The following is a 57,671-nucleotide window of genomic DNA, read 5'->3' on the forward strand; positions in this document are numbered from 1 at the left end:
CCCGCTGGACGAACCCCACACCGACTGGCACATCGCCCTGGCCTGGCGCGCCAGTGCCCACTTGCCACCGGCAGCCCGGGCGTGGCTGGAACTGGCCAGGGAGCAGGCGGTTGCGACCGGTCAGCCTGGCCAGTCGTGAAAAATGTCAGAGGAGGCTTGACTTCTTCTTTTTAATCAGTAACATACGGCGCATTCCGCGATAGCTCAGTTGGTAGAGCAAATGACTGTTAATCATTGGGTCCCTGGTTCGAGTCCAGGTCGTGGAGCCAGATAGAGAAAAGCCTGTAGAAATACAGGTTTTTTTTTGCTTGGGATTTGACCCAGCAAACCAAACGCTTAGCGCGCTTCCCATAACGCCATCTCTAATCCTTCGATTCAGAGGTAAGGCCAATGAAAGTCGCAGCAGTCGTTTCAACCAAAGGCGGACCGGGGAAACTACGGTTGGCGCCAATCTAGGCGCGTTCTGCGCCGACGCGGGTCTCCGAAGCTCGCTGGTTGCTCTAGGTAGGCAGCTTCATACCAAGCGCACTCTGTGAAGACGACTGGCAGTTTGAACAGTTGAGTTTGCAGCGAAGTGAGGTTTTCGAGTTTCGTGTGTTTCTCCGAAAAAAGCCCAAAACGGAGAGACACGTCGCCCGTACGGGGAGTGTTCCCCGCATGGGCTGAATAGGTATGTATCAGGACACGGATAAGGCCGATGTCTTAGAGCTAATAGGCCACAGGTTGGTTACTGATGGCTGAGGGTGACGCGATAGATCAAGGCGTGACGACTTTCCCGTAAACCTCGACAACAGCTTTAGCTTTGTTATTTGGCACACTGATGGATGTCAGCGCGTCATATAAGGCAAGCGAAAGTTTCATTATGTCTCCTGCGATTGGCAAGTGACGTAGAGACCCCACCTGACGGTAGGTTCCCGTCACAGTGAGGGTTGGTGCATTCGGTCGGCGAGAATGTCGACGACTGTTCGCGCTACCGAATGCTTTGCGAACTGCAGCTGATCAACGCGAATAGCGTCGTGATCTTCAAGACCAAGGTCACCTAGGTTGGTGCTGTCTACGACAGCGATCCAGTCCGAATAGTCGACTTAAACGTTGTGATGATCCAGTCAGACATTTCTTGGAATCTTGTAGGAAACGTGCGGCATCCAGTGAGCTGCGCGTTCTGGACGCGTTTGATGGAAGCTAATGACAGCCAAATTGATCCGATTTGCCTGTGTCTCCGCCTTAGATGTTCTGTAAGACTATCGCTGTAATTTGCACTAGGCACTAATATGATGGACTGGACATGCGAAGAAATAGTAAAAAACTTCATGCCTCGAAAATATCAAGTCTGAACGCTAAGTTCAATATTAGGGCCGCTGTAGTGGCGGCCATGGGGTGAGTCGAAGGTTTAACGTTACATTACATAATGGTTTGAGTTTGCACTATGTTCTGCCTGCCCTTGGTATCACTAATGACCCTAGAAATCTATTTGGACAAGGCATTCAGCATCCAGTGAGTATTCTCCGACTTTGCACACTGGGCCTTGCATCAGAACGTGGTAATCATTATCAAGTTCGATATTAATCACACCTCCGGGCATTAGCACGGCGACCTGAGCATCGACCAAACCAAGTTTTCGAGAAACAGCCGCCGCCGCACAACTGCTGGTGCCTGAAGACAGTGTGTAGCCTACGCCTCGTTCCCAGATCTGTACCTCGAGATTTTTCCTGTCGATAACTCTTACAAACTGCACATTGGTACGATCGGGAAAAATAGAGAGATTCTCAATGATGGGCCCCAGATTTCTAGCCAATATCTCCGTCGGTTGCGCAACAAATATCACGCAATGAGGATTGCCCATGGACACGGGATTCAATAGAAGCTCTGTTCCATCGATGAGATAGTTCGACTCGGTAGTTTCTATAAAGCGGGCCGTACCCATGGCAATCGATATACGCTTGCCTACATCCAGTACTTGACAGCTAACCACGCCTCCCTTTGTGGAGACCTCGAAGTGTGAGCTCTCAACAATGCCTTGATCCCACAAATAGCGACAAAATATTCGCAAGCCATTTCCACTTTTTTCTGCCTGCGAACCATCAGTGTTGTAGATATCTACCGATAGCATCTCACCGGCATTGATCAACGGAACCAATATTCCATCACTGCCCAACCCATGGTGGCGGTCACAAATTCTAGATATTTCCTGCTCGGTAAAGCAGAAGGGGGCTGATGCTGTATAAACTAAGTAATCATTACCCGCAGCGTGATATTTGGAAAACCGCATAAATCAGACACCAGAACAAGTCAAAAGTAGAATAGTGTTTGACTATAGCATAGGCGCGGCTAGGGGCCACTGGGCGTAGGGACACAGACCCGCAGACTTGGTCGCATAGCGCACAAGGAACCACCAAGCAGTATGCAGAAGGCCAGCGAATAGCACAGGCCGCTCACACCAAAGGCAGAAATCATCAGACCACACCACGCCGGACTGATTGCCGCACCAAGACTGGCCAGATTGTGAGCCGCGAAGTAACTACCCTTTAACTCGGGAGGGCTGATTGAGTCAATATATAAATATTCAGCTGGTTGTATGAGAACCTCTCCGATTGTGAATATAAACATTGATAGGCACCAGAAAACCAAATTTTCGGCCACTGAAAATCCAAGCAGTCCGATGGAAAAGAAAAAAGCACCGAGTAGCACAATTTTGTTCAATGATGTAAGGGTTATGTAACGGCTGGCGAAGTGTTGCAGGAATATAACGACAAGTGCATTTGTTAGCAGTAGACAAGACAGTATTTCCATGCCTTTCGCAGCTGGATATTTGTACAACAATAACAAGGATAGAAAAAAGGTAAAACGACCATGGACAATAGTGTTGAAAAATGAACCTACAGTGTACAAAACTAGATTTTTATCTCTTCCAAGTACCTTCAGAACCTGTGAGAACGATGGTCGATTGACTGGCTGCGATTGGACTGGTTGCTGCTTGGCCAAAAAACTGAGAACGAAAACTGCGGCTAGACTTGCAGAGGCCGCCACCAGCATTGCTAACGCAATCGACTGTGCGACCAGATATACGCCCAAGACAGGACCTATGGCAAAAGCTACGTTCGTTAGGATATAGCGATAAGAAAACGCAGCTACTCGCTTTTCTGTATCAAGGTAATCGGCCAGCATTGCCTTTAGCCCAATGCTGAAAAGCGCGGCTGCGAACTCCATGAAAATAAGCAAGATTCCGACTAAGAGCACCATTTGAGCGAAAGGCAGAACGCCAACCGCTACCGCCAGAATCATTAAGGTCCCGATTGAAAGGTACAATCGGTTGTAGTTGTCGAAGGCTAAACCTACCGGCAGTGAAAGCACTGTGGCAACTATCATTGTCAAGCTCAATAGGACTCCCGATTGCCAACTGCTCATACCGAACTGCGTGGTGAGTAGAAGCACTATCAGAGGGCTAGCAATCCCTTTGCATAGGTCGTAAAGCAACGAGCTGAGCAACAACCTCTGAAGAGGTGAGGAAAGATATTTCAGTGAAAGGGTGGGCATGCGCGACATCCAGATCCGTGGAACATATTTTACTGGGCTACCGTTGACCAGCACACAGGTCATGGAGTGCGGCAAACGTCAGCTTATGCAGGTCCGCCAACATATCGCAGTCGAAGACAATGTGGAATTCGTCTTGAAGATGAGTGATTAATACGATCATGCCCATCGAGCTAATTCCTTGATCATGCAAGGGCAAATGCGCGTCGATTTGCTGAGCCAGATTAGGAAACAAACGAAACAACAAGGCTTCGAGACCGAGAGCGGCTATATTTTCATCACTCATCACAGATCAACCTCTGAATCTACTCGTGCAGCCAGCGCTCTTCGATCCACCTTTCCATTCTGGGTAAGAGGGAAGTTGTCGGTTAGGGTAAAGCGCGAAGGAATTGTCGCGCGGCCGATTTGCTGTGCACATGTCATTGTGATTACCCCCACATCCAGCAGAGCGTCAGAGATCAAGAAGGCATGCAATTCATCGCTCACCTTACCTGGCACCTTCATGACCACGGCGTCTTTGACACCAGGACAATTGCGTAGGGCCAGCTCGACTTCTTCGAGTTCGACGCGTACGCCGTTGATTTTTACCTGATTGTCTTTCCGTCCCAGAAATACGACATCCCCTGAAGGCAGAAACCGGGCTAGGTCGCCGGTCAGGTAAAAGCGAATAGGACCGACGTCCTCCACTTCCAGCGTTCTAAACATTTTTGCTGTCAACGACTCATTGTTCAAATAGCCATTGCCCACACAAACGCCGCCAATGATCAACTCACCGGTCTCTCCCTGCGCGACCGACTGCAGATCATCGTCGACAATCGCAATATGTGTCCCTGCTATAGGCCTACCGATCGGGATAACTGCTTGGTCGTAGCCTCTCTGAGGATTGAACACTAATGTTCCGATGGTTGCTTCTGTAGGGCCGTATCCGTTATAGATGTGACACTCAGGTAGTCTCCCATGCAAGGCAGAGATCAAATCAACCCCCCACGGTTCGCCACAGCAGACGATATGTCGCAGCTGATGGCAGTGTTGAATCGCTGGGCTCGACAGAAGGTGCCTGAGCTGACTCGGCACCATTATGAGCATCGTGACAGCGAAACGGCCGATGCACTCTGTCAAATAGTTGGGAAAATTGACCAGTCTGTGATCTGGAATGAACACGGCTCCACCAGAGAAGAATGGAAGAATCGATTCTTGTATGGACGGATCAAACGAAAAGGGAGTTTTCAGTGCCGTGACATCGGTGTGATCGAGTGAGTAATAGTCACGCGCCCATTGCAGTCTATTAAAGAACCCCTTTCTCGTTAAACTTACACCCTTCGGCACCCCAGTCGTGCCCGAGGTGAATATCAAATAGGCTGTGGCGTCGGACAATTGCTCTGGAAAAAAATCAAACCTATCATGCTGCACTTCGCACGCAAACAGTGTGGCGAGATTACAGCATCGCTCCGTAGCGCCAGGCATTGGTGTATCGGTGATCAGGAGCGCCGGCTGCGCAATGTCACAAATTATTCGCTTTCTTTCATCAGGTAGACTCGTTGCCACCGGCAGATAAATGAGACCAGCCAGCAGGATACCCAAAACAATGATCGGGTAACGCAATTGCAGGTCTAGATGCACGCCGATTACGTCCCCGGGACTTAATCCTGCTTCAAAGAAGTATGCATGAAGCTTGAGCAGCTCTGTCCTAGTCTCCTGATAGGACAAACGCGTTTGCGCATCGAATACGGCCGTATTCGTGGCCCGTTCTTCGATGATTTTTTCCATGTGTTGAATGAGAGAAAAATCTACGGGATAGGCTACTCCACCCATTACCGTTGAAACCGCCTTGTTCATGTTGTCACTTCCTTTTGGCCGGCTTGCGGACCAGTCCTATGCCCTGATGAAGGTCGGCGTATCCTAGTAACAAGTAATATTCATCAAGGTGTGTTTCCGTCTGCGCAATCTCTGCCAGCGCCATCAGGTAGTCGCTGGAAAAGCAATGCGCAGAGAGAGTAGCCTGACCCGAAAAATGCAAGTGCGCCGGCAACGCCAAGCTGTTCATCAGCATATTGACGACGGGCAGGTAAAAATTGGGAGTGACCACCTTAGTGAGGTCTGAGACTTGCAAGCCGTGTTTGGCTAGCATGTCCTTCAGTTTTTTGCCGATCTCTGGCAGATTACCCCGGAAAAACGAACTGTCATTTGTCGAGCGGCCAAATCCGCAAACAACGTCCAGCAGAGTCAATGACGACGGCCCCTTGTTCGACAGGATTGCTGCACTGGCTGCATCGCTGAACATGCAATTACTGTCGAATCGTTTCGATTCACCAGCCGAAGCATCCGCCGTAACCAGTAATACCCTGTCAGCCCTAGACGACTCGATCATGGCGCTGGCTAGGTGCAAACCATTGAATAGGCTATTGCATCCGCTGAGGGTCAAACCGGTAACTGGGACATTGCTGATAGCACAGCGGGTCATCATCTCGTCCAAGCGATCGTTGCCTTGCATGAAATCAACAGAAAAACGACTCGAGCATAGGACAAGATGGTCCGTACTCTGTGCAGCCGAAGATCTACCCACAATTTTCTCGATCACTCGTTCAGCTAGGTCCAGGACATTGCCCGATGTGCGGTGGAGGCTGTGCCAGCCCATTAAGTGAGGAGCATCAGGCAGCCCATAATGTCGACGTTTCTGATCAAAATCCTCCACTTTATTATATGGGAAGCGGTGCTCGCCGAGGGTGCTGTCAATATCATTGATAAAGATCGTCATAGCGTGACGCTCTTCGGAAAACAGAAGCGCACGGCAGAGAGCTTTTGCCGCAACTGGGCGAACACGACAGTTGCCTCACCCTTGAAAGCCACGGAAAACCGGACATAGCTTTGTCCTGAAACCTCATAAGGAATGGTCAAAATGCCGTGTTCTGCTGCCAAGTAATGAGAAAATTTCGCTGCATTCTCAAATCTTGCGCCATCGACCACTCCAAGCGGACATTGCACATAGACAAAAAAAGCACCATTCACATTTTGGATGCTGAAGCCGCTTGCCGCGAGTATGTCTATTAAAGCGCGACGGCGTTCGGCGACGCACTCGGATAGCGCTTCAGAGATCTCCTGATCATTGATTACGCCAGCCACTGCATCTAATAGAAGCTTGGGTTGCCCGCTCTCTTGCAGTAAACCAAGTACGCGTAAAGGTTCGATGATTTCCGACGCAGCTAGAATAAAACCTAGGCGCCACCCGGGGATCTGGAGAGACTTAGATAACGAATGCACCTCAATACAATGCGCTGCCGCACCCGCGCCGCGAAAAAAATTTCCAGTTGGCTGCGTGGCCGTCAGCAGGCCTGAGTAGGCGGCATCGTTGATAAGCAAGATATTGTGTCGCACGCATATCTCAAGCAGCAAATCACATTCATCTTGCGAGGCGATCTTACCTGTAGGATTGTTAGGATAGTTCACCGCCAGTATCTTGGCCTTGGTCATTAGTGTGGGATCTAGGCTCTCCAGATCAGGCATGAAGTTGTTTTCCGGTAAGAGAGGCAAGTGTACCACTGTTCCTCCAAGACGTTGTGCCATGACAGAAAAAATCGGATACGCAGGAGTCGTAACTAGGATCACATCGCCTGGGTTGATAAGTGCAAGACAAAGTAGATTGAGCGCCGACTTGGAGCCGCTTGTAGGGAGTACTTGCAAAGGTAGGTCAGAGTTTGCAAATCGTGTAGAACGCTTTAAGCAAGCAGTTTGATAAGCTTGATGGTCGTAGACATACCCGTGATAACCAGTTATGCCTGCCAATCCAGACAATGCGCTCGATAGTTTTTCAGCTGGAGGAAGGAATGCGTCGGCTACACCAAAGTCTAAAAGTAACGGTCCCGTAAGTGTCGACTTGAAAGCGCGGACCCAACTAAAGAAATCGTCACTGTCAGAGCTCAGCTTTTTATCACGATAAAAATCGTTGAAGCGGACCAAATTCATATTTTTGCTCGATGAATAGTTAATAGTGCGAGTCATTGAAGTTGGTCAGGTGCGCTGTTCCAACGAACAAGCCGTGGTGGCTGTAACCCCGTACATGATTTAGTGAATGACTTTGCATATCATAAATGTATATTAGCTCGTTGGAAAACAGCAGGATATAGCGTCCATTGTCTGATGTTTCTATCCAGATTGGCATGTGTCCGAGTAAGGTGCAGAAATGTAAGCCTTCTGCTTCAATAGGCTCATGATTGAAAAGCTGCTCGTCCCTGTGCAGGTGTAACGAGCTTTCCAAAAGTATATGAAAGCGGTTGGGGTACGCACTGAGTACGATATAATTTTCGCCTTTATAACTGAAAAGCTTATGACTAGTCAGGCGATAAAGTCCTTTTGGGTGGTAGTGTTTAGAAAACTGCAATTCTCCTTTGTGCATCCTGCCGCCCAAGAGCTTCGCTTCTCCATGTAGTATGAGCTTTCCATGTGCCTTAGAAAGGTTGTGGCATGATAGGTAAAAGCGCTCAGGGTCGGCTCGCGAGAACTCAATATGTCCTGGCGTTTTCCCATCAACTTCACTCGCACTGACTGAGCCTGAATTTTTCTCAATGAGGTAGATTCTATTTGTTTGAAGACCTGCTAGTTCGTATTCCCGCCACAGACTATAAGTAGCAAAAGGATCCTCCTCTAGCACAGGCGCAGATCCTTGGGCGGTCAAACAGAATTCAGTCAATATCACATAGTCAGGATCAGGAGTTTGTTTAACTTCATGAATGGCTTCCAAAGTCTTCAATGACGCTAGTTTTCGAGGTTTATTCCAAGCGGTATCAACGGAATATAATTCGGTTTCAAGTTCAAGCTTCTCCCCTCCGTATACACGCAGACGTTGCTGCATGTCCGTCATTGTATAAAGGTATTCTCCATTTACACGATCCAGCGAGTTCTGAGCAGACATCATCCTAGGGATGAACGCATCTTGCTCTGACATATGTCCTACCTGCTGCTGAGAGAAATCGATTTCCCGTGCATAGCTGCAGTTATGCATACCAACCACAACTCTGCCGTCTGCCAGCTCAAACCCTTCATGCGGCTGTACAAAGCTAAATGCTACAGCAGTACTGGACTTGCAAGCATAGGGAAAATTGCTGTTGGATAAATTCTGTTCGATATACTTAGAAAAGGTTGCAATATAATCGTCTATACTAACAACGCAGCTCTTGATCGTCCTCTGCGCGAAGTCAACTAGGTAGTAGCATTCTTTGTTTTCTCTGAGCCCGGCAATGAACACTCTTCCTGTGAGATCAGCAGGAATGGTCCAGTCGGTTGGAAAGTTTTTCTCGAAAAATTCTGCGTTGTCTGTAATAGCCATTTTAGTCACCCTGGCATCACGGCCGTTGCTTCGATTTCGACAAGTAGTTCATTCCGGCAAATGTCCGCTTCGACGTATGTCGCAATCGCCCGGGCAGGAAGCAGCGACTCGCATATCGACTGGACAACGGCAAAGTCATCGCGGTGTTTCACATACACCGTATAGCAAACTACGCACTCAAGCCCTGTTCTGGTCGGATAGCAGTCGTAATCAGACAGCAAGCGCGCACATAAGAGTAGGGAAATATTATCTATTGTTTGTCTGGTTTGACGTTCAATATCGGCTAGGTAAACGCTTTTGGCGCCAATGATACTCGCAGTACCCGACACGAAGATCATCGCTTCTGCCGCAGCCAAGATCGCCATAGCACGGGAAAATAGAGGAGCAACTAGGCTTTCCTCCTTCGGGTAATCAAATGCACTGGCCTGACGTCTATTTTCTAAAGAGACAACACGATAATCACCCTTGGTCATTATCTTGCAAGATAGATAACCTAGGTTAATTGAGGTGCTGTGAGTACCGATGCCGGTACTGGCTGGAAATTTAGTTCTTTTCTCCCCGGAGCTCAGCTTCAACTCGTTAAATACCTCTCGACGTGCGGCGTTTACAATCTGATAGCGCGTGTGATCGTGAGGCCCTTCGGTTATGTTTCCGATGTAAATCCACGTTCTGAGAAGATCCTCTATCGAATGCCCCTGTCTCTCACTGGCTAATAAGCAATCATAGAATTGTGAAGTGAATGATGAAGTTACTTGTGCATTGTCAACCGTATTAAAATTTTTGGACGAAAAGCTCCAGTCCAAACTATTGGTCTTTGCCGGCAGAGTGCTTTCTGACGTGCCAGTTGAGCGCTCCTCTTGTCTGATCATCCATACGCTAATCTGTACCTGGCCAAGCAACGGCGGTTGGACAACGATTTCAGTTCGCTGAACGAGCGCGCCGAAATGAACCCCAAACTGATTATTAATCTTTTTTAGCTGCCATTGATCGCTCACAGCAACGAATACGCGAAGCACATCACTACCGGGCGCGTCGGGAGTGGACAATGCCAAGAGCTCAGACAAACAAGCTTTGAAATCTTCGGCTGTACATTGTGCTCCCTGAAAATAATGATTCGAGCCGCCAAAGTTTACTGACAGTGTTTGACACCAGGAAGAAGTACGATTGTCCATTGATCATCTCCATATCGCTGACGCATAAATATGTTTACCAAGTTCGGAATGAATCACCTCAAGGGATTCTATTGAGTTGTTTACCTCGAGTGGTGTGTGAGCGAACACGGTTATGGCCAAATTGATCTTCCCCGCCGACGATAACAATTCCATATTTTTCAAGGCTCACCGTTCTGCCGAACTCAGTTAGGGTGTCGGCGTCCGGATAGACTTTTACTGATGTAGGGACGTACCTAGCTGCATATCCCAAACGAGGCGTTTTTGTTTCGCCTAGGTGTGGAAGTGAACCATGCAAGAGAGTCGACCAAAAGATTATGAATTCGCCCTTTTTCATAGTGAAGTAGATTGCTTTTGACTCGTCCGGACTCCATTCTGGATCTACTTGAAGATCCCGATAGTCGTAACCATAAAAGCCTCTACGAACATTATTCTTCGTAATTCCAAACTTGTCTTCGGCATAGGTTGTCGACTTGGTTTCGTCGTAAAATCGCGTGTGCTGCGTCCCAGGAATAATGCCCATCGGACCCATGTCCAGCGTGACATCGGATAAGGCTGTCCAAACTGTTATTGTTCCCCCCTCCGTAGCACCCTCAGGCCAGCGAAGGGCATCTTTGCCCCCGTTAAGCCCAGCAAACGTATCGCCTTGGTGCCAATCGGTTCCCTCATCACCCGGATACTTTGGGAAGAACTCGGATCGCCAGCACGCTACATCGCGGCCCAACAAGCATTGGAGTTTACTGACAATAGAAGGGTGGCAGATATGGTCTGCTAGTTCCTCTATATCCAAGTGACGATCATAACTCGAGATGGGGTCCTTATTGTTCTCTGCCTTACCAAACACCGACATAGAATAGTCAAAAGTTTTAAGTCTAGCGCTGCGCCAAAGGCTGTCGATTTCTTCCTCGGAATAGGCTCGAAACGGCCCGAGGTATCCTTCATCTTTGAAAAATTCAACCTGCGCTTCACTCAGTTCAAAAAGCTGATCGTTAGTCATGATTTATTCCCTTATAAGTTTATCCGAGTAACAGCTTGTTTTTTAAGTGCTTCTGCGATGGCTTCAATCGATGCTCCCTTAGCGAGAATCTCTAAGCCAATCCCAAGATCAAAGTATTTATTCAGTTCGTCGACTAGTATTATTATTTGCAAAGAGTTAATGCCTTGGTCAAATAATTCAATTCTCTCGTCGAAGATTTCAATTTCAGAAATATTTGAAAGGATTTCAACTATTTTCTCTGTTATCAGTAGATCAGGCATATGCAGGCCCCATTTTTCATCTGGCTAAATATTGACCGCAAGAATATTTTTTGCGGACCTGATTTTTCCATCGACAAAGGCTTGGGCTAAATCATCAATAAGCCAATGTATTAGCGAGTCTCCCGCTGGGGTGAAGACTACCCACTCGGCCTCGTCAACTGCCAAACCCATTTGCTTCCATGACTCGATCAAAAGCTCAACTGCAAAACGATTCGAACCGCTTTGCGTTAACAGAAACTCTCGCTTCACCCTACTGAATACACGGATGTACCGCATGAACTTCACCATGAAGCGCTCTTGCTCATTGAATAGCGTGCCTCCAGCTAGTGGGAGTCGTCCCCCGCGTATACTTTGCATCCAACTGTCTAGTGATTCACTATTTTGCATCCAGTGAGCTGATGCCGTCGAAAACGCCCCCATACCTAAGCCGAAGTACGGCACGACAGTACTCCAATTCTCAATCATATTTTCCCAAGAGCTAATGGCGTTAGACTGCTTGTTCTTAACAAACCACCCCAGTGGATTTTCGCTGTAACCACATGACTCTAGGTAGGTCTTGCCAAGAAAATACATTTGCCTTGCCGCGTGCTCTTCAATGGCTGGCCAAGGTTCCTGTTGAGCGAGGCGATAACTCTTAGTGCCTGGGAACAGTTCGTTTCTGTAAAAGGTTATGGATGGAACATTAAGACTGACTAAGTCTGCAAGAGTCTGGAATACCGACTCCAGAGATTGCCCTGGCATGCCGTATAACACATCGGTATTAACTAACTCAAAGTTGTCGAGGGTTGCTGCGACTCTATCGAGTAGCTTCTCCCTTGGCAAAATCCGGCCCTCGCGTTGTCGTAACTCGGTGTTCGTTGATTGCACACCAAGGCTGATCCGGTTGACTCTTGAACTCAGCAGCTTAAGTTTTGAGTCGGTTAGCGTAGCCGGACTCGCTTCCAAGGTAATTACGGCATTGTCGGCCAGGCTACTACGCTGCAAGGTACCGTCGACTAGGGATGCCAGCAATTCGTTATCAAGAATGGACGGCGTGCCTCCACCAAAATAAAGGCTGCTGGCCGGCACTTTATTTAGCCCTAGCTCGTTATAGATATCGAGTTCTCGGAGAATAACCTCAATGTATTCTCGCTTTTCTTCTGCCCTTGGGCTTCTGGAGTAGGCTAAGTCGCAGAACGAACAGGACTGAATACACCAAGGCACACCTAAGTAGAGTGCTGTCCGCTTAGTAGACATCAATTCATTAGATATCTCCTGTTCAGCTTGTCTCGGTTTCAGTCTGGCATTCGTACTTCGATCAGCCATCTGTCGAAGATTGTCGAAACGGTGGTTAAAGGCGTTCCGACCTGCCCAGAAGTGCGTCGGAATATGCTGGTAACAATGGGTCATTCGATCCATTGTTTCGGTCAGTAAATCGTCGAATAATTTATTATCAGGCATGGCGATACACAACCTCCTTCGTGATTCCTTCAACCCAAAATCCATGGGAAATTCTTATGCAAGAGCGACTACGACACGGCGATATTCTGTTACCTAATCCTCCGCTGTCAATATATGTCAAAAATGAATAGGTCGCTAAATATCTGATATGTGTTGGTCGTAAGTGTCGTGGAGTCGGTCCAGAACACAATGCGCTTGATGATAGGTGTGTGTTAAATAGATGTACTTGTTTTAGAAGTATCTATTAACTATTCGTTTGGCAGCTCGCTTTATGGTGGATGAGTGTCGTAAATCTAATAATAGTTGTATGCGTGATAAGGCTGAGGATTGCCGCTATGAAAGATAAGTCGTGCAAACTTTGTATTTCAGTTTTTTCTTTTCTCAATTTTTGGCCGCGCTTGCCTAGGTAAATGAAAGCTCATGCGCTAATGATGTCATCAATTCTCATTCATGGATGTGGTATGAAAATTATTTTCCGACATGTAGAAATATTTAAGGCCGTCATGGTCACAGGCACTGTTACCGGCGCTGCTTTGGCGCTGGAAACGTCACAGCCCACAGTCAGTCGTGAACTTTCTCGTTTCGAGGATATTATTGGTATGCGTTTGTTCGAACGCTCTAAGGGGCGTCTCAAACCGACGGCGCAGGGCATGGCGCTGCACTCCGAAATATTGAAAACGTACGAGGGATTGTCGCGTATCAATGCAGCAGCCTTATCTATAAGGCTTGGGTTACGAGAGAAAATTAACATAATTAGTCTTCCAGTTTTTTCACAAACCGTCCTACCAGCAAGCCTTGCTCGATTCCTACAGCACTATCCTGACATTAACCTGAGCCTATCAACTCATGACTCCCCTGATATTGAGAGTCTGTTGGCCAGCCAAGTCTATGACATCGGATTAATCGAGGGGATGAAAGCGCCGCTGGGCACCAGTATTGAGCATCTGATGGACGTCGACGAGGTGTGTATTTTACCAACTGGTCATCCATTGTCGGCGCACACGGTTATAGATCCTCGTGCTTTGAGTAACTATCCCTTCGTGCATTTAGCTCCTAGCGACCCCTATCGGCATCACTTAGACGGCCTATTTGCTAAGCTGGGCGTCTCTCGTACAAGCATTATTGAGGTCGACAATGCGGCGGCAATCTGCCAGATGGTACTTAGCGGAATTGGTGTTTCAATAATCAACCCGTTGGTGGCTAAGACCTACTTAAGCCAAGGTTTGGTTATCAGACCGCTTTCTGTCTCAGTCCCGTTCAGTATCAGCCTCGTTAGGCCCTTGCAACCAGGCGCTTCGCTGATCGTCGACCATCTCGCCGATTGCATACGTACGACCTCTATAGAACTTCGTGCCCTAGAATAGCCACGGAACATTGTTGCTGTTACCTAAATTTACGCCAGCCCCAAAGTTATAGCTCTGCCAAGCCTCAACGCTGTCAAACGAATCTGGCGCATAGGATAATGGGACTGCCTTCGTTATGATGATCGGGCAGGACTCCGCGTAAATTGCGGGATCCTATGCGCTGGACGTTTTTAACGTATTGAAGCTAGCAGTCACTCCCGTCTTTTCGAAATGATCAATGCTAGCATTTACCACCTTCCTATCTGATGTTTCGATAGTTTTTCATCAAGTAATTGGTCTATGAAAGCTATTGCGTGAGCTGATGGCGACAACTGCATTCAGTGGCCCTTAGTCCATGAGCTAGGGCATCGTGAGTAAAGTCTGTGATGATTTACAGGTTAGTCTACCGCACGCATGAACGCTCCACGTTTTGGGAGTGCCAATTTCTGATTACTAGGGAGTGATCATGTAGTGGTCTAATGAAACCGGACACCCATTTAGGCGAGAATGCTCGCCAGATCGAGGTGTCAGATGACCAAAAAACGCCGCTCCTTTACTCCTGAATTCAAACGCGAGGCTGCCGACCTCGTGCTCAAACAAAACTACAGCTACATCGAAGCCAGCCGTTCACTCGGCATTGGTGAGTCGGCATTGCGCCGCTGGGTTGACCAGATTCAGAAAGAACATAAAGGCATCACCCCGCAGAGCAAGGCTCTGATTCCGGAACAGCAAAAAATTCAGGAGCTGGAAGTCCGGATTGCTCGGCTTGAGCGAGAGAAATCAATACTAAAAAAGGCTACCGCGCTCTTGATGTCGGAAGATCACGAGCGTTCGCGCTGATTGACCAGTTGAGTGCACATGAGCCGGTTGATTGGCTGTGCAAGGTGTTTGACGTCACGCGCTCGTGTTACTACGCCCAGCGCCTGCGGCGCCGCACGCCCGATGTTGAACGGCTTCGATTGCGAAGTCGCGTCAGTGAGCTGTTCTCGCAAAGTCGCAGCTCTGCGGGCAGTCGCAGCATCCTGTCGCTCATGCGTGAAGACGGTGAGCAGATCGGTCGATTCAAAGTGCGCAGCTTGATGCGCGAGCTTGATTTAGTCAGCAAACAACCCGGCTCCCATGCCTACAAACGAGCAACAGTAGAAAGACTGGATATCCCGAACACATTGAACCGCGAGTTCGACGTGCCAGCGCCCAATCAAGTTTGGTGCGGCGATATCACCTACATTTGGGCGCAAGGAAAGTGGCATTACCTGGCTGTCGTCCTGATCTTTGTACGCGTCGGATCGTGGGCTGGGCGCTGTCGGAAAAGCCAGACGCTGAGCTGGTGATCAAAGCGCTGGATATGGCTTACGAGCAGCGTGGCAGGCCTTCGGATCTGCTATTCCACTCGGACCAGGGATCGCAATATGTAAGCCGACTCTTTCGCCAGCGGTTGTGGCGATACCGCATGCGACAGAGCATGAGCCGACGAGGAAACTGCTGGGATAACGCACCGATGGAGCGCGTATTTCGCAGCTTGAAAACAGAATGGATACCGACCGTGGGCTATCGAACTGCGCAGGAAGCACAGCGCGATATCAGCCATTTTTTGATGCATCGCTACAACTGGATTAGGCCTCATCAATTCAACGATGGGTTGGCCCCAGCGCGGGCCGAGGAAAAACTTAACGTCGTGTCCGGGATTAGTTGACCACTACATCGCCACCGCAAGGCTTTGACAAGTGGGGAGCGACCTATGTCACAGACGAGCAGATGGTCAAAGCCAAGTACATTCAGGAAGGATGGTTGACGCCGGACGAGGCAGCACATCTGGATGAGTGGGTAAAGGACACTTCCTGGATGGAACGTGCTGCGGGTCGTGAGTTGAGTGTGTCTGAACGGGCGCGTAAGCTCACTGAAATGGGGGAGATGTTACTCACTAATGGTTGGGGTAATAGGGCCCCTAAACCAGGCATATCGACAGGGAAGGTCGAGGGTAAAGGGCCCGGTATTTCGGCAGATGCGGATGGGTTTGGTTTAAATGGTCCAAAAGGCATTAATAAGATTTTTGAACCTGGTCGAACGCCAAAAGCTAGCGAGTTGAAGCAATATGCGGAAGCTCAAGGTTGGAAGCCTACTCAGACTGACGGTGGCCCTCTCAAATATCTTGACGCGAATGGCATTCCTCGTGTGACAATCAAACAAGGCAGTTCGCGGGCGCCAGGAAGTGCTGATCCACATGTTGAGTTTAAAAGCGCGACAGGTCAAAGAACAGACGCCTTTGGTAATCCGGTAACAAGAAAAAGTCCGGATAATCACACGTCAATTGACTTTGATTTGTGAGGATGAATATGAATTACTATGAAATTCCATCGCTTTCAAATATTTATTTAGAAGATAGCTATGTTTTATCTATTCGTGAGGGGGAGGGCTCTCTAGCCTTTGAATTAGAGGCAGTTCTTACTGAAAATCATCCGAAATATAAAAATCCACAAGAAGGAGAGATGTATTGCTATAGAAAGATTTTTTTGCGCTTTCTAAATGTAGATTCTTTCGAATGGCTTGATAGGAGTTTTATGGTTTATGCAGATGCATTGGGCGAGTTCGATTATGGAAATATAGACAGCTTTATTGGTTGTGATGGTGGCTATGAACTGACCGGCGACTGGGGGCGAGTAGCTATCAAGGGGCAAGCTGTAGATGTAATTATCGAAGATTAGCTGGTGCAAAAGGAAATCAGCTAGTAAATGGGAAGTGGTTTGATGCTGAAGGGCTTCCATTACCTGTTCCGTCCAGCGTAGGTGCATCTGGGCGAGTCCCGAATGTTTTGCAAACCGGGGGGAATACTCTCAATAAGAGTACAGCTAACGCACTGAATGAGCATTTTGGTGAAAGTTTGGCTCCGCGTGAGTGGGGCAGAGCACTTGAGGCATTAAAAGCTGACGCTGGAAAGCTTCCTAATAATTTTCATGGCAGAATACTGGATAATGGAAATTATGTAGGCAAGAGTGGCGAAATTATTGGGAATATTAGAGATTATCTGCCATGAGTGAAAAGTCTAGGATTACCCCTGTTTCGTCGGACTACGAAACGTGTGCTGAATGTTATGTAAAATTGATGATTTATCCTGGTGAGATGCACCCGGATGAAATCACTAATGTCATGCAGGTTTCGCCAACATTGATTAATGTGGCAGGGGAGAAGATTACAAATAGCCGTGGACTAACAAGAGAGGTAAAGGACTCTGGTTGGTTTTTGTCTACCGAAGGGCATGTATTGTCAAAAGATCTTAGAGAACATATTGACTGGGTAGTTGAAAAGATTTCTCCGCATAGTGAGTCGCTGAGAGTAGTTCAAAAAATTGATGGCGTTAAAGTTACGTTGAAATGTGTGTGGTTCTCTCTGCTGGGTCATAGTGGGCCTGTACTTTGGCCGGAGCAAATGAGAGCTTTGGCAGATTTGGATTTAGAGTGCTCTTTTGATATTTATTTTGTTGAGGATTAGTTGGTCTAAACGCAACTGCTCCGAAAGTAACGGCGGAAGGTAAGGTTGATGGTCAGGCGTTCACTGATGTTAACCAGAAGGCCAGGTCCGGTTCTCAAGCAAAAGCTGATGAGCCGACATTAATAGCTAATCGTGTAAATACAAAAATAGAGGCATCGTAAAAGAGGCGGTTGAGGATTTTTTCTGACAGGTGACGTTAGCTTAAATCTATTGAGTTGAATTAAGCTGGCAATGCGTACGAAACTTGTCTGGTTATGTTTCGAAGCCCAGGCTTTACGATACTCGATGGGAGTGAGCGTGCCGAGGAAATCTTTATACATTTTTCGTAGTGCCAGCGAATGTATGAATCCAAGGCCTGGATGAATTGCTCGATCCTCGCTGACTGCCAGTTGCGAGAATCGAACAGCTCCGTTTTCAGTCGGCCGAAAAAACCTTCACTAGCCGCGTTGTCAGGTGAGCAGCCTCTAGCGCGACATCGAACCAATCAACTTTGCATCAGCGATGCGCGTTAACCATCCGGCCAGCGATAGTGAGCGCCATGATCGGAGTGAATAACAGGCCGTTTATCGCTGCTGGTACTGTTTATACAGCGGCATCCAGCATCGTGTTCACAAGCTCGGCCCCGGGAGGCATGCCAATCGACCAACTTATGACTTTCCACCTAAGCAGTCGAATATGGGGGGACAGGCACACCTTGCCGGCTGGGATCTAGAACTCCGAGATGTCGGTCAGCCATTTCTCATTCAGAGTTATAGTTATACCGGCGCGCAGCTCTGCTGCACCAGCACAATCAATCCAAACGGCGGCATAAATAGGCTTGGGTTTGATAGGGAAATTCAATAGTTTCACGCCCGCGCAGGAGTGGGTGAGTTTCGATCAGGTTCTGCAACTGTTCGGTCACTTTCGCCTTTTCGTTAGGAAGTAGAGCAGCGATGAAGCTCACCGACAGGATCCGGTCAATGATCACTTCCTTGGCACTACCTGAATGCGTGTATCGAAAACAGGTCAGTTCGGGGGTAGAAAATTGGTGCCCCGTGAATGGTAACCGCCATAACCCGGTATGAAAGCGTGGGGTATTCCCTTCGTACGGAGTAATGATGTCGGTGATCGCAGCCACCCAATCCACTGACTCATCGCGTACGTTCCATATCAGTCCCAGTCGACCGTTCGGTTCGAGCACTCGATGAATCTCGGCAAGAGCCTTTTCGTTTGCAAACCAATGGAAGGCTTGGGCGCACACCAATGCTTGCGCTGTTTCAGATTCCAGCGGGATACAATCGGCGGTCCCGTCTAGAATCCTGATGTCTGGTAGGCTCTTGGCAAACTCGGTTCGCATAGCCTCAACGGGTTCGACTGCAACAACATCGATCTGCATGGATTTCAACAATCGAGTGAATTTTCCAGTGCCAGCCCCCAAATCGATAACCGTCGACCCCGGAAGGATGCCGAGTAATTCTCTAAGCCATGTATGTAGTTCGATTGGGTAGCCCGGGCGGCCCTTGGCGTAGGTATCTGCTTGCGATGAGAAGCCAATCTGAGCAATCTTTTGAATACCTGCCATGAGTAGCGAACCTCAGTGTGAATGTCGTCGAGTTTATAGCGATTTGTGCGTAGCCAAGACTTCATGCCTCGCTTGGAGCCGCCTGCGGTAACCGTTTTGAGGATCGACCATCAGCCGGTCCCAGCGTTACGTTCTCGCCCTCGCTTACACCTGCCATCAGTCTCGACGATTGCCTCTTCGAGAGCCCCCAATTGCCATGAACACACAGCCTGGTATCCATAAACCAGGATTTCCGGTGCCCAAGCCTACTGCGACTAGCGCCACGCCTACTGCGAACATGTTGCGTTCTCCCTAACCGAAATATCCACTGACGACTGAGCAGAATCAGCATAGCCCTTTATGACAGGATACCCGCTGGGTGCGGGGGCGGTGCCGCCATCTTGCTGCAAACCGCCCTGGCCGATGCCGCAGGTGATGGTGCGGATGTCGCGCTGTCGCTGAAAGTGGTGGCGTGGAACAGCGCGATTGCCGGCAGCGGGGTGGTGGGGGGCGTGCTGCTTGACCGTTGGGGTGTGGCCCGGTTTGCGTGGGTAATGCTGGTGTTGGCGAGCGTGGCGCTGGTGATCGCCTGGTCGGCGCATGCCCATGGCTTCAAACCGGGACGGCGGTCTGCCGATGGGCCTGCGGCGGTGGGGCACTGAGTTAAGCCAGTTTCACGTTCATGGTGATGTGGGCGGTGAAGACCTTGACGCCGCCGTCATCGAACACCTCTACGGGGACGATCTTGTCCCCGGCGGTTTGCCAGTCGATGGCACTGCCATCGGCGACCGCGCGAATGTCTGTTTTTGCCTTGGCCAGATATTCCACGGTCATGCCTTTGGGAATCCAGCGTGCGCCAGGGGGAATGGACGCGTCGGTCATCATCCCGCCGGCCAGTTCCGCGGCGTTGCACAGCGCAATCGCGTGCACCGAAGCCAGGTGGTTGGTGATTTCCTTGCGAAACGGCACAGTGACCACCGCGTGGTTGGGGCGCAGTTCCGCGATCTCGGGCGTGATTGTGCTGAAGTACGGTGCCATTTGGCAGGCCAGGTTGCTGAATGCGGCAGGGCCTACGCTGTTGAACATGCTGAGTGCTTGGCTCATTGGGTGTCCTCATGATTGGTTTACAGAATAATATTCTGTAACGGAACAATATTCCGTTATTTTACTGCGTGTCAAGCCAGCCTTTCTCTGCCGCCCGCAGAACCTATAGACTCTTTTCATTTGGCGTCCCCGTGCATGCATTCCACCGACCTTATCGAGCGCACCTTCCCCGGCAGGCGCAGCGACCTCAAGCGCACCATCCTGCGTGAGGCGCTGGCGTGCTTTAACGAGGCGGGCATTGAAGCGACGAATATCGAAACCATCCGCGCCCGGTGCGAGACCAGCGTGGGTGCCATTTACCATCACTTCGGCAATAAAGAGGGATTGGTCGCGGCGCTGTTCTTCGCCGCGCTCGAGGACCAGGCCAGTCTGCGCGACCGCTATCTGCAAGCGGCGGATACCGCCCAGGCGGGGGTGATCGGGCTGGTGTACAGCTACGTCGAGTGGGTGACTGAACAGCCGGACTGGGCGCGCTTTGTGTTCCAGAGTGCCTTCGCAGTGTCCAATGGACCGTTCAGGGACGAGCTGGTTTTACGCAATAAACGCCGTAACCAACAGTTGAAGGACTGGATGAGCGGGGCAGGGCGCAAGGAACATTTCAGCCATTTGCCCGCCGAGCTGATTCCTTCGCTGATCATTGGCACGGCAGAAAGCTACGCGCGCGCGTGGTTATCGGCGAAGGTCAGGAAGAGTCCCTGGGAGTACCGAGAACTGCTGGCTGAGGCCGCGTGGAACTCGATCAACCCAGGCGACGCGAGCGATGTCAGCGCCTGACCGCCATCACACCGGGTTTATACTGGCCACCTTCAAACACGTTGAGATTCCCATGAGCACCTCTCTTTCCCTGACGCCGGCACGCAAGCCGGCCGCGCCCTTGGTGGCCTTTATCATTCTGGTGGCAGGCGCCCTGTTCCTGCAGAACGCGGTGGGCATGCGCCAGGTGTTATTGCTGATCGTCGGTGCCGCCTTGGGCCTGACGCTGTACCACGCCGCCTTCGGTTTCACCTCGGCCTGGCGTGTGTTTATCAATGATCGGCGCGGCGCCGGGTTGCGCGCGCAGATGGTGATGCTGGCAGTGGCGGTAGTGCTGTTCTTCCCGGCGCTGGGTGCGGGAACCTTGTTCGGCCAGCCGGTGGTCGGGCTGGTGGCGCCGGCCGGGGTGTCGGTGGTCTTCGGCGCGTTTATCTTCGGCATCGGCATGCAGTTGGGCGGCGGTTGCGCCTCGGGCACCCTGTTCACCGTAGGCGGCGGCAATGCGCGCATGCTGGTGACCCTGTTGTTCTTTATCTGCGGTTCGTTGATTGCCACTCATCACGTCGACTGGTGGTTTGCCTTGCCGTCGTTCCCGCCGGTTTCAATCGTCAAAAGTTTCGGCGTACTGCCGGCGTTGCTCCTGAGCCTGACCGTGTTCGCGATCATCGCGCTGGTAAGCGTGCGCCTGGAGAAGGGCCGCCATGGCCAGCTTGAAGCCGGCGTAACCAGCGAGCATCAAGGGCTGCGCCGCTTCCTGCGCGGGCCTTGGCCGTTGGTGTGGGGGGCGATAGGCCTGGCCTTGCTCAACTATGCCACGCTGGCCCTGGCCGGGCGGCCGTGGGGCATTACTTCAGCGTTCGCCCTGTGGGGCGCCAAGGTGGCGAATGGGCTGGGTGTAGACGTGGCCGGCTGGGCATTCTGGCAGATGCCGGCCAACGCCAAGGCCCTGGCGGCACCGGTTTGGGAGGACATCACCAGCGTCATGGACATCGGCATCGTGCTTGGCGCGCTGTTGGCCGCGGGCCTCGCCGGACGTTTTGCGCCGAGCTTGAAGATACCGGCGCGTTCGTTGATCGCGGCGGTCATCGGTGGCCTGTTGCTCGGTTATGGTTCGCGCCTGGCGTATGGCTGCAACATCGGCGCCTATTTCAGCGGCATCGCCTCGGGTAGCCTGCATGGCTGGCTGTGGCTGGTGGCAGCGTTTATCGGGAACAGCGTGGGCGTGCGGCTGCGACCGTTGTTCTTCGTTGGTGAACGGCGCCAGGTGGCTTTGAGCGGTTGCTGAGCGAGCGGCTGCAGGTTGCTCTGGCATGTGCTGGATCTGGCCGCGCAGGTGGATGATCAGTCCGCTGGATTACCTGCACTGTCTGTGGCATATCTGGGGCAAAGATGAAGCGGGCACGCCTTCGGCAATACGCCTTATTGAGCAGGCGTCTCGGGAGGCGTGATCGAGGCTTGAGCAGCCTCGGCTTCCAGTTTCAAACGGTCCGCCTTGCTGATGTACTTATCTTTGCTTTTCGGCGCCAGTTTGGCGTTGGCTTTTTTGGCTTTGGCCTTGAAAAGCTGCTGGAGTTTTTTCTGGCGGTTCATGTGCGTTGGCCTGGCAGGTAAAGGCGCGAATGATACCAGCTATAAAAAACGCGGATCGAAAGGTTTACCCGCCAGGGATACCACCGATCAATGTGCGAGGAACGCGCTGATCAGCGTGATCACCTGCTGCTGGATCTGCGCCCGGGGCCGCCCGGCCTCGCCGTCCCGGCAAATCATGCTGTCACCGGGCACCTCCTCGTCGAGTAGCGCCGGTGGGGTTCATCTGCGCGTAGCCGATGCAACCGCCCAACTTGGGATGGGCCAGGCAGTCCCGGGCGAACAGATCAGCATCGAAACGCGCACCGGCGATTTCCAGCACCGTCCAGCCACCGAGAGAATGGCCCACCGCCGCAATCCGGTTTTGCGCCACCGCACCAAATTGCTTCGGCCGCGCAAGCACAGCATCGATGGCGCGGCTCAGGTCTTTGGGCCGCTGCCATAACTGCGCCGCCGCGTCTGCACTGCGGTCCTTACTGGTAGTGCCCGGATGATTCACCGCCGCCACGATATAACCCCGCTGAGCCAGCGCACTCGCCAACCACGCCTGGTTGCCCCAATTGCCGCCATAGCCGTGGGAAAGCACCACCAGCGGGTGCTCACCACCGGCCGGCGGCGCATCGGGCACTGCCAGAGCGCCAAAGAACACCGCGTCATCTCGGATCAACTGGGGAGCGACCCTGGTTGCCGTGGGGTACCAGACCACCATTTCCAGCGCGCGCTGGTTGCGTGCGTCGGGCAGGTTGGTGGTTTTGAAACCGATGGGATTGTCGTTGGCCAATGCGGGAGTGATCAGGCCAATCAGGAGCAAGGCGGCGAGGGTAGTTTTCACTGTTTTTATCGTCCTTGAAGTGAGAGGCGCAGCATGATCTGAAACCGGCAATTTGGGTAGTGCGCAAGTGGCGCAATCCCTGTTCCGTACCCACACTGCAGATCGTGCTGCCGCTGCTTAGTCGTAGGCGAACTGATCAATCAGGCCCAAACGCGGAACCCGGCTGTTCGGTTGCAATAATGCGCCGGGAGCGATGACGGCGTTTGCGCCAATTTTGCAGCCATCGCCTACCAGGGCGCCGAATTTGTTCACCCCCGTCTCAATGACGGCATCGGCATAGCGGATCCTGATATCCGCCCCATCCAGTTCGTTACGATAGTTGGCGATGATTGCACCGGCCTCGATATTGACGCCTTCGCCGATCACGGAATCGCCGACAAAGTTGAAATGCGCCAGCTTGCTCGAGCCAAGCATGAAGCTGCTTTTCAGTTCGCAGCTTGGGCCCACGATGCACTGTTTGCCCAGATAAACGCCGCCACGCAGGTAGGCGCCTGCCGCGACGAATGAGCCTTCACCGATGATGATCGGCCCCTTCAGCACAGCGCCTTCTTCGACCGTGGCACCTTCATGGATGGCGCAATTTCCGTGACGGCGGTAGCCTGCGCCGAGGCGTGAAAGCGACGTCAGGACGTGATTTTCGCAGTCCTGGGCCACCTGCCAGGCGGCGGCGGTGCCCAGGCCAAGGGAGGGCCATTGAGTGATGAATGTGCTGATCTCAGGTGGCTTCATGGAGAATTTTTCCGGTGCGTGAGAGGGCGGTTGGCGCCGCGCGGCGGGCTCAGGCCCCATCTTATAGTGGTCTGCCCTGGATTTGGCTAATCGCAAGCAAGTCGCGGAGTCGTCGTGACCTGGGTTACAACGACTCCGCGATCTAGCGAACTACTGGAGAGTCAGCTTCCCGCTCCAGCGCTCTCGCGCTCCATCAGCTTATCCACCAACAAAACCCCCAACTCGCTGAGTTGGTGAATCGCCAGCGCCACATCGCGCTGTTTGCCGGTCAGTTCATCCGACAGGTCGAGCAGCAATGCGGTAACCGAGGAAAAGGTTTCATAGCTGTTGGCGATGAGCGTTTCGCTGCTGGCGTCCTCAGCGACGCAGAACAGCGTGGACGATGGTCGTGCAGGCGCCTCGGCGCCAGCGTTGAGGTAGTGATCGATCGCACGATGCGCCGCCTGGTTCAGTTTCAGGTCGGGATCGTTTGGAGGGTTTGGCGTGACTTTGAACATGTGTGTTGTACCTGTTTTAGGGCCAACACCTTTTCGCTACTAAACGAAAGGGTGGCGGCTGTACGCAGGTTAGTAGACCGGGGAAACACACAAAGCCGGCGCGCCCGAGGGCGCCCTGCGCACAGCCACCATCAAGCACAGACAAGAACATCTGATCGATGAGGCTCATGCACTTTATGTTGTCACTCGGGCTACTAAACCCGATCACTGAGTTGTCAGCGACCGAGCCACCTTAGAGACGCCCATCCAAGCGCACAAGCCGGCGGATTCTGACGCAACTGTAGGCAATGGAGCAAGGCACTGAAGCCCGCTGTAGGACATGTCTACAGGGTGTCGCCACTATTCCAGTCCCAGGCAAAACATCTTCCGATACTCCGAAGGCGACGTGCCCAGTTGCCTGCCAAAATGCTCTCTCAGTGACAGTGCCGTGCCAAATCCCACTTCCCCTGCGATGCATTCAACCGCCAGCTCGGTCGTCTCCAGCAGCGCCTGCGCCCTGGCCACGCGTTCGGCGCTCAGCCATTTGGATACCGTGGTGCCGGTGGCCTCCTTGAACCGACGAGTAAAGGTGCGCCTGCTCATCCTGGCCCGGTCCGCCAGCACGTCCAGTGACAGGTCCTCGGCCAGGTGCGCACGCGCCCACGCCAGCATCTGCGACAGGTGCGTCGCGCTGGGCAGTTGCGGCACCGGGTGCTCCACGTATTGCGCCTGGCCGCCCTGGCGGTGGGGCGGGGTGACCAGCATCTTCGCGGTACGGTTCGCCACATCGGCGCCGAGGCGCTGGCGTACCAGGTGCAGGCAACAGTCGATGGCCGCTACGGTACCGGCGGAAGTGATGATGTTGCCGTCACACACGTACAGAACCTCCGGCCGGAACCGAGCGTTGGGAAAGCGCCGCGCAAACTCGTCGCGGGCGGCCCAGTGGGTGGTCGCTTCCTTGTTGTCCAGCAGACCCGCATCGCCCAGCACGAATGCGCCCAGACACAAGCCCACAATCAGCTTGCCCTGTGCATCGGCCAGCTGCAGCGCGTTGATGAGCGTGGTGGAGGCCGTCACCGACTGATCGCCCCAGGCGGGGATGATGATCACATCGGCCGTGTGCATCAGTTCCAGGCCGAGGCCTACCGATAATTCGAGGCCCTGGTCACTGCTGATCATGCCGGGCACTTGTGCACAGTAATCGACCTGGTAATGAGGCTCGTCGGGCCTGGACTGGGCCGTTCCCAGCACCATTCCCGGCACGGAGAGATGAAACAGGCTGACGCCGTCGAAGGCGAGGACGGCTACGCGTATGGGGGGCATCGGGGCAATCTCGGGAGCGCAGGGCGGTTGGCCCGATTATATCGCTATCTGTCATTCAGGCCACTGTTGGCCTTCAGCGGATTTGGCAAGAATGAACGCCTCAATACATCAACAGGATAAAGCTGATGAAATTTACAACGCTCCCCCTGGCCCTCGGCATTGCTTGCGGCGCTGCCGCCGTCCCCGCATTTGCGGGCTCGAGCACACCTGAAGCAGCCCATAAAGTGCACCTTCAACAAGTGCGTAACGCGACGGTGAAAATCACCTATGGCGGTACCACCTTTCTGATCGACCCGATGCTCGCCAAAAAGGGCACCTACCCAGGCTTTGAAAATACCTACCGCAGCGAACTGCGCAACCCGTTGGTGGAGTTGACCGAATCCCCGGCCGAGGTCATTTCCGGCGTCGACGCTGTAATCGTTACTCACACGCACCTTGACCACTGGGACGACGCCGCACAGCAAGCGCTGCCCAAGGACATCCCGTTGTTTGCCCAGCATGAAGAAGACGCGCAGCTGATTCGTTCCCAGGGCTTCAAGAACGTGCGTGTGCTGACCGACGAGGCGCAGTTCGGTGGCGTCAAGATCACCAGGACCGGCGGCCAGCATGGCACCGACGAGATGTATGCCGTGCCGGCACTGGCCAAGCCTTTGGGCGAAGCCATGGGCGTGGTGTTTCAAGCGCCGGGCTATAAGACGCTGTACCTGGCCGGTGACACGGTGTGGCGCAAAGAGGTCGACCAGGCCATCGAGACGTTTCACCCTGAAGTGATCGTGCTCAATGCCGGGAAGGCCATGATGGCAGGGTATAAAGGCTCGATCATCATGGGCGAGGAAGATGTGCTGCGCGCTGCACAGACCGCACAAACCGCGAAGATCGTGGCGGTGCATATGGACGCCATCAACCACATGTCCCTGACCCGCGAGGCGTTGCGCAGCTACGTCAAGCAGCACGGTATCGAGGGGCGGGTGGATATCCCTGAAGACGGTGCATCATTGGCATTCTGACGCCAAGCGCAGGTCAAAATGTGGGAGGGGGCTTGCTCCCGATAGCGGCAGAACAGCCAACATTTCAATAGCTGATACACCAGGCTTTTTGTAGGAGCGAGCTTGCTCGCGAAAAACTCACAGGCACCGCGTTCATTCAGAAAGCACGCGTTATCGTTGACGTTTTTCGCGAGCAAGCTCGCTCCTACAGACGGCGGTGTACGCTTAACTGACTGGCATTGCAATCGGGAGCAAGCCCCCTCCCACATCGTGCGCGGGTGTGGATTAGATTCTTTCTTGCCGGGCCTACCATTGGCAGGAGCGGTCTCACCGTACCAGGCAAGGCTGCTTGTTGTTGAAGCGCCAGCCCGGCATCAGGAACTGCATCGCCACGCTGTCATCCCGCGCGCCCAGGCCCATGCCCTTGTACAGCTCGTGGGCATTGGCCACCGCGTCCATGTCGATATCCACCCCCAGGCCAGGCTTGGCCGGCACCTTTACGTAGCCGCCTTCGATCTTCAGTGGCTGCCGGGTCAGGCGCTGGCCGTCCTGCCAGATCCAGTGGGTGTCGATGGCGGTGATCTCGCCCGGCGCGGCGGCCGCCACCTGGGTGAACATGGCCAGGGAAATATCGAAGTGATTGTTGGAGTGCGAGCCCCAGGTCAGGCCCCATTCGTGGCACATCTGCGCCACGCGTACCGAGCCTTGCATCGTCCAGAAATGCGGGTCGGCGAGGGGGATGTCCACCGATTGCAACTGAATGGCGTGGCCCATTTCGCGCCAGTCGGTGGCGATCATGTTGGTAGCGGTTTTGAGGCCCGTGGCGCGGCGGAATTCGGCCATGACTTCGCGGCCCGAATAGCCGTTTTCCGCGCCGCAGGGGTCTTCGGCGTAGGCAAGAACATGATGCTGGTCGCGGCACAGGCGGATGGCTTCCTTGAGTGACCAGGCGCCGTTCGGGTCAAGGGTGATGCGCGCCTGCGGGAAGCGCTCGGCCAGGGCGGTGACCGCTTCAATCTCGGCATCGCCACTCAATACGCCGCCTTTGAGCTTGAAGTCGTTGAAACCGTATCGGGCCCTGGCGGCTTCGGCCAGGCGCACCACAGCGTCGGCAGTCAGGGCTTTTTCATGGCGCAGGCGCAACCAGTCGTCGTCCGATTCCGCCTCGTTGCGGTAGGCCAGGTCCGTGGCGGTGCGGTCGCCGACGTAGAACAGGTAACCGAGCATTTTCACCGCATCGCGTTGCTGCCCTTCACCGAGCAGGGCGGCCACCGGCACCTCGAGGAACTGACCGAGCAAGTCGAGCAGCGCCGCCTCCATCGCCGTAACGGCGTGAATGGTGATACGCAGGTCAAAGGTTTGCAGCCCACGGCCGGCCGCGTCCCGAGAGGCGAAGGTGCTGCGCATCTGGTTGAGGATGCGCTGGTACTGACCGATCGGCTGGCCGATCACCAGGCTGCGTGCGTCCTCCAGGGTTTCGCGGATGCGTTCGCCGCCGGGCACTTCACCCACGCCGGTGTTGCCGCTGCTGTCCTTGATAATCACGATATTGCGCGTGAAGTAAGGGCCGTGGGCGCCGCTGAGGTTGAGCAGCATGCTGTCGTGACCGGCGACCGGGATGACGTGCAAGTGAGTGATGACGGGAGTATTCATGGCAAGGTCCTTAATACGCTCAAAGAGGTTTGCTGATGGCGTTGGCGGTGGGCGCAATGCCGGGCGACATCAGCCCGGCGGCAGGTGAGGTTCTGGCGAAAAACACCAGGATGGCCGCGAGCACCGAGGTGCCGGCCAGGCCGTAAAGCCCGCCCTGGATCGAGCCGGTGGTTTGTTCCAGAAAGCCGAAGGTAGTCGGTGCGACAAAGCCGCCCAGGTTGCCGATGGAGTTGATCAAGGCGATCACTGCGGCCGCGATGCGCACGTCGAGGTAGCCCTGGGGAATCGGCCAGAACAACGAAGACGCGGATTTGAACCCGATGGCCGCAAAGCAGATCGCCACGAAGGCGAAGATCGGCCCGCCGGTGGTGGACATGAACATCCCGGCCGCTGCGATCAACAAGGCCGCGGCAACCCAGGCCTGCTGGAACTTGAACTTGCCTGACAGCGTTGCGAAGGCGTACATGGCGATGATCGAGATCAACCAGGGAATCGAGTTGAAGAAGCCGACTTGTACGTCGCTCAGGTCGCCCATCTTTTTGATGATGCTCGGCAGCCAGAACGTCGCCGCATAAATCGTCAACTGGATGCAGAAATACAACACGCAGAACAGCAGAATCTGACGGTCCTTGAGCAGTTTGCCGAGGGTCGGTTTGGCCGTGGTCAGGGCTTCGCGGTCACGCTGTTCCTGATCGATGGCCGCAACCAGCGCGTCCTGTTCTTCGCGGCTCAGCCACTTGGCGTCATGGGGTTTGGAGTCCAGCCAGAACCACACAAAGAAGCCCAGCGCCACCGAGGCCAGGCCTTCGATGGCAAACATCCATTGCCAGCCGTGCAGGCCGAAGCCTTCGATCTGCAACAGCGCACCCGACAGCGGGCCCGAGATCAAGGACGCCACCGCCGAGCCGCTGAGGAAGATCGCGATGGCCTTGCCGCGCTCAACCCCAGGCAACCAGCGCGTGAAGTAGTAGATCACCCCGGGAAAGAAGCCCGCTTCCGCCACACCCAGCAAAAAACGCAGGATATAGAAGTGGGTTTCGTTCTGGATGAACGCCATCAACGTGGCGACGATGCCCCAGGTGAACATGATGCGGGTCAGCCAGATGCGCGCGCCGACTTTTTGCAGCAGCATGTTGGACGGCACTTCAAAGAGCGCGTAGCCGATGAAGAACAGCCCGGCGCCGAAGCCATAGGCCGCCGCGCCGATGCCCAGGTCGTGCTCCATGTGCGTGCGCACGAAGCCGATATTGACCCGGTCGATGTAATTGAGGATGAACATGATCACGAACAGTGGGAGCACATGGCTCTTCACTTTGCTCACGGCGCGGGTGAGCACCGAATCGGTTTGTGATGCAGCGGATGCATGGCTGGAATTGTCCACGATTGAAAACGCCCCCTGATTTGTTTTTATGCGGGTTTGGGTTTTGTTGACAGACATCATACAAGTGATTTTTCAAAAACCGCAATGTGGAGCGGAGAGTATTTGTTCTTATAAGAGCGCTATTTAGCTGGTTATTTGGTTATTTGCCGTGTTTGCAGGCGGTTTGTGTCATCGGAGTGGAGTCTGCCCCGCATGAAATCCCCCGCGCGTTTTGAAGGGTTGTCAGATTGGTTGTCATACAAGCTGGCTGCCTCGTGAATCAACTCGGCGCCCTCCGTGAGCGGGGTGTTAAGCTCCCATCAGCCCAATCCCGTGGACCCTCAGCGATGCCCATTGAAAACGCACCCCCTGTGCGCAGACGCTCCACCAACCTGGCCCAAGGCGTGGTCGACGCCCTGACACGGCGCATCCTGCTCGGGCAGCTCAAGCCGGGCGAAAAACTGCCGTCCGAATCCACCATCGTGCTTGAGCACGGGGTGAGCCGTACGGTGGTCCGCGAAGCCATTTCCAAGCTGCAGGCATCGGGGCTGGTGGAGACGCGTCACGGCATCGGCACGTTCGTCCTGGCGCAACACGCCCGGCAGGGCCTGCGCCTGCACGTCGACACCGTCGCCAGCGTGCGCAACATGCTGGAACTGCGCCTGGGCCTGGAAGTGCAGGCGGTGGCGTTGGCCGCGTTGCGCCGTACCGACGCGCAACTGGCCCACATGCGCCAGGCGCTGGACGACTATCAGGCCTCCCTGGCCAACAACGACAGCTGCGTGGAAGAAGACAAACGCTTTCACCAACTGATCGCCGAGGCCACCGGCAATACGTTCTTCAGTGAAATCATGCAGCACCTGGGTACCGCGATGATCCCCCGCACCCAGGTCAAGGCTGACGAGCGCGGCGGGGCGGATTTTGCCCAGCTGGGTCAACTGGCGAGTCTGGAGCATGAGGCAATCTTCAATGCGCTCAAGCGCCAGGACCCGGATGCCGCGCGGGCGGCAATGGTGCTGCATTTGACCAACAGTCGGGATCGATTTTCCGGCGAATAAAAAGGAATCCGTGTTGAACCCACAGACATTGTCCCTGCGCCTGGAGCGCGTGGCCGCGCAGGTGCCGGCCGGCGCGCGCCTGGCCGATATCGGTTCGGACCATGGCTACTTGCCGGTGGCGCTGATGCTGCGTGGCGCAATTGGCGGCGCGGTGGCGGGGGAGGCCGCGAACACGCCCTTTCAGGCGGCCCGGCGCACCGTGCGCGACCACGGCCTTGAAGCTCATGTTCGCGTGCGCCTGGCCGATGGTCTGGGGGCCCTCGAGCCAGGCGATGCCATCACGGCCATCAGTTTGTGCGGCATGGGCGGCGAGACCATTCGTGACATTCTCGACCGCGGCAAGGCGCAGTTGAGCGGCCAGGAGCGCCTGATCCTGCAACCCAATGGCGGCGAATATCCGTTGCGCCATTGGTTGATGAGCAACGGCTACCGAATCGTGCACGAAGAGCTGCTGCACGAGAACCGCTTCTTCTACGAAATCATCGTTGCTGAACGGACGGGGCCTGTGTCTTACACCGATGAGCAGCTGTATTTCGGGCCGCTGCATTTGCTTGAGCGCAGTCCGGCGTTTGTGGCGAAGTGGCAGCGCTTGCTGCATCAGAAACAAAAGACCCTGGCCAGTTTCGAGAACGCCAGGCAGTCGGTGCCGGAAGAAAAAATCCACCGGACCGCCCGGCATATACAGTGGATGACTCAACTGCTGACCTGAAGATCGTTCGGGGTTGCCAACGCTAGACCCTTCCCACGTTAAGGCGTGTCCCCGACGGTTACAGGCGCGTGCCCGGTAATGAGTGCTTTCGCCCCATTTTCGCGCACCGCTCGATGGTTTCTTAGCGCCGTGACACGTGCAGTCACGCCTTCACCTCACGGCCCAGATCTTGCTTGAGCCAGATTAATCAATGACATGGCATTTTGCCGTTATTCATTCCCGGCTGTGAAGTATGGGGTTGTTCAGGGGAGTTTGTAGGGCATGCAAAGACTTTTATCACCCGGAATCCGTCTGCTGGGGCGGTTCGGTTTCGCGCGTAAGTTCCAGGTGCTGTTCCTGCTGTTCATGCTGCCGCTCGCCGGCAGCCTGTGGATGATCGGCCAGGATTACCACGACAAACTCGCGGTGATAACCAGCGAACAGTCCGGCGTGCGCCAGCTGTTGGCGCTGGACCCGCTCGATGCGCAACTGAGCGCCCAGCGCAACCTGGCCGCGCGCTGGAAAGCCCTGGATATTCTGCATACCCCGACGCCTGCCGCCCAGGCGGCGATGGCCAGGGTGGATGCGGGCAGCCCGCTGATTCAGCAAGGCCTGCAAACCCTGGGTGACACACTCAAGACCCATCACGCCAGCGCCGCTACCCAAGCGCGCTTTGACACCCTGCAGGCCGCGGTCAAGGGCATGGACACCCAGGCCCTGCGCACCGTCGGCTGGTGGCCGGATGGCTATGACCGTTTCACCGCCGCCCTGACCGCCATGCAATCGCTGCGCGAGCAGATCACCCTGGACGCCGGCCTGATCCTCGATCCCTGGCTGGAAACCTACCTGCTGATGCAGATGTCCAGCCAGCACACACCAGACCTGATCGAGCGTATCGGCCGTACGGCCAGCGTCGGCCAATCCTCGATTGCCTCGGGCCAGTTCACCCTGCAAAGCCGCTTGCAGATGCGGGACCTGCGCGGCCGCATCGGCGATGCGCGGGACCAGTTGGTCAAGGCCGCGACGGCGCTGAAGGCCAAGCAATACCCAGGCCTTGAACCCTGGACCGAACAATACGACGCCAGCCTGCAACGCCTGGACAGCGAACTCAAAACCCTGGACGACGGCGTATTCGGCGGCACCATCAAGCTCGACCCTGCCGCGTTCGATCAAAGTGTCGACGCCATGCTCGCGGCGTTGGGTGCGCTGCGCAGCCAGTCGCTGCATTCGCTGGATGCACGCTTGAGTTACTACCGCGAGCAATCATTGCAGCACTTCATTCCCTTGGCGGCGACGTTCAGCCTGCTGGCGCTGGCGGCGCTGTACCTGTTCATCTGCCTGCAAGCCTCGATCCGTCGCAGCGCCAGTGGCATCACCACCCTCGCCGAGTCCCTGCGTGACGGTAACCTGCACGTCGAAGTGGCGGTGCAGGGGCGTGATGAACTGGCCGCCATCAGCACGGCGCTCAACGTTGCCGTGGTGCAACTGCGCACCAGCCTGCTCGGGGTCAATCATGAAACCCAGCAACTGGGCGCCACCGTGCTCACCCTCAGCGCGCAATCGGGCAGCACCCTCACCGATGTCGAAGACCAGCGGCACCAGATCAGCCAGATCGCCGCGGCCGCCACCCAATTGGCCGCCACCTCCCTGGGCGTCGCCAAAAGCTGCGAGCAGGCTGCCGACAGCGCCCAGCACACCCGTCGTATCGCCGAAGACAGCAGCCGCGACAGCCAGCGCACCACCGCCAGTATCCAGCAGCTTAACCAGCGCCTGACCGACACCGCCAATGCCCTGGAACAGGTCAGCCAACAGGGCCAGCAGATTCAATCGGTGGTCGACACCATCCGCGGCATTGCCGAGCAGACCAACCTGCTGGCCCTCAACGCCGCCATCGAAGCCGCCCGCGCCGGCGAGCAAGGCCGAGGCTTTGCGGTGGTCGCCGATGAAGTGCGCAGCCTGTCGCAACGCACCCAGGCGTCCACCGCGCAGATCGCCGGCACCGTGGACAGCCTGCGCGCCACGGTCAGCCAGGCCGTCAGCCTGATGGGCGCGGCGTGTGAGCAGGCGCTCAGCGATGCCGAATCCGTCACCGGCCTGGGCGCGCGCCTGGGGGAAATTGCCGGTGCCGTGCAGCATGTCACAGACACCCTGGCGCACATCGCCGCCGCCGTGGAAGAACAGGCTGCGACGGCGGACGAAGTGAGCGGCAATATCCAGCAGGTCGACCAGGCGGCCGGGCGTTTGCTCGACGGCGCGCGTGCGGTCAATCAGGCTGCCGACAGCCTGAGCCAGGGCAGCCGGGCGTTGAGCGATAACACGGCGCGGTTTCGATTGGGATGAAGCGAATTCAGGGCACTCCATCGCCGTGGTGTAGTCTTCTCCTTAACCCCAACGGAGCTGCCCCCCTATGATTACCGTCCACCACCTCAACAATTCCCGCTCCCAGCGCATCCTCTGGCTGCTGGAAGAACTGGGCCTGCCTTACCAGATCAAGCGCTACCAACGCGACCCGAAAACCAACCTCGCGCCAGCCGAGCTCAAGGCGATTCATCCCCTGGGCAAATCGCCGGTGATCGAGGACGGGTCCCGCGTATTGATTGAATCGGCCGCTATTATCGACTACCTGATCCGCCACCACGGCAAGGGCCGACTGCAACCCGATCCGGCCAGCAGCGCCTACGATCAATACGTGCAGTGGCTGCATTTTGCCGAAGGCTCGGCCATGCTGCCGCTGATGCTCAACCTCTACGTCGGGCGCCTGGGTGAAGCCGGCGCACCGCTGCACCCGCGCATTGAATCGGAGCTGGCCAACTACCTCGGCTACCTCAATGACGTACTCGGGCAAACGCCGTACCTGGTGGGCGACGAACTGACCGGCGCGGATATCCAGATGAGCTTTATCGGCGAAATCGCCAAGGCCCAGGGCAAATTGCAGGCCTATCCGAATCTCGCGGCGTGGGTGGACAAGCTCCAACAGCGGCCGGCTTATCGCAAGGCGGTGGAGCAGGGCGGCGAGTACGCGTTTGCTAAATAAACGTACGCGAATGAACTGTTGAAGACTGGATGCAGATTCAGTGTGGGAGGGGGCTTGCTCCCGATGGCCGCCTGTCAACCTACGGTTACCCATCTGATACACCTCGGTCCAAATGTGGGAGGGGGCTTGCCCCCGAAGACGTCGGCCCAGCAAACAGTGATGTTGGTTGACTCACCGCTATCGAGGGCAAGCCCCCTCCCACATTTGATCTTCGCTGCTTCGAGCATTTCGTTCGCTTAACTGGCTGGCATCAGGGCTTCGATGAACCTTCGAGCCTTCCAGCGCTCACTTATGAGGTGGCACTGTTTTCCGTCGGAAGGAATCTGCATGCACCCCACCTCGGCAACCACCCCCGTAGAACGTGAACTGAGCCTGCGAGCGGTCATCACCGGCATCCTGCTCGGTATCCTGCTCACACCCTCCAATGTGTACGCCGGCCTCAAGATCGGCTGGTCGTTCAACATGTCGATCATCGCATTGCTGATCGGCTACGCGATCTGGCAAGGCCTGGCCAAACGCTCCGCCGCGTCCTTGCCGTGGACGCTGCACGAAAGCAACATCAACCAGACTGTCGCCTCGGCCGCCGCGTCGATCATTTCCGGCGGGCTGGTTGCGCCCATCCCGGCCTACACCTTGCTCACCGGCAACCAACTGGAGGCGATCCCGATGATCGCCTGGGTGTTTTCCGTGAGCTTCCTGGGGATCTGGATCGCGTGGTACCTGCGGCCCTCACTGCTCAACGACAAGGCGCTGAAGTTTCCCGAAGGCATGGCCACCCTGGAGACCCTGCTGCATATCTACAACCACGGTCGCGAAGCGGCGACGCGCTTGAAAGTGCTGCTCGGCGCCGCCTTGCTGTCGGGGTCGGTCAAGTGGCTGGATACCTTCCTGTGGGCGTTCCCACGCTGGTCGCCGACGGCCCAGCTCGAACGCCTGACCTTCACCACGGATCCGTCGCTGTTGCTGCTCGGTTTCGGCGGCATCATCGGTATCCGCGTGGGCCTGACCTTGCTGCTCGGCGCCTTGCTGGCCTGGGGCGGGCTGGGGCCCTGGCTGTTGGCGCACGGGCTGGTAAATGTCGCGCCGGGCAGCAGCGGCCCGCAATTCGCCGCGCTGGTGGAATGGCTGCTGTGGCCGGGCGTGAGCCTGATGGTGTGTTCCACCCTGGCGTCCCTGGCGCTTCGCTTGTGGGCGTTGCACCGAACCACCCGGGCGGACGGCGGCACGCCCTGGACCCTGCCCAAACCGGGCCCGGCTGCCGGGTTCGCCTTGGCAATCATCCTGGTCGTGAGCCTGCAGGCGGTGCTGTTCGGCATCAACCCGTGGATGGCGCTGCTCACCATTCCACTGGCCATCTGCCTGGCGGCTGTGGCCGCGCGGGTGGTGGGCGCCACCGGCATTCCGCCGATTGGCGCGATTGGGCAATTGTCCCAGCTGAGTTTCGGCATCGTCGCTCCGGGGCAGGTGCCGATCAACCTGATGAGCGCCAACACGGCCGGCGGCTCGGCCGGGCAATGCACGGACTTGATGAATGACTTCAAGGTCGGCAAGGCGATTGGCGCCACGCCTCACAAGCAAGTGATCGCGCAGATCCTGGGGATTTTTGTCGGCAGTATCGTCGGCGTATTCGCCTACCTGGCGCTGATTCCCGACCCACAGACCATGCTCCTCACCGAACAATGGCCGGCCCCGGCCGTCGCCACCTGGAAAGCCGTGGCGCAAACCCTGACCCACGGGCTGGACTCATTGTCGCCGAGCATCCGCTGGGCCATCGGTATAGCTGGCCTGCTCGGCGTCGTGCTGGGTGTGCTCGACAGCACCTTGCCTGCCCATCGCAGCCGCTACCTGCCCAGTGCTGCCGCCCTGGGGCTGGCGTTTGTGCTGCCGGCATCCATTTCCCTGATGATGGCCTTGGGTGCGGTGCTGACCTGGTCAGTCAGCCAGCGTTGGCCAAGTCTTACCGAACGGTTTGCGATTACCGCGGCGGCCGGGCTTATTGCAGGCGAGAGCATCACTGGCGTCGGAGCTTCCTTGTGGCAAATGATGGTGCAGGCAAGTTGACACGCGAATCGCGCTGTTATTGCCCGATGGAACTGTTGGTGGACGGCCGCCACTCATGTCTAGCCTCTCTCACATTCAATGAGCGGGGCGCCAACGCATAACTCAGGGACGCCAGTTATAACTCCGGAAGCAAGGTTGCTTACGCTTGAGGGTATAGGCTGTGAGTGATGACATTGCGAAAACACTACGCGAAACCTTATTGGACCTTGGCGTACCCCAGGAACAAATCGGCTACTTTGATCGCCACGCGTCAATCGCGCTTAACTTTAAAACCATCAGTCCGATCATGCTCACTGCCGACCGTCATGGGGTGTGGATGTGGAGCGAGTTAAACAACCTGAACAGCGCCACGCTGAATATCCATGCGGAAAAACTGCTGCTGTTACTGCAGCACGCGTTGCCGTCGGTGGTTACGGGCCAGCCCGTGTTGGGCAAAGGCCTGCGCGGTTACGAAGTCAAAGCCCTGCTGGACGATGCGTGCAGGGGGTCAGCCAAAACATTGCAGGGGGCATTGGACGGTTTTTTCAGACTGATGACATCGCTGCACAGTATTTTCAAATAAACAGTCGCTACGGCGCTCGCCACCTTATTCAACGGTAGAGGCAATCACCATGCCGATCACGAATGATAACGTCTCCAGCGCGGTGGCCGAATTACAGGCTAATGCCGATAGCCGGGTAGTGAAGAATGTCGAGTTTGTGAAGAACTTCGACTACATAAAGAACAAGCCTATTGAAGTCACCTCCAACACCCTGCCCACGGTAACGCTCAAAGCCGACGGGCAGGAGCGCCCGGTCAGTTTTCTCTACGGCGACACGCAGGTCGCGCAAATCAGAAACGGCGCTATTTATAACGCCGTGATTGACAGTGATATCGTTGAGAAACACTCCCAGGACCGTATCGCGCCGGGCAAGGCGTCAATCAAGGATGGTGCGCTGAGCCTGGGTTTGAACCGGTTCAGGGTCGCGGGGCCGGCTGAAACCGAAACCCAGAAAATCCTTACCCGACTGCGTGGCATCACCGATCCCGAGCAGCGCAAAGCTGAGCTGACCAAGCTGGTTGCCAACGGCTCGACGCAAAGTGCCGAAGGTTCAATGAGGCTGAAAATGGTCAATGACCCGGTACGGCGCGCGTTCGAAAGCTACTATGCCAAGCATGCGTTGCAGGACTATTTTCGCTCGCCGGATACCTATAAAACGTTTGTCGATATCTCAAACAACCAAGTGAAGTACATCAAGGACAACTACGTGTCTGCGCCGTTGTTCGAAAAATATGAGGCGGCTTGGAAGAACCAGAGTTTCGACACGCGGATCGTAGGTCTGGATCAACTTCAGGGATTCTATACGCGTGCCGAGAAGACTCTGGAAACCTTGAATATATCGCCCGAGGCCAGGACGGCCTTGTTTGATATCTACAAACACCGGTATCTAAGCTACGCGCTGAAGAACGAACCGGATGCCGAGACAAAACTTCCGGCAGGCCATTGGGACGGCGTGTTTGACCCCATCAAGGCACCCGGAAAAGGCCGTATCGAACTCAACGCCCGAGAAGGTAATTTGTTCAGGCAGGCAGACAGTCATAACGTCGGTATTTTGCGAAATATCGATGCGACGCCCAGGGACCTGCGCCTCAACGAGCCTTTCAATATCAAGTATGAAAACGATTACCAGAGCCAGTTGCTGGCCAGCGCCAGCACCCGTTGCCCCGACAGGCTTGAGATGCAGGATCCTGCGCACCCGGATGCATCCAAACCCAGCTCTTATCTGAAGACGTTTTTTGAAAAAGGCACGGGGACCTACGTCAACGGGCCATCGGGTTCAATTGTGATCGAACAGGGGGCGGTGCGCGCCTGCAAGGATGTGCATGCCAATACCCGCCCGGACGACCTTGAAACCTATTTGGCCATTCAAGCCTTGCTGTTCATTTATGTGGATGGCGGGCATTCGATGGATGAAATCTCATACGCGCTGACCCATCCGACCGTGCAGGACAAACTGCGCCAGGCCTTTTCCGAAAAGCCCGGCTTCGAGCATATCGGCGACAAGCTGTTCATGAATCACGGCGCGCTGGAAAACGCCGCCAAGGACGCTGCGGTCTTCAATGATGTGCTCAAGGCCAAGGACGCCACGCATCAACAGATCACCCATGGCAACCCGGCTGGCCAGGCCGCTCGAACGACCACCAAGGCGCTGGCGCTGGCGCAGACCGTCGCAGCGAGAAACGTGCTCTACAAACCCAGCGACGTCCTGACTCAAGAACTGGCCGGCGCCGCCAGTGCATTGCATCGGGTGGTCTCGAACCTTAGCCCCCAGCATCGGAACCTGCTCGGGGCTCATTTATTGGGGGAAGGCAGGCTGCTGGCGGGACAAACAACCGATGACTTGCTGGCTGCGTTGGCGCGCGCCGGCAGCGCAGCGGCGAGCGCCACCGATAGAGCGGTGGCCATCGCACTGATGGGCGATATCGGCGGGTTCTACACCACCCCCGGCCACGCGGACCCGGGGCTGATGACGGCCCTCAACCGTCAGCTCCAGGCACAGGGACTGGAGGTGCCCGATGCCGCCGCTGCCCAACGTATGCGCGAGCACGGCGGCTCTGCGGCGGTAGGTCCGGATAAGCGCGCTGAACGAAAAGTCCGTGCGTTCGATTCACCTGCCGACATGCCTTTTCGAGCAGGCGTGCATAACAGCGGGCTGGAGGCGGATAAGGCGCTCAATGTGCCTGCATCCGAGCGTATTCCTGATAATCGCTGGGCGGTTTTCGATATCGGTACGGCTCGCGTCAAGGAAACCACCGAGCCACTTGTCGGGCATATGTCAGCGTCTCCGGCCGAGATTCTACAGGCCTGGGACATGCTGCGCGGAGTGAGCGCGAGCGATCAATACGTGGGCGCGCTGCCCGCTCAGGACGCTGGCAGGCTCACGCCTATGTCTGATTTGACGCCAGCCGAGCAGGAGCAGCGGTATGCGCGTGCGGCCGGAGCCGGCGCGTTTTTGGTCGGCCTGGGCTATCACAGTGCGGTCGAAGTGCTTGAGGGCACATTGGTTTATACCGGGCAGAGCATCAGAGGCGAGGGCACGCTGGACCCTTCCCAGCGCGACTCCGCGCATGTCTTCGGGCATGGGGCGGCCACCGAACTCATGAGCGAATTATTCAAGGCCGGTACGGCCACCTGAGGAGTGGCCGGGTGCAGACGCCGGTTCGTAAGTCGCCGCAGCCGATCGGCAAATGTCGAGATCAGACACGATGATGGCGTGCTCAGGCTGCTTTGGCCTGGCGCAGCGCCCTTAAGGTGAGGGGTATTGGTCGCCCGAGAACAACAAAAACAATGAATAGCCTCAATTGCAACGATTCCAACGGTCAGCTGGCGCAGGGTTTCAAACCGCGCCACGTCACCATGTTGTCCATCGCAGGCATTATCGGCGCGGGCTTGTTTGTCGGTTCCGGCCATGCCATCGCGGCGGCGGGGCCGGCGGTGTTGCTGGCGTACCTGTTCTCCGGCCTGCTGGTGGTGCTGGTGATGCGCATGCTCGGGGAAATGGCCGTGGCGCGCCCGGACACCGGCTCTTTTTCGACCTACGCCGACCAGGCCATCGGCCGCTGGGCGGGCTTCACCATCGGCTGGTTGTACTGGTGGTTCTGGGTGCTGGTGATTCCGATCGAGGCGCTGGCGGCCGGTCACGTGCTCAATCAGTGGTTTCCCCAGGTCGATGCGTGGCTGTTCGCCTTGTTGTCGATCATCCTGCTGGTGATCACCAACCTGTTCAGCGTGGCCAAGTACGGTGAATTCGAGTTCTGGTTCGCGATGGCCAAGGTCATCGCCATTATCGGCTTTATCGGTCTGGGTTTCAGCGTGCTGATGGGCTGGATGCCAGATCACGAAGCCAGTGGCTTGAGCCGGTTGATGGAAGAGCACGGCGGTTTTGCGCCGAACGGTTTGTCGGCGGTGGTCGGAGCGTTCATTACCATCATGTTCAGTTTTATCGGCACGGAGGCCGTGACTATCGCCGCGGCCGAATCGAGCAACCCGGCGCAGAACATCGCCCGGGCCACGCGTTCGGTGATCTGGCGCATCGGCGTGTTCTACCTGTTGTCGATCTTTGTCGTCATTTCCGTGGTGCCCTGGAACGACCCGCTGCTGGCGTCCGTGGGTTCCTATCAGCGCGCGCTGGAGCTGATGAGCATCCCCAACGCCAAATTCATGGTCGACGTGGTAGTGCTGATCGCCGTTGCCAGTTGCATGAACTCCTCGATCTACATCTCCTCGCGCATGCTGTTCTCCCTGGGTAAACGCGGCGACGCGCCCCCTGCGCTTAAACGCACCTCGGCGGCGGGCGTGCCCAGGGCGGCGGTGATTGCCAGCACCATCATCGGCGCCGGGGTGACGCTGCTGAGCTACTTCATGCCCGCCGGCCTGTTCCAGTTTCTGCTCGCCAGCTCCGGCGCCATCGCGTTGCTGGTGTACCTGGTCATCGCCATCTCGCAACTGCGCATGCGCCGGTTGCTGGTCAGGCAGAACGTCGAGCTGGCCTTTCGTATGTGGCTGTTCCCCTGGCTGACTTACCTGGTGATTGGGTTCATCTGCGCAGCGTTGGCCGTGATGATGGTGACGCCGGAACACCGTACGGAAGTGTCCTCGACGATTGGCCTGGCCCTGGTGATCTCCTTGATTGGCGTGGTCACGGCGCGTCAGCACGGGCAGTCGGCCAAGGCCATTGTGGTTGAGCCCTCGTGAGCACGCGCGGGGAGTACCGGTGATGGAAGCTGACGCGCCGGCCTGCAAGACGCTCGGCTTTCTGCTGCTGGACCAATTCACCCTGATATCGCTTTCCTGCGCGGTCGAACCCTTGCGCATGGCCAATCAATTGGCCGGCGAAGAACTCTATCGCTGGCGAACCCTCAGCCTTAACGGTGAACCGGTGTGGGCCAGCGATGGCGTGTCGGTCACGCCGGATGCGGTGGCGCATGAACAGCGCGACCTGGATGCCGTGATCGTCTGTGGCGGCGTGGGCATCCAACAGGCCGCCACACCTGCGCATCTCACCTGGTTGCGCAACCAGGCGCGTCTGTACTGCAACCGCCTCGGTGCGGTGTGCACCGGCAGTTGGGCGCTGGCCAGGGCGGGCCTGCTCGATGGCTTCCAGTGCAGCGTGCATTGGGAACTGATGGCCTCCCTGCAGGAAGCCTTTCCCCGTGTCACGGTCAGCGCCAGCGTGTTTTCCCTCGATGGCAACCGCTTCACCAGTTCGGGCGGCACCGCGCCGTTGGACATGATGCTGCACCTGATCGGCCGCGATCACGGGCATGAACTGGCGGCGGCGATTTCCCAAATGTTCGTGTACGAGCGCATCCGCAATGAGCGCGACACCCAGCGCGTACCGCTCAAGCACCTGCTGGGCACGCAACAGCCCAAGCTGCAGGAAGTGGTGGCCCTGATGGAGGCCAACCTGGAAGAACCCATCGACCTCGACCAACTGGCCGTCTACGTACAGGTGTCGCGGCGCCAGCTGGAGCGCATGTTCCAGCGCTACCTGTATTGCACGCCGTCGCGCTACTACCTCAAGCTGCGCCTGACCCGGGCTCGCCAGTTGCTCATGCAGACGCCGATATCGATGGTCGAACTCGCGGCGATCTGCGGCTTCGTGTCCACGCCGCACTTTTCCAAGTGCTATCGGGATTTCTTCGGCGTGGCGCCCAGTGACGAACGCTCGGACATGCGCCTGCGCACGCCGGTTGCGCCGCGCCCGGTGGCCAAACAGGGGGCTCCGGCCAAACCGAAGAACATGCTGGAGCAGGCACGGGAAGAATCGACGTTTGCCAGTGTGAAAATTCAGCGGCGTTGAGGTGCCTGGGGCATGCTGCGCGGTAGCCTTGGCTGCGACCATTACCGCACCCGCGAACGACTCTGCACCGCCAGGTCCAGCGCCTTTTGCATATCCAGCCGCGCCGAACGCCCGACATCCTTGTCATTGAGCTGGTAATTGCGCTCCGATGGCAGGATCGGTGCCGTGAGGTCCTGGGCGTCACTGCGTTCGAAGTCGTGGTTATCGCCGATCGCCAGGGCGCTGCGGCGCAACAGCGTGCGCAGCTGTTCGGGCTGCAGCTGCGGGTTGATCGACAGCATCGCCGCCAGCAGGCCCGCGACCATCGGCGTGGCGTAGGAGGTGCCGCAATGCACGGCGCCTTCCTGGTCGGCGCCCGGCGTGGACGCGTGCGCGCAGGCGGCGGCGGTGATGTCGACGCGCATGTCCACGTTCGAGGAGCTGCGCGTAACGGCGTAGGCCGGGTCATCGATGGCGATGCCGTCGCGCTCGTTGCGCTGGTGCCCACCCACCACCAGCAATTGCTCGGTGATGAAGGAGGAGGGCAGGCGGTACTCGTCGCTGCCCGAGAAGGCCGAACCGTTACCGGCGGAGTTCACCACAATCACATCGGGGTGCTCCTTGCGCAGCCACAGGAAGAATTCTTCGAGCAGTTCTTCGTAGCCGCTCATGGCTATCCCTGAGCGCACCAGCGAGTCGACGTCCTGGCCGTTGACGTCCTTGGTGCCGACGCGATGAATGCCCCAGCTCCAGTTGAGTACGCGCACCCCATCCTCCACGAGGTTGACTGACGCGGCGATGTTTGCGGTAATTCCGGCATCGGAGTTGCGTTCGACAATCACATCGAAGCCCCCGCCGGCCTTGTCCAGGCCACGCAAAAAGCCGGTATTGCCACCGTTGTTCCAGCCTGCCGCGAGGATGCCGGCCACGGTGGTGCCATGGCTGTCCGCTGAACCTGTATCGCCGGCGTAGACGCACGTGCGCCGAGGCGCGCAGGCGCCCAGGTAGTCGGCGAAATCCGCCGTGTCGAAATCCACGCCGCGCTCGATCACCCCGATGCGCACCGGTTGCGCCACGATGGGCGAGCGCTGTCCCGGAATGCGCCGCTGGTAATAGGCCACTGCATCGAGAAAGCGGTTGGCGGCCCATTCATCGGAGTCGGGCGATGGCTTCTTCGGCGCTTCACGGCGCGGGGCGGCTTGCTCAGCTTCTTCGGCGGCGGATTCTTCGATGACCACCGCATCGACGCTGGTCTCGCTGCCCAGGCGCAGCACCAGGGCGTCGCGCTGTATCAGGTCGGTGGCCGGCAGGCGCAGTTGAAAGACATTCAGCGGTGCGATACTGCCGACCACCTTCGCCCCGTATTTGCGCGCCAGGCGCTCGGCTTCCTGGCGACCCTCCTGGTCTTCTTCGATCAATAGGCTGACCAGATCCACATAAGTGGTCAGGCCGTCCATGTTCTTCGCCACTTCGCCGGGCCCGGCGGCCACCACCTGGCTGTTGCGCAGGCTCAGCCAGGCGGCGTTGCTGGTGCGCGGGCCGTCTTCGAGCCACAGCGGGCCGCTCTGGTAGCGGCGGCTATCGAGGCGCAGGCGCAGTTGGTCGCCGTCGCGCTGCACGGCGTCCTGCGGCAGTACCTTGCCGCCCAGTTTCAAGTGTGCGGCGGCGTCGCCCATGCCGCGCACGCGCAGGCACCAGTCCTGCTGCTGGTTTTCCAGCAGGTCACCGCAGCGTTTCAGTTGCTCCAGGCGCAGGGGCTCCTGGTTGGCGAGCGCCGTGTCCGCAGCGAGGGTCAACAGCAACATGAGAGCAGCAGGGTTCAGAGGCATCAGTGGGTTCCTTGCCGGGGCCTGATAGTGCGACTGCGCCAACCGCCCCTTCGTTCAGCGCAACGGCGTTGAACTCCCTCTCAACAGATTCACTCATAACTGACGAGGCACTGCACATGACGGATGTGACAATGACCCAACCACACTCAAATACCCCTGGCGCGCTGTTCGAAACCGACCTGCCCGCACGCCTGGATCGCTTGCCCTGGGGCCGCTTCCATACCTTGCTGGTGTTCGCCCTGGGCATCACCTGGCTGCTCGACGGCCTGGAAGTGACCCTGGCCGGTTCGGTGTCCGGCGCGCTGAAAAGCAGCACCGGCCTGAACTTCAGCAACGTCGACATCGGCCTCGCCGGTGGCGTCTACATCGCCGGCGCGGTGCTGGGTGCGCTGTTGTTCGGTTGGCTCACCGACCGTCTGGGCCGGCGCAAACTGTTCTTCATCACCCTGTGGCTCTATGTGGGCGCCACCGCCGCCACGGCGTTTTCCTTCAACCTGGAAAGCTTTCTGCTGTTCCGCTTCCTCACCGGCATGGGCATCGGCGGCGAATACACGGCGATCAACTCGACCATCCAGGAGTTCACCCCGGCGCGTTATCGCGGCTGGGTCGACCTGACCATCAACGGCACCTTCTGGCTGGGCGCCGCCCTCGGTGCCGGCGGCGCCATTGTGCTGCTCGACCCGCAGATCGTCGGCGGCGACCTCGGCTGGCGCCTGTGCTTCGGCATCGGTGCCGCGCTGGGCCTGCTCATCCTGGTGATGCGCCTGTGGCTGCCGGAGAGTCCGCGCTGGTTGCTGATCCACGGCCAGCATGCCGAAGCACAGCGCATCGTCGACGGCATCGAAGCGCGCCTGCGCGAACAGGGCCATGCGCTGGCACCCGTCACCAGCCCGCCGCTGCGCCTGCACGCCCGCGACCACACGCCATTGGCGGAAATCTTCCACACCCTGTTCGTCAGCTTTCGCCGCCGCGCCCTGGTCGGCATGACCCTGCTCACCGCCCAGGCATTCTTCTACAACGCGATCTTTTTCACCTACGCGCTGGTGCTCACCGACTTCTATCAGGTACCCGCCGAGCGTGTCGGCTGGTACGTGCTGCCCCTCGCCCTCGGCAACTTCTGCGGGCCGCTGCTGCTCGGGCGCCTGTTCGACGTGATCGGCCGGCGCGTGATGATCAGCTTTACCTACGGCACCTCCGGCGTGCTGCTGGCGCTCAGCGGCTACGCCTTCCAGCAAGGCTGGTTCGACGTGACCCAGCAAGCCATCGCGTGGATGGTGATTTTCTTCTTCGCCTCGGCGGCGGCGAGCTCGGCGTACCTGACCGTGGCCGAGACCTTTCCCCTGGAGATACGCGCGCTGGCGATTGCGGTGTTTTACGCGTTCGGCACGGGGCTGGGCGGGATCATCGGGCCGACGTTGTTTGGCGAATTGATCCAGACGCAGCAGCGTAGCAGCCTGTTGATCGGCTACCTGATCGGCGCGGCGCTGATGCTCATCGCCGCGGTGGTGCAGGCGATCTGGGGCGTTGCGGCTGAACGCAAGTCCCTGGAACGGGTGGCGCGGCCGTTGTCGCAGGCGGTTGAATGAGGGGAGGGCCCGAGTTGATCTAAAGATCGAGCCCTCTACGTCGATAACCTCAATGAACCCGCCAATCATGGACCGATTGAAATGTCATTCTCCGTCAGCGCTGCCCACAGAGCCCCTGCCAATACCCGCCTTGCGCTTTCCGAGCAGACACTCACGCCCCAGGCGCCGCCCGAGGCCGCCAGCCAAGCCTTGGCAAACGCCGGCCCGGCGGCCGTCTACCATCCCAGCGAAGCCACCCAAACCCTGCGCGAACCCGTGCAGGTGATCGACACCTGGGTCGGCCGATCTCAATCGCCGGAGTATCCTCGCTTTGTCGAGCGCTTCCACGGGGCACAAGCGCTGCTGAAAAGCGCCTTCACCACATTCGAATCATCGTTGGCGAGCACCGCCCCCGACCTGGCCGGAACCGATTACGGCTTTACCGTCGAAGCCGACGGCCGCCTGAAAGTGCTCGACAAGGCCGGTCAGCTAAGCGAAGCGAATATCCAGCGCCTCACCGATCTGCTCAACGGCTCTGCCGCCCTGAAAACCGCCGCCGTGGCCTACCGCAACGCCACCATCGACATGACGGACGCCAGCTCGCCCTGGTCCGGCAGTGTCATGGGCTACTACAGCGTGACCAACGAAAACTTCGCCAAATCCATCGACCTGGCGCCGATGCTCAGAACCTATGACCCGTCGGATATGACGGACATCAAGGACCGGTTTTTGGTGACCCAGTTGGCGTACAAGGGGGAGCGGGCGACGGAGGAGACGGAGCGGGCGATGTTTGAGCGGCGTGGGTGGAGTCTCGAAGACTGAGACAGGCACGATCAAAATGATTCCAGGTTTTACTTTTCTAAAGCTGATTTATTAAGGCGTGTCATGGTAATTGCAATTTGTATAACTGCTGTTGTTTTCGGTGTTTTCATAGTGCGCAAACTCTGCATGGGAAAATACTCCCACGTATCAGCAATTTCATCGTTGTTAACTTTTTTGGTTGCAGTGGCGGCGGCAGGTGTTGCTTATAATCAGCTGAATGAGTCAAGGGTTGCTGCCGCGAAGTCGATATACCGTGAGTATTTGAGTACGGCGTTATCCCATCCGCAGTTTTCGGCCGCCTCCTATCCGTTCAATGACCCTAAACTCTATAGCCTCAAGGCCGGCAAAGACCTTGAACAGTACGAAAACTATGTCGCTTATCTGATTTTCTCGGCAGAGGAGGTTCTTGAGGTTGACGACTTAAGGGCGCAGCGCGGGTGGTGTGAAACTATTCGAGATCAGTTCAAGTACCATGCGCTTTATCTGAACAGCCCTATGGCTAACGCTATGCAGTACTCCGGCGTTGTCGATAAGTTGGTCAGGGAAGGCATCAACATGTACCTGCTTGAAAAAGAAATTAATGCTTCAAATGGAAGTCCCGCGGCCGAGATAATGCTTGAGCAGCTGCGAAGTGATTGCCAGCCGTGACGCTGCGCTGGAGCATTTCAAGGGCCGAAAGCGACTAATGCCAGTCAGTTAAGCGAACACCGCCCTCTGTAGGAGCGAGCTTGCTCGCGAAAAACGTCAACGATAACGCGTGTTTCCTGAATGAACGCGGTGCCTGTGAGCTTTTCGCGAGCAAGAGCTAGGCGCCCCCCTTGCTCCTACGAAAAGCCTTAACTGACTGGTATTAACCGAAAGCGGCCCCTTTGCTTCGCCAGCCGGTTTACCATGCTCGCCCCGGCAGTGGTTACACGCGCTACCGACCTCATTCTTAAAGGTACCGCCATGTCCATCGACCAAATCTCCCTGCCCAAAGGCGTAGGCTCCCATGCCGCCAAACTCCTCGACGCCATCACCGGCGCGTCCACCCACGAAGAACTCAACCGCGCCGGCGGCAAGGCCGAAGGGTTCGTGCTGGGCCTGGAGTCCACCAAGGCCATCAAAAGCCAGATCGCCGAGTCGTTGTATGTGGCTTACGATGATGCGGCGAGCAATCGTGCCGGCGAGTTGAAGGGCTGAAGGTACGACGGTCCTGATGCCGGTTTTTTCCGCCATCAGGCCCCCAACTCAAGGCAACGCTCAGGTTGTTTGCCGATCCTTGCAGTCCACCGCCAGTTCGGTGAGGGCGATCATGCGCTCGTAGCGCACAATGATGAACTGCACATAGCAGCACATCACGAAGAAAAAGGTATTGGTCGCCGCTATCGCCAATAACCACTCCGTACGCTCGGCAATACCGACCCTGACCAACATATCGTTCAGGCTGGAAAGGGCGACGACCAACGCCAACAAGCCCGGGAGAATACCGACCTTCTCCAGCGCGCCAGTCACCATATGCGTGCGTTTTTCCAGGCTGTCGCGCTCGCTTTTAAGTTCCAGCGCACCCAGCTTCAGCGTCTCGCGCGAGAGGGTCGCCAGTTCCGGTAAATAACGGGCCTCCACCTGCATCAGAGTTTTGACGTTCAAGTCCAGCAGATTGGCGAAGGGCGCGGTGAACACTTTTTTCAGCGAGTCGCGGTAGAGCAATACCCCCAGCAGCGGATAGAAAAACATCGCCAGGTAAGATACCGCAATCAGTCCCGCACTTACGTTGTACAGCCAGTACGCGTGAGTCCATTTACCAATAATGGTCAGCGGTATGGCCAGAATCGACGGCCCGACCAGGGCGAACCAGAAGTAAGCCCTGTCCAGCCGAGCATCCTTGCCTGCTCGACTTTGTTGGCGTTTGCTGCGCAGCGCTTGTTTGTAGGTTCGCTCGATCTCGGCATTGATCTGCAGGTATTTTTCGATTTCGGCGGACATTGGTTTTCCTTCGTGCCTGCTTGGCGATAAGCGGTCGTGCTTCCGAATACCGGGGGCCGACTGTCATTATTCTGAGTGGTGGTGTGACCCCAATTTTACTCTTCGTCTTTGGCCGCTATCGTCCCAAACTGTCGTTCGTGAACTGCCGGGTTCAGTAAAAAAATAGTCTATTTGTAATTTCTGGAAGTTGGCAGTTTGATGTTCGCCTTATTTATAGGGTCTGGTGATGTTTAGAACCTCAGGTAAAAGTTGTATGTATATCAGGTTAAAAGCCTCATTGTATTCTAGGTCTAGGAGTGGGTGATTTACTCTCAAGGCTTTTTTTACCAGGTCTAGCATTGCGAGATAAACTTTAGGGATGTGCTCTGGAATGTTAAATGATTCATGTCTTTTATGAATAAAGGTGCGTAGCTCCCTATCATTTTCCATGGCGCACTCATCAACTAAAAATTTTGCAGATTCAGAAGTGTTCCTTTCTAGTTGACTTATGTTATGTTTGATAATATTAGCTAAGGCCCTGATAATTTGTAAGTCCTTAAGGTATATTACATCGTGATTGTTTTTTATGGGGTCGAACTTAAATTTTACGTATCTCTTCAGCTCAATGGTTATATCCTCGATAGCTTTGGATAGCGCCATAATAGAATTTTCATGTAGGGATTCGTAAAATTGATATGTTGCACTGCCGACCTCTTTCATTCGCTGCTTCAGTTCATATCTGTCCAGCTCGTTATTAGACCAATTCGTACTTGAAACCTCAGAGATTTTCTCCAGTGTGGCCAGATATGATAGGGCAATGCCGCCAAGTCTAGTGTTTATGCTGGTAAAGAAGGCGAGCGCTTCGATCTGGCTGTTAATATTGGTCATATTTAATGCTTGCTCATGGTTTGTAAGTTTGTTGTTGGCGTTAAGTGGGTTTGGAGTTGAATTCACTATTTCACGATTCTTACAAATCGGGAGGCGGAGTATCACTATTCAAATGTCGTCCAGCCCCAGGTTTCACTAGCCTTTCAGTGTTCGCAGTTTTTCTTCGAAGTAGCGGATTTGCGCAACATCTTCGGGGTCGACCTGCCTGAGTATTTGCAGCGCTTTTGTATAGGCCTCGCGCGCCTTGGCGGTGTCACCTTCAGCCTCGTAGACTCTTGCCAGGTTGAAATAGCGCAAAATCACCTTGGGGTGGTTCTCCCCGAACGTTACGCGGTCACTGTTCAGCGCCTTGGTCAGGTAGGCTAGCGCTTTGTCGTACTGGCCCAGGCCGCGATAGGCGTCGCCGAGGTTGTTCCAGCGGATGGCGACCGTCGGATGCCGTGGCCCGTGCAGGGCCATGTCGATGTCCAGTGCCTGTTGAAAAAGCGGCAGCGCGGCCTGGTGGTTGCCCTGGAGGTTATAGGCATTGCCCAGGTTGTTCAGTGACACGGCGACCGACGCGTCGTGGTCTCCCACTATTCGCTTTCTCAGCGCGAGATTTTTGCGCAGGTTTTCGAAGGCCTCTTCATATCGGCCCAATTTGCTCTGTGCGGTACCGATGTTGTTATAGGTATCGGCAATCAGCAGGTCATCTGCGCTCAGAACGGCGAGGCGCATTTTCAAGGCTTTTTCATAGTAGCCCAGGGCAATGTCCAGATTGCGTTGTCGTTCGTGCAAATAACCGAGGTTGTTCCAGTAGGTCGCCTGTTGTGCGATGGATACCTGACCATTCTGTTTAGCCGCCTCCAGTGCCTGGGTAACCAGGCGGATCGCGGTGCGGTCATCACCCAGCGCGGAGACTGCCAGCGCCTTGATATTCAACAGCTCGGGGTTGGCCGGATCGGTTTGAAGCACACGGTCCGCTTCCTCGATCGTCGCCTGGTATTGGTGCGCCTCGAAAAGGCTTACCGCTTTGTCGCTCGTAGCCCCTGTGGCGGCTTCGGCGCAACACATCATGACGAGCAGTGACCACGGTAATAGAGCTTTCAGTCCATGAAGATGCATGAGGGGCCTTTCAACGATCCGTTATTTGCAGTGATGCTAAGGCGCTCATGGTTTACAGACAAATTTAAATGTCTGGTTTTGGAACGGCGCAGCTACATTTGGGGAAATTGGCTCTGCTTCATGCGTGCGCGGGGACATGCGCTTGCGCCTCTTCAAACCTCAGTAAAAATCATAATAAAACGCCCATTCCCCAGTCTCGACGTGCTTCCAGAACATCAGGCTCCCATTGTCGACCACATTCAGATTGATCTTCGCATCCGACGAAATCTGGAAGACAAACTCAAAGCCTTCGCCCGGATCCACCCCTGACTGGCAAAACGACGGATAGCCGCCGATTTTGTGTTCGTAGGTGTGCGTGACGAGGTCGTAGTAGCTCTGTAGTTCGCCTGCGCGTTGCAGCTCGAGTATCGCCTGCTCAACATCAGCCGGTACGCCGCCACCATCCCACAGTGGAAAATCATCCGGCACGACCTGGGCGTTCAGCGCGAAGGCTTTGAGAAACGCACCCTCCACCGGCAGCACCTTGCGCACCAACACATCCTGTGGCCCGTATTCGCGGATCACCCAGTTGTCACCCATGGGCTCAAAAGGTTCGGGAAACGGGCTTGAAATAAAGACCGTCAGCACACGTACCCCCGTCAGTAACGGGCTGATGAAGGGCAGGGCGGGCAGGTAGAACTGGGCATAGGGCAGCAACGGCTGCCCGGCCTGATTGACCGGCACGCCTTCATCGGGACGGAACAGGAAGACATTACCCAGCCAGCTTTCTTCGTCAGTACCGAGAGGGCGGAAGCCCCCGGCGATAAGTTTCAGTGTGGGGCGGGCCAGGTGGTGTTTGATTTGGTGGAGGTCCATGGCGGAGGCATCCTTGCTATCAGCTATTAGCTAGGCACTCAAGCGTGCCGTCACTTCGTTCAACTGCCCGGACAACCCATGAAGGTTGTGGCTTGCCGCTTCGGTGCGCTGCACATTATCCAGGTTGGTACTGGCAATCGAAGTGATTTCGGTGAGGTTGCGCGAGATATCTTCGGCCACAGAGGTTTGCTCTTCGGCGGCGGTCGCAATCTGACGGTTCATGTCGCGAATGGCTTCCACCGCTTGGGTGATGCGCTCCAGCATAGCGCCGGCCTGATTCACTTGCGCGACACTTTCTTCACTGCGCGTCTGGCCGCTTTCAATCGCCTTGGCCGCGTCCTCCGCGCCGGTTTGCACGGTCTGGATGATCTGATTGATCTCGATGATCGATGTCGCGGTACGCTGAGCCAGGCTGCGCACCTCGTCTGCGACTACCGCAAAACCGCGTCCGGCGTCGCCTGCACGGGCCGCTTCGATCGCCGCGTTCAGTGCCAGCAAATTCGTCTGCTCGGCGATGCCGCGAATGACCTCCAGCACCTTGCTGATGCGGCCACTGTCGGTTTCCAGGCGACGAATCACGGTGGCGGTGTTGACGATCTCGCCACGCATTTGGGTGATGGTGTGAATGGTGTTGCTCATGACTTTTTCGCCCTGCTGCGCGGACTGGTCGGCATCATCGGCCGCCCGTGCGGCATCGGCCGCATGACGCGCCACTTCCTGGGCGGTAGCGGACATTTCGTTCATCGCCGTCGCCACTTGGTCGGTACGGTTGAACTGCTCATTGGTGCCGCTGGCGATGAGGCCGGCGATGGCGCTCAACTCGCCACTGGCGCTGTCCAGGTCATTGGCGCTGCGCTGCAGGCGGCTGAAGGTTTCGGCGAGAAAGTCGCGCAAGGTGTTGGCGGCCACCGCAAGTTTGCCTAACTCGTCTTCACGGGCGCTGGCCACGCGTTCGGCAAATTTACCTCGGCTCAATTGCTCCACGTAGTCGATCAGCTTGCGGATGGGGGCAACCAGGTTGCGGTTGATCAACCAAAGGCTCAACAGGCCGATCAACAGCCCCGAAGCGAGCATCACGACAGTGCCCACCATCACCGTGCGCGCGGCTGCGGCGTTGATCAGCATCGATTGCTCGGTGCCCTGCTTGCGCAGTTCGCTGACCAGTTCGCTCATCTGATCGCTGGTGGCGCGGTCCACACCTTTGACCGCAGCGTCGCCTGCGGCGGGGTCTGCACCGGCGGCGATATAGGCATCGCGACCTTTCTGGTAACCGCTGCCCAACTGACGGTGTTCGTCACGCAGGCGTTCAATGCGGGCCTTGAGTTGGCCGTCCAGGCCTTTCTGGCCGGCCAGCTCGCCGAGGATCCCCTGCACGTCGCGCTGACGGTCTTCGAATTGCTTCCAGTACTTATCCAGATCTGCCGGCTGCTTGCCCCGCAGCAATACGTTTTTCCACTCCTGAACCTGCACCTTGAATTGCAGGTTGGCCTCATCGATCAATTGCGAAGTATGCAGCGGGCCTTCGATCAGGTTGGCGTAGTTTTGCACGCCGTTGGACAGGAAATGAAAGCAGGCCAAGGCAATCAGCAATATCGCCAGCAGGCTGGCGCTCAGCAGCGTGAGGATTTGGCCTCTCAGGGATTTTTGCAGCATGGGTTGGTACTCATGACAGGATTGAGGTGCGCCGGGTTGGGCGTGAAAGACGTCCAAACTTCCCTGTCTGTGGTTTCGGTTGGCGGCTGTGGCCGCGCAAGCTATTAGCCTTGTCATCGGCGGGTTAGAGCGGTTCTTGAGTGGGGGGCGACCAGCGGTGTTGTGAGTTTTTGTTGTCTTTCCCCTACGGATATCCTGTTGTTTGGAGTAGAGATGAAGGGCGGCTTTCGGCCGAAAGCAGTCATTCGACAAAGGGATGGCACTTTGATATCTTTCGGTTGAGTCATTCTGAATCGAGAACTTCCATTTAAGAGAGATTCAATACTGAATCAAAACGCATAACTACCGAACCTAGTGCTTACAACAATGTGGAAAGGAGCTTAAGTATCATGGTCGTTAATGTTCCCGAGTCAGGCGATTTCTACCAGTCAGGAAAAGAGCTTTTCAACTTCGCATGGGATGCCCTGTCAAGTCTGCTTATCGAGCTAGATCAAGCTGACTATTACGGCTTCGACAAAAACGAGGTCTCGGAGAAGTATTGGGCAGGTGCCCAACGTACGCTGACTACGTCATTAGCCATCGTGCAACAAGGCGTCGAATTTGTCCTTAAAGGAAAAATTGCGGCGATTTCACCATATCTATTGATTTCAGACCCCCCATCGCGATGGCCTTCCAGTGAAGTGGGGAAATCGATTGACTTTTCTCAGTTTAGAACTGTAGATGCCCAGGACCTGATTAGAATCCACGATACATTTTCCCCTGTTCCCCTTAGTTCAACATTCGCAGCAAGGTTTCACTCGCTTCGTGAACGTCGCAACGTCATCATCCACTCCGTCGGAAAAAGTAACGCAGTCCAAGTTGCAGAAGTCATCGAAGCGGTTTTGTACATGCACAAGTCACTTTTCCCCGCCGAAACATGGGCCTGGAATCGTAGGAATTTTCTTGAGAACTCGCCGGACTCTGAGCTCGGCGGCGGAGAGTTCGCAATCAATCGAACATGCTGGGAGTTTTCTATAGTCAAAAGTATCCTCAAAAGAGCGGATATTTTAGATTACATGGGTATCGATGCAAAACAAAGGGCTTACCTCTGTCCCGAGTGCCTAGCAGGCGCAAACACTGATGCAGGTTTTGAGTTCAAACTTGCAAACCTTCGCCCAAAGAGCTCTAGTGCAACGCTTCTATATTGCCCCGTATGTAATGTTGAACACGATGTTAGGCGGGAGGACTGCAAAGATGGCTGTCCAGGAAATGTCATATCTGAGGGTGATACTTGTCTCACCTGCGGGAATTAGGCAAGTCATCAATCTTGCTGCTGATCATTCACATAATGTTAGCCCTCCAGCTAGTCTGTTTAGCTGGCATGCCAGGCTACAATCATCACTGACTGAGAAGTTGAACTATTGGCATCAGGGGTGTTCGCTAGCTCCTAGACATTTATCAGAAAATGGACTTTATTATTGATGAGCATCGAAAAGCACACTCTGGCCCTGTCAGCTTTCAGTATTCCATTAGAGTCAGAGGATGATATTCAGTTTAGCTTTTTGAATGTAATAGCTGAGACATTAAAATCATCCAACCCCGAAGGGCAAGTTTTACTGTGCATAAAAATATACGAAAAAATTGAGTCCTTTGACTCCGCGCATGAAAGCGCTCGGTATAGCAGGCCTCAACTTTTAGTTGCGCTGGGTATATTGAGTTTCGTTTCTGGAAGAGACTTTACTATATGTGACATTATAGCTTCACACTCGTCCGTGGTAGTGGAGCATGTTTTTTTTGAACAAATAGAAACACGCTGCCATCTTTATGGTTGTGACCACTCAACGGATCTAAAGGCTATTTGCCACACCATCAATAGCGAAACAAGCTCGCAGAATACTCTACTTTTTTCGCTCTTGGATAGATGGAGAAAGGCACAGCATCAATTATTAGAAAGCGAAGGGCAAGGACTTTTTGAGGATGAGTCAATATTGTCTTTTTTTCACGTATTAGAACTATTGGTGGGTGAGTATCAGACTAAGCAAATAACTGAGGCCGAAAGAAAAATCTCATCATTTTTAATCGATTTAATAGGCGATACATTTAAAAATAGAGGGTCTTCATTGGATGAGAAAGTCAGAGAAAAGACACGTACAATGAAGGATGTTTTGCTTGGTGGTGACTTGCTGTCTGTGGGATCAAGGATAAATTACATGCTTGAGCAGCAGGGCTTGCTGGATGATCGCGTTCAACATTTGATTAGAGAATTAATTTTTGCGAGAAACTCAATTGCCCATGGACGTCAGGTTTTCAGGGAAAGCTTGATCTGGCCATTACCACCGTATTTCATGCTTCACTCAAATCATTTTAATCTGGGCATTTTCATTAGGGTGCTAACTGCAAAAGTTATTGCCACTCACTACCAACTAGAGCTTTGGAGTGATGAGTGGAATAAAACCCTTTTAACTCTTTCGCCATCAATTGATATAATTAAAAACTTCATAAGCTGTAAAAGCTACGCACACTTAACAACTGAACAGTTTTGCTCTGGTGAAGTTGATTCAGTAACTCCCTCATCAATTGTGGAAGCATATATTAAAAGAAAAATTAAGCTTTCAGATGTTGAAAGGTCACTGGAAGGGCATATTGAAAACATAACAATTGATAAGGCGATGCTGGGAGCCGGTGACTCAATATATATTATGATCTTTTTGGCGGATGTCGAGAATCCTGAGTTATCTGAATTCTGCAAAACCAATATTCAAAAAAGTTATGATGGCCGAACTTTTGACGGATCAAACATCAAAGACTACCTGCGATTCCTTGAGTTTTATGATATTAAACCTCGCTGGTTTAGAGAGTGGATAGTTGGCGGTATGGAATATGGTCTCGACAAACCCGGTACCTGACAATCTTCTAACAGCATGCATCACCCGCCGAGTGAAATGTGAGCAGATCAATCTTCTATGACCAACCCTCTTCAAAGGGTCGTTGCTGTTCTTCGCGACAGCCAGATATCGGCCAAACAGCCGATCGCGACCGCCTGTTTTTTAGCCATAAGCGGATCTTCAAAAAATCTACTAAACTGTTGTCAATTCATAGCGAGTGAACGGTAAATCGTTTTCAGGCAGGCTGTGAAATATCAAGCGAGGCGAGACATGGATGAAATACCTGCTCAACTGTTATTGAATACCGACATCAACACCGTCATCGTTCTGGTAGTTGATGATCAACCAATGATTGGCGAGGCCGTACGCCGTAACCTAGCAGGTGAAAACAATATAGAGTTTCATTACTGCGCTGACGCGATGCAGACCGTTATTGAAGCCGAGAAAATAAAACCCACAGTGATTCTTCAAGATTTAGTCATGCCAGGCGTTGACGGTTTTTCACTAATAAACGATTATAAAAAGAACCAGAATACTCGAAATATACCTATAATTGCCTTGTCCACTAAAGAGGATTCAATAGTAAAAAAGTCGCGCCTTTGAAGTTGGTTATAGCGACTATATAGTTAAATTGCCGGACCCCATAGAACTTACGGCTCGGCTTCGATATCATTCCCGATCTTTTAATGCCACAACACAACTAGATCAAGCATATCGCGCCTTAAGAGTTAGTCAGCAGCAGCTTTTAGACACAAATCTATTTTTGCAACGCGCTAACAATAAGTTGCAACGGCTAATACATTCTGATGGCATGACTGGACTGTCAAATCGTAGGCATTTTGACGAATTCTTAGAGACCGAATGGCGGCGCGTCGGCAATGAACATTTAGAGATATCTTTATTGATGATTGACGTCGACTTCTTCAAGCTGTTCAACGATCGTTTTGGGCATTTGGGTGGCGACGAGGCACTAAAAAGTGTTGCATCTGCAGTGCGGGATACGATTGCCAATGAGAATTATTTGCCCGCACGATACGGGGGAGAAGAATTCGCAGCGATCTTGCCAGGAGCGTCGTCAGATGAGGCCAAATTCATTGCGGAAAAACTACGTAAAAATGTGGAGTTACTAAATATACCGCACTGCTCACCAAATGCTGATTCGGTAGTTACAGTTAGCATTGGTCTGGCTACTTTCGCACCGATAGGTTCGGAAAGCAGCAAACTGCTGATCGAGCTTGCTGACAAGGCGCTATATCTGGCAAAGGGCCGTGGCCGTAACCAAGTTGCCATTTATAGGGAAAAGTGAATTCGAGACTTTATATAAGCGTACGAATGGCCGTTTTCTGCCGAAATTGGCGACGTTGGGTGCCTAGTCAAGCTCGACGCAATCGGTGGTCAGTAGAAATGCAAAACGCTGGTCAGCTCGAATGTAAGTAGTTGTTCCAGTAGGGTGCAATTTCGCACTAACCCAATGAGTGGAACTGTGCCTTCAATTTTCCTAGAACTGGTTTTAAGTGAAGTCGTTCGGGCAACCGAGAAGGTTGGGGAACGGTCTGTGCAGGCCCTGTAGTTCAGCCATGAGCATGCGGATAGCG

48 protein-coding genes, 1 tRNA gene and 8 pseudogenes (1 of these 57 cut by a window edge) are annotated in these 57,671 nt (G+C 55.2%); 29 read left to right on the forward strand and 28 right to left on the reverse strand.

Annotation, left to right across the window (positions count from 1 at the left end):
- From TU82_RS01980 to TU82_RS29060, 3 genes and pseudogenes are all read left to right on the forward strand, one after another.
- Positions 1 to 139, forward strand: the end of a protein-coding gene (locus TU82_RS01980; protein WP_057721458.1) for a LysR family transcriptional regulator. Its footprint begins 764 nt before the window's first position; the window shows 139 of its 903 coding nt (coding positions 765-903); its start codon lies off the left edge, out of view; its stop codon occupies positions 137 to 139.
- A 54-nt stretch (positions 140 to 193) separates the two neighbouring features.
- Positions 194 to 269 (forward strand) — tRNA-Asn (locus TU82_RS01985).
- 121 nt (positions 270 to 390) lie between these two features.
- Positions 391 to 503, forward strand: a pseudogene (locus TU82_RS29060) (ParA family protein); the annotation flags it as partial.
- Between the two features lie 956 nt (positions 504 to 1,459).
- Here TU82_RS29060 and dapF read toward each other — a convergent pair.
- Genes dapF through TU82_RS02040 form a run of 11 tightly spaced genes read right to left on the reverse strand, consistent with a single transcriptional unit; the run spans position 1,460 to position 12,717 of the window.
- The gene (gene dapF / locus TU82_RS01990; RefSeq protein WP_057721459.1) at positions 1,460 to 2,269 is read right to left on the reverse strand and encodes a diaminopimelate epimerase; all 810 of its coding nucleotides are present in this window, start codon (positions 2,267 to 2,269) and stop codon (positions 1,460 to 1,462) included.
- A gap of 59 nt (positions 2,270 to 2,328) precedes the next feature.
- Positions 2,329 to 3,534: an MFS transporter gene (locus TU82_RS01995; protein ID WP_057721460.1), complete on the reverse strand. Its 1,206-nt coding sequence runs from the start codon at positions 3,532 to 3,534 to the stop codon at positions 2,329 to 2,331.
- 37 nt (positions 3,535 to 3,571) lie between these two features.
- On the reverse strand, positions 3,572 to 3,817 hold the full coding sequence (locus TU82_RS02000) for a phosphopantetheine-binding protein (protein WP_057721461.1): 246 nt from the start codon (positions 3,815 to 3,817) through the stop codon (positions 3,572 to 3,574).
- Entirely contained in the window at positions 3,817 to 5,367 is a 1,551-nt protein-coding gene (locus tag TU82_RS02005) for an amino acid adenylation domain-containing protein (RefSeq protein WP_057721462.1), read from the reverse strand. The genes TU82_RS02000 and TU82_RS02005 overlap by 1 nt, the downstream gene beginning before the upstream one ends.
- A 4-nt stretch (positions 5,368 to 5,371) precedes the next feature.
- Entirely contained in the window at positions 5,372 to 6,286 is a 915-nt protein-coding gene (locus tag TU82_RS02010) for a beta-ketoacyl-[acyl-carrier-protein] synthase family protein (RefSeq protein ID WP_057721463.1), read from the reverse strand.
- The gene (locus TU82_RS27475; RefSeq protein WP_162276148.1) at positions 6,283 to 7,491 is read right to left on the reverse strand and encodes an aminotransferase class I/II-fold pyridoxal phosphate-dependent enzyme; all 1,209 of its coding nucleotides are present in this window, start codon (positions 7,489 to 7,491) and stop codon (positions 6,283 to 6,285) included. The genes TU82_RS02010 and TU82_RS27475 overlap by 4 nt, the downstream gene beginning before the upstream one ends.
- Before the next feature lie 19 nt (positions 7,492 to 7,510).
- Positions 7,511 to 8,851, reverse strand: a complete 1,341-nt coding sequence (locus TU82_RS02020; RefSeq protein ID WP_057721465.1) for a hypothetical protein — start codon at positions 8,849 to 8,851, stop codon at positions 7,511 to 7,513.
- 5 nt (positions 8,852 to 8,856) lie between these two features.
- On the reverse strand, positions 8,857 to 10,023 hold the full coding sequence (locus TU82_RS27480; protein WP_072024047.1) for a chorismate transformation FkbO/Hyg5 family protein: 1,167 nt from the start codon (positions 10,021 to 10,023) through the stop codon (positions 8,857 to 8,859).
- 58 nt (positions 10,024 to 10,081) lie between these two features.
- Positions 10,082 to 11,017: a chlorinating enzyme gene (locus TU82_RS02030; RefSeq protein WP_057721467.1), complete on the reverse strand. Its 936-nt coding sequence runs from the start codon at positions 11,015 to 11,017 to the stop codon at positions 10,082 to 10,084.
- A gap of 11 nt (positions 11,018 to 11,028) precedes the next feature.
- Entirely contained in the window at positions 11,029 to 11,277 is a 249-nt protein-coding gene (locus TU82_RS02035; RefSeq protein WP_057721468.1) for an acyl carrier protein, read from the reverse strand.
- A gap of 24 nt (positions 11,278 to 11,301) precedes the next feature.
- Positions 11,302 to 12,717, reverse strand: a complete 1,416-nt coding sequence (locus TU82_RS02040; protein WP_057721469.1) for a coproporphyrinogen-III oxidase family protein — start codon at positions 12,715 to 12,717, stop codon at positions 11,302 to 11,304.
- Between the two features lie 461 nt (positions 12,718 to 13,178).
- On the opposite strand from TU82_RS02040, the gene TU82_RS02045 reads away from it, so the two are divergent.
- The 6 genes and pseudogenes from TU82_RS02045 to TU82_RS29415 all read left to right on the forward strand — a co-directional run.
- On the forward strand, positions 13,179 to 14,081 hold the full coding sequence (locus tag TU82_RS02045) for a LysR family transcriptional regulator (RefSeq protein WP_057721470.1): 903 nt from the start codon (positions 13,179 to 13,181) through the stop codon (positions 14,079 to 14,081).
- 510 nt (positions 14,082 to 14,591) lie between these two features.
- A pseudogene (locus TU82_RS02055) lies at positions 14,592 to 15,753 on the forward strand (IS3 family transposase).
- Positions 15,750 to 16,385, forward strand: a complete 636-nt coding sequence (locus TU82_RS28550) for a hypothetical protein (RefSeq protein WP_084794879.1) — start codon at positions 15,750 to 15,752, stop codon at positions 16,383 to 16,385. The pseudogene TU82_RS02055 and the gene TU82_RS28550 overlap by 4 nt, the downstream one beginning before the upstream one ends.
- Before the next feature lie 8 nt (positions 16,386 to 16,393).
- Complete coding sequence (locus TU82_RS27485) at positions 16,394 to 16,762, forward strand: hypothetical protein (RefSeq protein ID WP_082631960.1); 369 nt, start codon at positions 16,394 to 16,396, stop codon at positions 16,760 to 16,762.
- Between the two features lie 325 nt (positions 16,763 to 17,087).
- Positions 17,088 to 17,546: a DUF4279 domain-containing protein gene (locus TU82_RS27490; RefSeq protein ID WP_231982767.1), complete on the forward strand. Its 459-nt coding sequence runs from the start codon at positions 17,088 to 17,090 to the stop codon at positions 17,544 to 17,546.
- Between the two features lie 26 nt (positions 17,547 to 17,572).
- Positions 17,573 to 17,707, forward strand: a pseudogene (locus tag TU82_RS29415) (cytidine deaminase-like fold-containing protein); the annotation flags it as partial.
- 108 nt (positions 17,708 to 17,815) lie between these two features.
- On the opposite strand, the pseudogene TU82_RS27495 reads toward TU82_RS29415, so the two are convergent.
- Together TU82_RS27495 and TU82_RS02065 are read right to left on the reverse strand one after the other, a co-directional pair.
- Positions 17,816 to 18,290, reverse strand: a pseudogene (locus TU82_RS27495) (transposase); the annotation flags it as partial.
- A gap of 46 nt (positions 18,291 to 18,336) precedes the next feature.
- The gene (locus TU82_RS02065; RefSeq protein ID WP_057721473.1) at positions 18,337 to 19,107 is read right to left on the reverse strand and encodes a class I SAM-dependent methyltransferase; all 771 of its coding nucleotides are present in this window, start codon (positions 19,105 to 19,107) and stop codon (positions 18,337 to 18,339) included.
- A gap of 365 nt (positions 19,108 to 19,472) precedes the next feature.
- Between TU82_RS02065 and TU82_RS02070 the strand changes: the two are divergent.
- Positions 19,473 to 19,748, forward strand: a pseudogene (locus TU82_RS02070) (MFS transporter); the annotation flags it as partial.
- A gap of 1 nt (position 19,749) precedes the next feature.
- On the opposite strand, the gene TU82_RS02075 reads toward TU82_RS02070, so the two are convergent.
- Entirely contained in the window at positions 19,750 to 20,190 is a 441-nt protein-coding gene (locus TU82_RS02075; protein ID WP_057721475.1) for a hotdog fold domain-containing protein, read from the reverse strand.
- A 135-nt stretch (positions 20,191 to 20,325) separates the two neighbouring features.
- Between TU82_RS02075 and TU82_RS02080 the strand changes: the two genes are divergently transcribed.
- Both TU82_RS02080 and TU82_RS02085 read left to right on the forward strand, forming a co-directional pair.
- Positions 20,326 to 20,964 (forward strand): TetR/AcrR family transcriptional regulator, encoded by a 639-nt coding sequence (locus tag TU82_RS02080; protein WP_057721476.1) that lies wholly within the window; start codon positions 20,326 to 20,328, stop codon positions 20,962 to 20,964.
- A gap of 52 nt (positions 20,965 to 21,016) precedes the next feature.
- Positions 21,017 to 22,228, forward strand: coding sequence for a YeeE/YedE family protein (locus TU82_RS02085; protein ID WP_057721896.1), 1,212 nt, complete (start codon positions 21,017 to 21,019; stop codon positions 22,226 to 22,228).
- 134 nt (positions 22,229 to 22,362) lie between these two features.
- Here the strand turns inward: TU82_RS02085 and TU82_RS27500 are convergent, their stop codons facing one another.
- The 5 genes and pseudogenes from TU82_RS27500 to TU82_RS02105 form a co-directional block, all read right to left on the reverse strand.
- Positions 22,363 to 22,533, reverse strand: coding sequence for a DUF2986 domain-containing protein (locus TU82_RS27500; RefSeq protein ID WP_072024046.1), 171 nt, complete (start codon positions 22,531 to 22,533; stop codon positions 22,363 to 22,365).
- An 87-nt stretch (positions 22,534 to 22,620) separates the two neighbouring features.
- Positions 22,621 to 23,362: pseudogene (locus tag TU82_RS02090) on the reverse strand (alpha/beta hydrolase family protein).
- A gap of 117 nt (positions 23,363 to 23,479) precedes the next feature.
- Complete coding sequence (locus tag TU82_RS02095) at positions 23,480 to 24,091, reverse strand: LbetaH domain-containing protein (RefSeq protein WP_057721477.1); 612 nt, start codon at positions 24,089 to 24,091, stop codon at positions 23,480 to 23,482.
- A 161-nt stretch (positions 24,092 to 24,252) separates the two neighbouring features.
- On the reverse strand, positions 24,253 to 24,588 hold the full coding sequence (locus tag TU82_RS02100; protein WP_057721478.1) for a DUF6124 family protein: 336 nt from the start codon (positions 24,586 to 24,588) through the stop codon (positions 24,253 to 24,255).
- A 339-nt stretch (positions 24,589 to 24,927) separates the two neighbouring features.
- A complete protein-coding gene (locus TU82_RS02105; protein WP_057721479.1) occupies positions 24,928 to 25,890 on the reverse strand; it encodes a GlxA family transcriptional regulator in 963 nt (320 codons plus the stop codon).
- Positions 25,891 to 26,015: 125 nt separating this feature from the next.
- Here TU82_RS02105 and TU82_RS02110 point away from each other — a divergent pair, with 125 nt between their 5' ends.
- The gene (locus tag TU82_RS02110; protein WP_057721480.1) at positions 26,016 to 26,897 is read left to right on the forward strand and encodes an MBL fold metallo-hydrolase; all 882 of its coding nucleotides are present in this window, start codon (positions 26,016 to 26,018) and stop codon (positions 26,895 to 26,897) included.
- Positions 26,898 to 27,203: 306 nt separating this feature from the next.
- On the opposite strand, the gene gudD is transcribed toward TU82_RS02110, so the two are convergent.
- Both gudD and TU82_RS02120 read right to left on the reverse strand, forming a co-directional pair.
- Positions 27,204 to 28,529: a glucarate dehydratase gene (gene gudD / locus TU82_RS02115; protein ID WP_057721481.1), complete on the reverse strand. Its 1,326-nt coding sequence runs from the start codon at positions 28,527 to 28,529 to the stop codon at positions 27,204 to 27,206.
- 19 nt (positions 28,530 to 28,548) lie between these two features.
- Positions 28,549 to 29,910 carry an MFS transporter gene (locus tag TU82_RS02120; protein ID WP_057721897.1) on the reverse strand — a complete coding sequence of 454 codons (1,362 nt, stop codon included), beginning with the start codon at positions 29,908 to 29,910 and terminating at the stop codon, positions 28,549 to 28,551.
- A gap of 326 nt (positions 29,911 to 30,236) precedes the next feature.
- On the opposite strand from TU82_RS02120, the gene TU82_RS02125 reads away from it, so the two are divergent.
- The 9 genes from TU82_RS02125 to gbdR all read left to right on the forward strand — a co-directional run bounded on the left by TU82_RS02125 (position 30,237) and on the right by gbdR (position 42,573).
- Positions 30,237 to 30,947: a FadR/GntR family transcriptional regulator gene (locus TU82_RS02125; RefSeq protein WP_057721482.1), complete on the forward strand. Its 711-nt coding sequence runs from the start codon at positions 30,237 to 30,239 to the stop codon at positions 30,945 to 30,947.
- A 13-nt stretch (positions 30,948 to 30,960) separates the two neighbouring features.
- Complete coding sequence (locus TU82_RS02130; protein ID WP_057721483.1) at positions 30,961 to 31,656, forward strand: tRNA (adenine(22)-N(1))-methyltransferase; 696 nt, start codon at positions 30,961 to 30,963, stop codon at positions 31,654 to 31,656.
- 261 nt (positions 31,657 to 31,917) lie between these two features.
- The gene (locus tag TU82_RS02135; protein ID WP_057721484.1) at positions 31,918 to 33,975 is read left to right on the forward strand and encodes a methyl-accepting chemotaxis protein; all 2,058 of its coding nucleotides are present in this window, start codon (positions 31,918 to 31,920) and stop codon (positions 33,973 to 33,975) included.
- A 67-nt stretch (positions 33,976 to 34,042) separates the two neighbouring features.
- Positions 34,043 to 34,669: a glutathione S-transferase family protein gene (locus tag TU82_RS02140; protein ID WP_057721485.1), complete on the forward strand. Its 627-nt coding sequence runs from the start codon at positions 34,043 to 34,045 to the stop codon at positions 34,667 to 34,669.
- Positions 34,670 to 34,996: 327 nt separating this feature from the next.
- On the forward strand, positions 34,997 to 36,730 hold the full coding sequence (locus TU82_RS02145) for an OPT family oligopeptide transporter (protein ID WP_057721486.1): 1,734 nt from the start codon (positions 34,997 to 34,999) through the stop codon (positions 36,728 to 36,730).
- A 160-nt stretch (positions 36,731 to 36,890) separates the two neighbouring features.
- A complete protein-coding gene (locus tag TU82_RS02150) occupies positions 36,891 to 37,292 on the forward strand; it encodes an InvB/SpaK family type III secretion system chaperone (RefSeq protein WP_057721487.1) in 402 nt (133 codons plus the stop codon).
- 49 nt (positions 37,293 to 37,341) lie between these two features.
- A complete protein-coding gene (locus TU82_RS28555) occupies positions 37,342 to 39,906 on the forward strand; it encodes a hypothetical protein (RefSeq protein ID WP_057721488.1) in 2,565 nt (854 codons plus the stop codon).
- Between the two features lie 152 nt (positions 39,907 to 40,058).
- Complete coding sequence (locus tag TU82_RS02160) at positions 40,059 to 41,465, forward strand: amino acid permease (RefSeq protein ID WP_057721489.1); 1,407 nt, start codon at positions 40,059 to 40,061, stop codon at positions 41,463 to 41,465.
- A gap of 22 nt (positions 41,466 to 41,487) precedes the next feature.
- On the forward strand, positions 41,488 to 42,573 hold the full coding sequence (gene gbdR, locus TU82_RS02165; RefSeq protein WP_057721490.1) for a choline metabolism transcriptional regulator GbdR: 1,086 nt from the start codon (positions 41,488 to 41,490) through the stop codon (positions 42,571 to 42,573).
- Between the two features lie 41 nt (positions 42,574 to 42,614).
- Here gbdR and TU82_RS02170 read toward each other — a convergent pair whose 3' ends face one another.
- On the reverse strand, positions 42,615 to 44,381 hold the full coding sequence (locus TU82_RS02170; RefSeq protein WP_057721491.1) for a S8/S53 family peptidase: 1,767 nt from the start codon (positions 44,379 to 44,381) through the stop codon (positions 42,615 to 42,617).
- Between the two features lie 131 nt (positions 44,382 to 44,512).
- Between TU82_RS02170 and TU82_RS02175 the strand changes: the two genes are divergently transcribed.
- The 4 genes from TU82_RS02175 to TU82_RS02190 all read left to right on the forward strand — a co-directional run bounded on the left by TU82_RS02175 (position 44,513) and on the right by TU82_RS02190 (position 47,950).
- Positions 44,513 to 45,967 carry an MFS transporter gene (locus TU82_RS02175; RefSeq protein ID WP_057721492.1) on the forward strand — a complete coding sequence of 485 codons (1,455 nt, stop codon included), beginning with the start codon at positions 44,513 to 44,515 and terminating at the stop codon, positions 45,965 to 45,967.
- An 81-nt stretch (positions 45,968 to 46,048) separates the two neighbouring features.
- Positions 46,049 to 46,768, forward strand: a complete 720-nt coding sequence (locus tag TU82_RS02180; RefSeq protein WP_057721493.1) for a hypothetical protein — start codon at positions 46,049 to 46,051, stop codon at positions 46,766 to 46,768.
- Between the two features lie 63 nt (positions 46,769 to 46,831).
- Entirely contained in the window at positions 46,832 to 47,416 is a 585-nt protein-coding gene (locus tag TU82_RS02185; RefSeq protein WP_057721494.1) for a hypothetical protein, read from the forward strand.
- A 300-nt stretch (positions 47,417 to 47,716) separates the two neighbouring features.
- Positions 47,717 to 47,950 (forward strand): hypothetical protein, encoded by a 234-nt coding sequence (locus TU82_RS02190; RefSeq protein WP_057721495.1) that lies wholly within the window; start codon positions 47,717 to 47,719, stop codon positions 47,948 to 47,950.
- A gap of 60 nt (positions 47,951 to 48,010) precedes the next feature.
- Here TU82_RS02190 and TU82_RS02195 read toward each other — a convergent pair whose 3' ends face one another.
- The 6 genes and pseudogenes from TU82_RS02195 to TU82_RS29425 all read right to left on the reverse strand — a co-directional run.
- Positions 48,011 to 48,733, reverse strand: coding sequence for a hypothetical protein (locus TU82_RS02195; RefSeq protein WP_057721496.1), 723 nt, complete (start codon positions 48,731 to 48,733; stop codon positions 48,011 to 48,013).
- A gap of 207 nt (positions 48,734 to 48,940) precedes the next feature.
- Complete coding sequence (locus TU82_RS02200) at positions 48,941 to 49,600, reverse strand: hypothetical protein (protein ID WP_057721497.1); 660 nt, start codon at positions 49,598 to 49,600, stop codon at positions 48,941 to 48,943.
- A 135-nt stretch (positions 49,601 to 49,735) separates the two neighbouring features.
- A complete protein-coding gene (locus TU82_RS02205; RefSeq protein ID WP_057721498.1) occupies positions 49,736 to 50,704 on the reverse strand; it encodes a tetratricopeptide repeat protein in 969 nt (322 codons plus the stop codon).
- Between the two features lie 159 nt (positions 50,705 to 50,863).
- The gene (locus TU82_RS02210; protein WP_057721499.1) at positions 50,864 to 51,559 is read right to left on the reverse strand and encodes a DUF1963 domain-containing protein; all 696 of its coding nucleotides are present in this window, start codon (positions 51,557 to 51,559) and stop codon (positions 50,864 to 50,866) included.
- Positions 51,560 to 51,589: 30 nt separating this feature from the next.
- Entirely contained in the window at positions 51,590 to 52,303 is a 714-nt protein-coding gene (locus tag TU82_RS29420) for a methyl-accepting chemotaxis protein (protein WP_428838878.1), read from the reverse strand.
- 219 nt (positions 52,304 to 52,522) lie between these two features.
- A pseudogene (locus TU82_RS29425) lies at positions 52,523 to 53,329 on the reverse strand (hypothetical protein); the annotation flags it as partial.
- Between the two features lie 272 nt (positions 53,330 to 53,601).
- Here TU82_RS29425 and TU82_RS28560 point away from each other — a divergent pair.
- The 3 genes and pseudogenes from TU82_RS28560 to TU82_RS02230 all read left to right on the forward strand — a co-directional run bounded on the left by TU82_RS28560 (position 53,602) and on the right by TU82_RS02230 (position 57,382).
- The gene (locus TU82_RS28560; protein WP_057721501.1) at positions 53,602 to 54,504 is read left to right on the forward strand and encodes a hypothetical protein; all 903 of its coding nucleotides are present in this window, start codon (positions 53,602 to 53,604) and stop codon (positions 54,502 to 54,504) included.
- Positions 54,505 to 54,672: 168 nt separating this feature from the next.
- A complete protein-coding gene (locus tag TU82_RS28565) occupies positions 54,673 to 56,097 on the forward strand; it encodes a hypothetical protein (protein WP_072024045.1) in 1,425 nt (474 codons plus the stop codon).
- 249 nt (positions 56,098 to 56,346) lie between these two features.
- Positions 56,347 to 57,382, forward strand: a pseudogene (locus TU82_RS02230) (GGDEF domain-containing response regulator).
- Positions 57,383 to 57,671: the final 289 nt, after the last annotated feature.

The sequence above is a fragment of the Pseudomonas orientalis genome (assembly GCF_001439815.1).
Lineage (GTDB): Bacteria > Pseudomonadota > Gammaproteobacteria > Pseudomonadales > Pseudomonadaceae > Aquipseudomonas > Aquipseudomonas orientalis.

Coding starts and splice junctions, on each gene's coding strand:
- dapF (WP_057721459.1), bottom strand. CDS start 2,269: ATGCGGTTTTCCAAATATCACGCTGCGGGTAATGATTACTTAGTTTAT.
- TU82_RS01995 (WP_057721460.1), bottom strand. CDS start 3,534: ATGCCCACCCTTTCACTGAAATATCTTTCCTCACCTCTTCAGAGGTTG.
- TU82_RS02000 (WP_057721461.1), bottom strand. CDS start 3,817: ATGAGTGATGAAAATATAGCCGCTCTCGGTCTCGAAGCCTTGTTGTTT.
- TU82_RS02005 (WP_057721462.1), bottom strand. CDS start 5,367: ATGAACAAGGCGGTTTCAACGGTAATGGGTGGAGTAGCCTATCCCGTA.
- TU82_RS02010 (WP_057721463.1), bottom strand. CDS start 6,286: ATGACGATCTTTATCAATGATATTGACAGCACCCTCGGCGAGCACCGC.
- TU82_RS27475 (WP_162276148.1), bottom strand. CDS start 7,491: ATGAATTTGGTCCGCTTCAACGATTTTTATCGTGATAAAAAGCTGAGC.
- TU82_RS02020 (WP_057721465.1), bottom strand. CDS start 8,851: ATGGCTATTACAGACAACGCAGAATTTTTCGAGAAAAACTTTCCAACC.
- TU82_RS27480 (WP_072024047.1), bottom strand. CDS start 10,023: ATGGACAATCGTACTTCTTCCTGGTGTCAAACACTGTCAGTAAACTTT.
- TU82_RS02030 (WP_057721467.1), bottom strand. CDS start 11,017: ATGACTAACGATCAGCTTTTTGAACTGAGTGAAGCGCAGGTTGAATTT.
- TU82_RS02035 (WP_057721468.1), bottom strand. CDS start 11,277: ATGCCTGATCTACTGATAACAGAGAAAATAGTTGAAATCCTTTCAAAT.
- TU82_RS02040 (WP_057721469.1), bottom strand. CDS start 12,717: ATGCCTGATAATAAATTATTCGACGATTTACTGACCGAAACAATGGAT.
- TU82_RS02045 (WP_057721470.1), top strand. CDS start 13,179: ATGAAAATTATTTTCCGACATGTAGAAATATTTAAGGCCGTCATGGTC.
- TU82_RS27485 (WP_082631960.1), top strand. CDS start 16,394: ATGAATTACTATGAAATTCCATCGCTTTCAAATATTTATTTAGAAGAT.
- TU82_RS27490 (WP_231982767.1), top strand. CDS start 17,088: ATGAGTGAAAAGTCTAGGATTACCCCTGTTTCGTCGGACTACGAAACG.
- TU82_RS02065 (WP_057721473.1), bottom strand. CDS start 19,107: ATGGCAGGTATTCAAAAGATTGCTCAGATTGGCTTCTCATCGCAAGCA.
- TU82_RS02075 (WP_057721475.1), bottom strand. CDS start 20,190: ATGAGCCAAGCACTCAGCATGTTCAACAGCGTAGGCCCTGCCGCATTC.
- TU82_RS02080 (WP_057721476.1), top strand. CDS start 20,326: ATGCATTCCACCGACCTTATCGAGCGCACCTTCCCCGGCAGGCGCAGC.
- TU82_RS02085 (WP_057721896.1), top strand. CDS start 21,017: ATGAGCACCTCTCTTTCCCTGACGCCGGCACGCAAGCCGGCCGCGCCC.
- TU82_RS27500 (WP_072024046.1), bottom strand. CDS start 22,533: ATGAACCGCCAGAAAAAACTCCAGCAGCTTTTCAAGGCCAAAGCCAAA.
- TU82_RS02095 (WP_057721477.1), bottom strand. CDS start 24,091: ATGAAGCCACCTGAGATCAGCACATTCATCACTCAATGGCCCTCCCTT.
- TU82_RS02100 (WP_057721478.1), bottom strand. CDS start 24,588: ATGTTCAAAGTCACGCCAAACCCTCCAAACGATCCCGACCTGAAACTG.
- TU82_RS02105 (WP_057721479.1), bottom strand. CDS start 25,890: ATGCCCCCCATACGCGTAGCCGTCCTCGCCTTCGACGGCGTCAGCCTG.
- TU82_RS02110 (WP_057721480.1), top strand. CDS start 26,016: ATGAAATTTACAACGCTCCCCCTGGCCCTCGGCATTGCTTGCGGCGCT.
- gudD (WP_057721481.1), bottom strand. CDS start 28,529: ATGAATACTCCCGTCATCACTCACTTGCACGTCATCCCGGTCGCCGGT.
- TU82_RS02125 (WP_057721482.1), top strand. CDS start 30,237: ATGCCCATTGAAAACGCACCCCCTGTGCGCAGACGCTCCACCAACCTG.
- TU82_RS02135 (WP_057721484.1), top strand. CDS start 31,918: ATGCAAAGACTTTTATCACCCGGAATCCGTCTGCTGGGGCGGTTCGGT.
- TU82_RS02140 (WP_057721485.1), top strand. CDS start 34,043: ATGATTACCGTCCACCACCTCAACAATTCCCGCTCCCAGCGCATCCTC.
- TU82_RS02145 (WP_057721486.1), top strand. CDS start 34,997: ATGCACCCCACCTCGGCAACCACCCCCGTAGAACGTGAACTGAGCCTG.
- TU82_RS28555 (WP_057721488.1), top strand. CDS start 37,342: ATGCCGATCACGAATGATAACGTCTCCAGCGCGGTGGCCGAATTACAG.
- TU82_RS02160 (WP_057721489.1), top strand. CDS start 40,059: ATGAATAGCCTCAATTGCAACGATTCCAACGGTCAGCTGGCGCAGGGT.
- gbdR (WP_057721490.1), top strand. CDS start 41,488: ATGGAAGCTGACGCGCCGGCCTGCAAGACGCTCGGCTTTCTGCTGCTG.
- TU82_RS02170 (WP_057721491.1), bottom strand. CDS start 44,381: ATGCCTCTGAACCCTGCTGCTCTCATGTTGCTGTTGACCCTCGCTGCG.
- TU82_RS02175 (WP_057721492.1), top strand. CDS start 44,513: ATGACCCAACCACACTCAAATACCCCTGGCGCGCTGTTCGAAACCGAC.
- TU82_RS02180 (WP_057721493.1), top strand. CDS start 46,049: ATGTCATTCTCCGTCAGCGCTGCCCACAGAGCCCCTGCCAATACCCGC.
- TU82_RS02185 (WP_057721494.1), top strand. CDS start 46,832: ATGGTAATTGCAATTTGTATAACTGCTGTTGTTTTCGGTGTTTTCATA.
- TU82_RS02190 (WP_057721495.1), top strand. CDS start 47,717: ATGTCCATCGACCAAATCTCCCTGCCCAAAGGCGTAGGCTCCCATGCC.
- TU82_RS02195 (WP_057721496.1), bottom strand. CDS start 48,733: ATGTCCGCCGAAATCGAAAAATACCTGCAGATCAATGCCGAGATCGAG.
- TU82_RS02200 (WP_057721497.1), bottom strand. CDS start 49,600: ATGACCAATATTAACAGCCAGATCGAAGCGCTCGCCTTCTTTACCAGC.
- TU82_RS02205 (WP_057721498.1), bottom strand. CDS start 50,704: ATGCATCTTCATGGACTGAAAGCTCTATTACCGTGGTCACTGCTCGTC.
- TU82_RS02210 (WP_057721499.1), bottom strand. CDS start 51,559: ATGGACCTCCACCAAATCAAACACCACCTGGCCCGCCCCACACTGAAA.
- TU82_RS29420 (WP_428838878.1), bottom strand. CDS start 52,303: ATGAACGAAATGTCCGCTACCGCCCAGGAAGTGGCGCGTCATGCGGCC.
- TU82_RS28560 (WP_057721501.1), top strand. CDS start 53,602: ATGGTCGTTAATGTTCCCGAGTCAGGCGATTTCTACCAGTCAGGAAAA.
- TU82_RS28565 (WP_072024045.1), top strand. CDS start 54,673: ATGAGCATCGAAAAGCACACTCTGGCCCTGTCAGCTTTCAGTATTCCA.